The 53,448-nt window shown below is 68.6% G+C and carries 58 protein-coding genes, 2 tRNA genes and 3 pseudogenes (1 of these 63 only partly in view); 37 read left to right on the plus strand and 26 right to left on the minus strand.

Translation table 11 applies throughout. The annotated features are described in order from the left end of the window. The 3 genes from ASD79_RS19985 to ASD79_RS19995 all read left to right on the plus strand — a co-directional run. A protein-coding gene (locus tag ASD79_RS19985) for an ATP-dependent DNA helicase (RefSeq protein WP_056724898.1) crosses the window boundary here: on the plus strand, positions 1-1,166 show its 3' end. The gene continues 1,651 nt to the left of window position 1, outside the view; the window shows 1,166 of its 2,817 coding nt (coding positions 1,652-2,817); the start codon falls outside the window, past its left edge; its stop codon occupies positions 1,164-1,166. Between the two features lie 55 nt (positions 1,167-1,221). Continuing rightward, positions 1,222-1,689 carry a hypothetical protein gene (locus ASD79_RS19990; RefSeq protein ID WP_056724900.1) on the plus strand — a complete coding sequence of 156 codons (468 nt, stop codon included), beginning with the start codon at positions 1,222-1,224 and terminating at the stop codon, positions 1,687-1,689. Between the two features lie 275 nt (positions 1,690-1,964). Further along, positions 1,965-2,237: a DNA-binding transcriptional regulator gene (locus tag ASD79_RS19995; RefSeq protein WP_056724902.1), complete on the plus strand. Its 273-nt coding sequence runs from the start codon at positions 1,965-1,967 to the stop codon at positions 2,235-2,237. Between the two features lie 51 nt (positions 2,238-2,288). On the opposite strand, the gene ASD79_RS20000 is transcribed toward ASD79_RS19995, so the two are convergent. The 3 genes and pseudogenes from ASD79_RS20000 to ASD79_RS20005 all read right to left on the minus strand — a co-directional run bounded on the left by ASD79_RS20000 (position 2,289) and on the right by ASD79_RS20005 (position 4,184). Beyond that, the gene (locus tag ASD79_RS20000; protein ID WP_056724904.1) at positions 2,289-3,467 is read right to left on the minus strand and encodes a VWA domain-containing protein; all 1,179 of its coding nucleotides are present in this window, start codon (positions 3,465-3,467) and stop codon (positions 2,289-2,291) included. A gap of 37 nt (positions 3,468-3,504) precedes the next feature. Further along, a pseudogene (locus ASD79_RS24450) lies at positions 3,505-3,647 on the minus strand (hypothetical protein); the annotation flags it as partial. Beyond that, positions 3,648-4,184 carry a GNAT family N-acetyltransferase gene (locus tag ASD79_RS20005; protein WP_056724905.1) on the minus strand — a complete coding sequence of 179 codons (537 nt, stop codon included), beginning with the start codon at positions 4,182-4,184 and terminating at the stop codon, positions 3,648-3,650. 16 nt (positions 4,185-4,200) lie between these two features. Here ASD79_RS20005 and ASD79_RS20010 point away from each other — a divergent pair, with 16 nt between their 5' ends. The 7 genes and pseudogenes from ASD79_RS20010 to ASD79_RS25225 form a co-directional block, all read left to right on the plus strand. After that, positions 4,201-5,121: a histone deacetylase family protein gene (locus ASD79_RS20010; RefSeq protein WP_056724907.1), complete on the plus strand. Its 921-nt coding sequence runs from the start codon at positions 4,201-4,203 to the stop codon at positions 5,119-5,121. Between the two features lie 47 nt (positions 5,122-5,168). Then, positions 5,169-5,795 (plus strand): histidine phosphatase family protein, encoded by a 627-nt coding sequence (locus tag ASD79_RS20015; protein ID WP_056724908.1) that lies wholly within the window; start codon positions 5,169-5,171, stop codon positions 5,793-5,795. A 119-nt stretch (positions 5,796-5,914) separates the two neighbouring features. Continuing rightward, complete coding sequence (locus tag ASD79_RS20020) at positions 5,915-6,157, plus strand: exodeoxyribonuclease VII small subunit (RefSeq protein WP_056724910.1); 243 nt, start codon at positions 5,915-5,917, stop codon at positions 6,155-6,157. Beyond that, positions 6,157-6,507, plus strand: a complete 351-nt coding sequence (locus ASD79_RS20025) for a tRNA-binding protein (protein ID WP_007669677.1) — start codon at positions 6,157-6,159, stop codon at positions 6,505-6,507. The genes ASD79_RS20020 and ASD79_RS20025 overlap by 1 nt, the downstream gene beginning before the upstream one ends. Next, on the plus strand, positions 6,504-7,388 hold the full coding sequence (locus tag ASD79_RS20030; RefSeq protein ID WP_007669679.1) for a polyprenyl synthetase family protein: 885 nt from the start codon (positions 6,504-6,506) through the stop codon (positions 7,386-7,388). Before ASD79_RS20025 ends, ASD79_RS20030 begins: the two co-directional genes overlap by 4 nt. A 17-nt stretch (positions 7,389-7,405) precedes the next feature. Beyond that, positions 7,406-9,322: a 1-deoxy-D-xylulose-5-phosphate synthase gene (dxs, locus tag ASD79_RS20035; RefSeq protein WP_056724913.1), complete on the plus strand. Its 1,917-nt coding sequence runs from the start codon at positions 7,406-7,408 to the stop codon at positions 9,320-9,322. Further along, positions 9,294-9,411: pseudogene (locus ASD79_RS25225) on the plus strand (hypothetical protein); the annotation flags it as partial. The gene dxs and the pseudogene ASD79_RS25225, both read left to right, overlap by 29 nt. A gap of 34 nt (positions 9,412-9,445) precedes the next feature. On the opposite strand, the gene ASD79_RS20040 reads toward ASD79_RS25225, so the two are convergent. From ASD79_RS20040 to ASD79_RS20055, 4 genes are all read right to left on the minus strand, one after another. Further along, positions 9,446-9,904 carry a hypothetical protein gene (locus tag ASD79_RS20040; protein WP_056724915.1) on the minus strand — a complete coding sequence of 153 codons (459 nt, stop codon included), beginning with the start codon at positions 9,902-9,904 and terminating at the stop codon, positions 9,446-9,448. Positions 9,905-9,954: 50 nt separating this feature from the next. Next, positions 9,955-11,457, minus strand: a complete 1,503-nt coding sequence (locus ASD79_RS20045) for an acetyl-CoA acetyltransferase (protein ID WP_056724917.1) — start codon at positions 11,455-11,457, stop codon at positions 9,955-9,957. Continuing rightward, positions 11,454-12,086 (minus strand): glutathione S-transferase family protein, encoded by a 633-nt coding sequence (locus ASD79_RS20050; RefSeq protein WP_056724919.1) that lies wholly within the window; start codon positions 12,084-12,086, stop codon positions 11,454-11,456. The genes ASD79_RS20045 and ASD79_RS20050 overlap by 4 nt, the downstream gene beginning before the upstream one ends. Before the next feature lie 193 nt (positions 12,087-12,279). Further along, a tRNA-Lys gene (locus tag ASD79_RS20055) sits at positions 12,280-12,355 on the minus strand. Positions 12,356-12,436: 81 nt separating this feature from the next. On the opposite strand from ASD79_RS20055, the gene ASD79_RS20060 reads away from it, so the two are divergent. From ASD79_RS20060 to ASD79_RS24110, 3 genes are all read left to right on the plus strand, one after another. Continuing rightward, the gene (locus ASD79_RS20060) at positions 12,437-12,775 is read left to right on the plus strand and encodes a histidine phosphotransferase (RefSeq protein ID WP_056724921.1); all 339 of its coding nucleotides are present in this window, start codon (positions 12,437-12,439) and stop codon (positions 12,773-12,775) included. Next, positions 12,757-12,829 (plus strand) — tRNA-Arg (locus ASD79_RS24105). Before ASD79_RS20060 ends, ASD79_RS24105 begins: the two co-directional genes overlap by 19 nt. A gap of 284 nt (positions 12,830-13,113) precedes the next feature. Beyond that, positions 13,114-13,362 carry a hypothetical protein gene (locus ASD79_RS24110; RefSeq protein ID WP_156400595.1) on the plus strand — a complete coding sequence of 83 codons (249 nt, stop codon included), beginning with the start codon at positions 13,114-13,116 and terminating at the stop codon, positions 13,360-13,362. Positions 13,363-13,527: 165 nt separating this feature from the next. Here the strand turns inward: ASD79_RS24110 and ASD79_RS20065 are convergent, their stop codons facing one another. From ASD79_RS20065 to gcvA, 6 genes are all read right to left on the minus strand, one after another. Further along, positions 13,528-14,472: a transglutaminase family protein gene (locus ASD79_RS20065; protein WP_056724923.1), complete on the minus strand. Its 945-nt coding sequence runs from the start codon at positions 14,470-14,472 to the stop codon at positions 13,528-13,530. 64 nt (positions 14,473-14,536) lie between these two features. Then, positions 14,537-14,851 carry a hypothetical protein gene (locus tag ASD79_RS20070; RefSeq protein WP_056724925.1) on the minus strand — a complete coding sequence of 105 codons (315 nt, stop codon included), beginning with the start codon at positions 14,849-14,851 and terminating at the stop codon, positions 14,537-14,539. Positions 14,852-14,943: 92 nt separating this feature from the next. Then, positions 14,944-15,720: a hypothetical protein gene (locus tag ASD79_RS24115; protein WP_156400596.1), complete on the minus strand. Its 777-nt coding sequence runs from the start codon at positions 15,718-15,720 to the stop codon at positions 14,944-14,946. Between the two features lie 528 nt (positions 15,721-16,248). Then, positions 16,249-16,962 (minus strand): MamI family restriction endonuclease, encoded by a 714-nt coding sequence (locus ASD79_RS20075; RefSeq protein ID WP_056724927.1) that lies wholly within the window; start codon positions 16,960-16,962, stop codon positions 16,249-16,251. A gap of 127 nt (positions 16,963-17,089) precedes the next feature. Then, positions 17,090-17,419, minus strand: a complete 330-nt coding sequence (locus ASD79_RS20080; RefSeq protein ID WP_056724929.1) for a chorismate mutase — start codon at positions 17,417-17,419, stop codon at positions 17,090-17,092. Between the two features lie 6 nt (positions 17,420-17,425). Continuing rightward, positions 17,426-18,382, minus strand: a complete 957-nt coding sequence (gene gcvA / locus ASD79_RS20085; RefSeq protein WP_056724931.1) for a transcriptional regulator GcvA — start codon at positions 18,380-18,382, stop codon at positions 17,426-17,428. Positions 18,383-18,600: 218 nt separating this feature from the next. Between gcvA and cobA the strand changes: the two genes are divergently transcribed. From cobA to ASD79_RS20110, 5 genes are read left to right on the plus strand one after another with little or no spacing between them, the layout of a single operon-like run. Then, entirely contained in the window at positions 18,601-19,449 is an 849-nt protein-coding gene (gene cobA / locus ASD79_RS20090) for a uroporphyrinogen-III C-methyltransferase (protein ID WP_056724933.1), read from the plus strand. After that, positions 19,446-19,811, plus strand: a complete 366-nt coding sequence (locus tag ASD79_RS20095; protein ID WP_056724935.1) for a DUF2849 domain-containing protein — start codon at positions 19,446-19,448, stop codon at positions 19,809-19,811. The genes cobA and ASD79_RS20095 overlap by 4 nt, the downstream gene beginning before the upstream one ends. A gap of 5 nt (positions 19,812-19,816) precedes the next feature. Beyond that, positions 19,817-21,475, plus strand: coding sequence for a nitrite/sulfite reductase (locus ASD79_RS20100; RefSeq protein WP_056724937.1), 1,659 nt, complete (start codon positions 19,817-19,819; stop codon positions 21,473-21,475). Further along, entirely contained in the window at positions 21,459-21,977 is a 519-nt protein-coding gene (locus ASD79_RS20105; protein WP_056724940.1) for a DUF934 domain-containing protein, read from the plus strand. The genes ASD79_RS20100 and ASD79_RS20105 overlap by 17 nt, the downstream gene beginning before the upstream one ends. Next, on the plus strand, positions 21,977-22,753 hold the full coding sequence (locus tag ASD79_RS20110) for a phosphoadenylyl-sulfate reductase (RefSeq protein ID WP_056724942.1): 777 nt from the start codon (positions 21,977-21,979) through the stop codon (positions 22,751-22,753). Before ASD79_RS20105 ends, ASD79_RS20110 begins: the two co-directional genes overlap by 1 nt. Before the next feature lie 174 nt (positions 22,754-22,927). On the opposite strand, the gene ASD79_RS20115 is transcribed toward ASD79_RS20110, so the two are convergent. After that, on the minus strand, positions 22,928-23,383 hold the full coding sequence (locus ASD79_RS20115) for a 3D domain-containing protein (protein WP_235524541.1): 456 nt from the start codon (positions 23,381-23,383) through the stop codon (positions 22,928-22,930). Between the two features lie 393 nt (positions 23,384-23,776). Here ASD79_RS20115 and ASD79_RS20120 point away from each other — a divergent pair, with 393 nt between their 5' ends. Together ASD79_RS20120 and ASD79_RS20125 are read left to right on the plus strand one after the other, a co-directional pair. Further along, positions 23,777-24,808 carry a S1/P1 Nuclease gene (locus ASD79_RS20120; RefSeq protein WP_056724946.1) on the plus strand — a complete coding sequence of 344 codons (1,032 nt, stop codon included), beginning with the start codon at positions 23,777-23,779 and terminating at the stop codon, positions 24,806-24,808. A gap of 4 nt (positions 24,809-24,812) precedes the next feature. After that, a complete protein-coding gene (locus ASD79_RS20125; protein WP_056724949.1) occupies positions 24,813-25,259 on the plus strand; it encodes an NUDIX domain-containing protein in 447 nt (148 codons plus the stop codon). Between the two features lie 31 nt (positions 25,260-25,290). Here the strand turns inward: ASD79_RS20125 and ASD79_RS20130 are convergent, their stop codons facing one another. Then, positions 25,291-25,614, minus strand: a complete 324-nt coding sequence (locus tag ASD79_RS20130; protein WP_056724951.1) for a hypothetical protein — start codon at positions 25,612-25,614, stop codon at positions 25,291-25,293. Between the two features lie 256 nt (positions 25,615-25,870). On the opposite strand from ASD79_RS20130, the gene ASD79_RS20135 reads away from it, so the two are divergent. Both ASD79_RS20135 and ASD79_RS20140 read left to right on the plus strand, forming a co-directional pair. After that, positions 25,871-26,209, plus strand: a complete 339-nt coding sequence (locus ASD79_RS20135) for a GIY-YIG nuclease family protein (RefSeq protein ID WP_056725171.1) — start codon at positions 25,871-25,873, stop codon at positions 26,207-26,209. Then, on the plus strand, positions 26,206-26,757 hold the full coding sequence (locus tag ASD79_RS20140; protein ID WP_056724953.1) for a DUF2239 family protein: 552 nt from the start codon (positions 26,206-26,208) through the stop codon (positions 26,755-26,757). The genes ASD79_RS20135 and ASD79_RS20140 overlap by 4 nt, the downstream gene beginning before the upstream one ends. A 103-nt stretch (positions 26,758-26,860) precedes the next feature. Here the strand turns inward: ASD79_RS20140 and ASD79_RS20145 are convergent, their stop codons facing one another. Beyond that, a complete protein-coding gene (locus ASD79_RS20145; RefSeq protein ID WP_056724955.1) occupies positions 26,861-27,526 on the minus strand; it encodes a ParA family protein in 666 nt (221 codons plus the stop codon). Positions 27,527-27,755: 229 nt separating this feature from the next. On the opposite strand from ASD79_RS20145, the gene ASD79_RS20150 reads away from it, so the two are divergent. Then, the gene (locus ASD79_RS20150) at positions 27,756-28,499 is read left to right on the plus strand and encodes a TVP38/TMEM64 family protein (protein WP_056724957.1); all 744 of its coding nucleotides are present in this window, start codon (positions 27,756-27,758) and stop codon (positions 28,497-28,499) included. Positions 28,500-28,505: 6 nt separating this feature from the next. Here the strand turns inward: ASD79_RS20150 and ASD79_RS20155 are convergent, their stop codons facing one another. Both ASD79_RS20155 and ASD79_RS20160 read right to left on the minus strand, forming a co-directional pair. Beyond that, positions 28,506-30,326 carry a hypothetical protein gene (locus tag ASD79_RS20155; RefSeq protein ID WP_056724959.1) on the minus strand — a complete coding sequence of 607 codons (1,821 nt, stop codon included), beginning with the start codon at positions 30,324-30,326 and terminating at the stop codon, positions 28,506-28,508. A gap of 121 nt (positions 30,327-30,447) precedes the next feature. After that, positions 30,448-31,095 carry a TetR/AcrR family transcriptional regulator gene (locus tag ASD79_RS20160; protein ID WP_156400598.1) on the minus strand — a complete coding sequence of 216 codons (648 nt, stop codon included), beginning with the start codon at positions 31,093-31,095 and terminating at the stop codon, positions 30,448-30,450. 59 nt (positions 31,096-31,154) lie between these two features. Here ASD79_RS20160 and ASD79_RS20165 point away from each other — a divergent pair, with 59 nt between their 5' ends. Continuing rightward, positions 31,155-33,140, plus strand: a complete 1,986-nt coding sequence (locus ASD79_RS20165) for an alkyl/aryl-sulfatase (RefSeq protein ID WP_235524542.1) — start codon at positions 31,155-31,157, stop codon at positions 33,138-33,140. A gap of 238 nt (positions 33,141-33,378) precedes the next feature. Next, positions 33,379-34,965, plus strand: a complete 1,587-nt coding sequence (locus ASD79_RS20170) for a 2-isopropylmalate synthase (protein WP_056724961.1) — start codon at positions 33,379-33,381, stop codon at positions 34,963-34,965. A gap of 7 nt (positions 34,966-34,972) precedes the next feature. On the opposite strand, the pseudogene ASD79_RS25230 reads toward ASD79_RS20170, so the two are convergent. Both ASD79_RS25230 and ASD79_RS20175 read right to left on the minus strand, forming a co-directional pair. Further along, positions 34,973-35,097: pseudogene (locus tag ASD79_RS25230) on the minus strand (hypothetical protein); the annotation flags it as partial. An 18-nt stretch (positions 35,098-35,115) separates the two neighbouring features. Next, the gene (locus ASD79_RS20175) at positions 35,116-35,589 is read right to left on the minus strand and encodes a hypothetical protein (protein ID WP_056724964.1); all 474 of its coding nucleotides are present in this window, start codon (positions 35,587-35,589) and stop codon (positions 35,116-35,118) included. Between the two features lie 126 nt (positions 35,590-35,715). Here ASD79_RS20175 and ASD79_RS20180 point away from each other — a divergent pair, with 126 nt between their 5' ends. The 7 genes from ASD79_RS20180 to rodA all read left to right on the plus strand — a co-directional run bounded on the left by ASD79_RS20180 (position 35,716) and on the right by rodA (position 43,488). Continuing rightward, entirely contained in the window at positions 35,716-36,297 is a 582-nt protein-coding gene (locus ASD79_RS20180) for an O-methyltransferase (RefSeq protein ID WP_056724966.1), read from the plus strand. Next, on the plus strand, positions 36,294-37,172 hold the full coding sequence (locus ASD79_RS20185) for a DMT family transporter (RefSeq protein WP_056724969.1): 879 nt from the start codon (positions 36,294-36,296) through the stop codon (positions 37,170-37,172). Before ASD79_RS20180 ends, ASD79_RS20185 begins: the two co-directional genes overlap by 4 nt. Positions 37,173-37,546: 374 nt before the next feature. Continuing rightward, a complete protein-coding gene (locus tag ASD79_RS20190) occupies positions 37,547-38,590 on the plus strand; it encodes a rod shape-determining protein (RefSeq protein ID WP_004623009.1) in 1,044 nt (347 codons plus the stop codon). Positions 38,591-38,635: 45 nt separating this feature from the next. Then, positions 38,636-39,793 (plus strand): rod shape-determining protein MreC, encoded by a 1,158-nt coding sequence (gene mreC, locus ASD79_RS20195; RefSeq protein ID WP_056724971.1) that lies wholly within the window; start codon positions 38,636-38,638, stop codon positions 39,791-39,793. Beyond that, positions 39,790-40,305 carry a hypothetical protein gene (locus ASD79_RS20200; RefSeq protein ID WP_056724973.1) on the plus strand — a complete coding sequence of 172 codons (516 nt, stop codon included), beginning with the start codon at positions 39,790-39,792 and terminating at the stop codon, positions 40,303-40,305. Before mreC ends, ASD79_RS20200 begins: the two co-directional genes overlap by 4 nt. 4 nt (positions 40,306-40,309) lie before the next feature. Continuing rightward, entirely contained in the window at positions 40,310-42,334 is a 2,025-nt protein-coding gene (mrdA, locus tag ASD79_RS20205; RefSeq protein ID WP_056724975.1) for a penicillin-binding protein 2, read from the plus strand. Then, a complete protein-coding gene (rodA, locus tag ASD79_RS20210; protein WP_056724977.1) occupies positions 42,331-43,488 on the plus strand; it encodes a rod shape-determining protein RodA in 1,158 nt (385 codons plus the stop codon). Before mrdA ends, rodA begins: the two co-directional genes overlap by 4 nt. 146 nt (positions 43,489-43,634) lie before the next feature. Here the strand turns inward: rodA and ASD79_RS20215 are convergent, their stop codons facing one another. Then, positions 43,635-44,072 carry a DUF3224 domain-containing protein gene (locus ASD79_RS20215; RefSeq protein WP_056725176.1) on the minus strand — a complete coding sequence of 146 codons (438 nt, stop codon included), beginning with the start codon at positions 44,070-44,072 and terminating at the stop codon, positions 43,635-43,637. Positions 44,073-44,278: 206 nt separating this feature from the next. Here ASD79_RS20215 and ASD79_RS20220 point away from each other — a divergent pair, with 206 nt between their 5' ends. Next, positions 44,279-44,632 (plus strand): hypothetical protein, encoded by a 354-nt coding sequence (locus ASD79_RS20220; RefSeq protein WP_156400599.1) that lies wholly within the window; start codon positions 44,279-44,281, stop codon positions 44,630-44,632. 16 nt (positions 44,633-44,648) lie between these two features. Here the strand turns inward: ASD79_RS20220 and ASD79_RS20225 are convergent, their stop codons facing one another. Both ASD79_RS20225 and ASD79_RS20230 read right to left on the minus strand, forming a co-directional pair. Further along, complete coding sequence (locus ASD79_RS20225; RefSeq protein ID WP_056724981.1) at positions 44,649-45,905, minus strand: DNA polymerase IV; 1,257 nt, start codon at positions 45,903-45,905, stop codon at positions 44,649-44,651. 211 nt (positions 45,906-46,116) lie between these two features. Beyond that, positions 46,117-46,764, minus strand: coding sequence for a hypothetical protein (locus ASD79_RS20230; protein ID WP_056724983.1), 648 nt, complete (start codon positions 46,762-46,764; stop codon positions 46,117-46,119). A 122-nt stretch (positions 46,765-46,886) separates the two neighbouring features. Between ASD79_RS20230 and ASD79_RS20235 the strand changes: the two genes are divergently transcribed. Both ASD79_RS20235 and ASD79_RS20240 read left to right on the plus strand, forming a co-directional pair. After that, positions 46,887-47,255, plus strand: coding sequence for a response regulator (locus ASD79_RS20235; protein ID WP_028040271.1), 369 nt, complete (start codon positions 46,887-46,889; stop codon positions 47,253-47,255). A gap of 4 nt (positions 47,256-47,259) precedes the next feature. Continuing rightward, a complete protein-coding gene (locus ASD79_RS20240; protein ID WP_056724985.1) occupies positions 47,260-48,627 on the plus strand; it encodes a PleD family two-component system response regulator in 1,368 nt (455 codons plus the stop codon). Between the two features lie 178 nt (positions 48,628-48,805). Here ASD79_RS20240 and ASD79_RS20245 read toward each other — a convergent pair whose 3' ends face one another. The 3 genes from ASD79_RS20245 to ASD79_RS20255 form a co-directional block, all read right to left on the minus strand. Beyond that, positions 48,806-49,573: a glutaminyl-peptide cyclotransferase gene (locus tag ASD79_RS20245; protein WP_056724987.1), complete on the minus strand. Its 768-nt coding sequence runs from the start codon at positions 49,571-49,573 to the stop codon at positions 48,806-48,808. 89 nt (positions 49,574-49,662) lie between these two features. Further along, positions 49,663-49,830: a 50S ribosomal protein L33 gene (gene rpmG, locus ASD79_RS20250; protein ID WP_007673017.1), complete on the minus strand. Its 168-nt coding sequence runs from the start codon at positions 49,828-49,830 to the stop codon at positions 49,663-49,665. Positions 49,831-50,071: 241 nt separating this feature from the next. Then, the gene (locus ASD79_RS20255; RefSeq protein ID WP_056724989.1) at positions 50,072-50,800 is read right to left on the minus strand and encodes an NUDIX hydrolase; all 729 of its coding nucleotides are present in this window, start codon (positions 50,798-50,800) and stop codon (positions 50,072-50,074) included. Positions 50,801-50,968: 168 nt separating this feature from the next. On the opposite strand from ASD79_RS20255, the gene ASD79_RS20260 reads away from it, so the two are divergent. Continuing rightward, positions 50,969-52,264, plus strand: a complete 1,296-nt coding sequence (locus ASD79_RS20260; protein ID WP_056724991.1) for an amidohydrolase — start codon at positions 50,969-50,971, stop codon at positions 52,262-52,264. Positions 52,265-52,286: 22 nt separating this feature from the next. After that, complete coding sequence (locus ASD79_RS20265; RefSeq protein WP_056724993.1) at positions 52,287-53,333, plus strand: SGNH/GDSL hydrolase family protein; 1,047 nt, start codon at positions 52,287-52,289, stop codon at positions 53,331-53,333. The last annotated feature ends 115 nt before the right edge of the window (positions 53,334-53,448 follow it).

The raw sequence follows: 53,448 nt of genomic DNA on the forward strand, positions 1-53,448 counted from the left end.
GGGCCCGGGTCACCGACCGCCCCGGCGCGGCCGAGCAGGGGCTGCAATGCGCCGCCCGCCCGGCCATCGAGCTGGTTCGCGAGCGGGCCGGCGAGGCCTCGCGGGCCCTGGCCGGCATCGAGGCCCCGCTGCTGGCCCTGGCGCGCCACCTGGAAGACGTGCTGGACGAGGAGGCCGACACCCTGCCGACCTCGGAGCGGGCGCGGATCGAGGGCGCGCTGCGCGGTCTGGATCGCCGTTGCCGCATGACCCTGCCGGCCTGGCGCTCGATCCTGAAAGCCATCGACGAGGACGCGGAGGACGACCCGGACTTCGTCGACTGGTTCGAGGCGACCTTCCTCTATGGCCGCGTCGTCGACGCCGCCTGCCGCCGGCACTGGGTGGACCCGACCGAGCCGCTGCGCGCCGCCGTGCTGAGCCCCGCCCACGGCGTGCTGGTGACCAGCGCCACCCTGACCGACCCGGCCCTGGAGGACCCCTTCGCCCTGGCCGAGATGCGCACCGGCGCCGCGCGCCTGCCGCAAAGCCCCAAGGTGCTGAAGCTGGTCTCGCCGTTCGACTACGCCAATCACGCCAAGGCCTTCGTGGTCACCGACGTCGGCAAGGACGATCCGCGCCAGGTGTCGGCGGCGATGCGCGAGCTGTTCCTGGCGGCCGGCGGCGGGGGGCTGGGCCTGTTCACCGCCATCCGCCGGCTGAAGGCCGTGCACGAGCGCATCGCCGCGCCCCTGGCCGACAAGGGCCTGGCCCTCTACGCCCAGCACGTCGACCCGCTGGAGGCCGGGGCCCTGGTCGATATCTTCCGGGCCGAGCAGGACGCCTGCCTGCTGGGCACCGACGCCATCCGCGACGGCATCGATGTTCCGGGCCGCAGCTTGCGCCTGCTGGTCTTCGACCGCGTGCCGTGGCCGCGCCCCGACGTGCTGCACAAGGCCCGCCGCGCCAGGTTCGGCGGCAAAGGGTACGATGACTCGACCGCGCGGGCCCGCATCAGCCAGGCCTTCGGCCGCCTGATCCGCCGAGCCGACGACAAGGGCGTGTTCGTGATGCTGGACGCCGCCGCGCCCACCCGGCTGTTCTCCAGCTTGCCAGAGGGCGTGACCATCGAGCGCGTGGGCCTGGTCGAGGCCATCGAGGCCACCGCCGCATTTCTGTCAGAAGGCTGAGCTTAAACAGTCGCTTGTGAAGTGTCCGGGGGAACCCGTGTCGAGGAAGCGTACAGTGGCGTTGCGTGAGGTTGGAGCCGTGGTCGCGGCGGTTGTGGTGCTAGCGGGCGCCTCGGCGTCCCGGGCCGGGGAATTCGTGCGGCCCGACTGCCGGACGGTGGTCAGGCCGACCGACGCCCTGAACTTCGACACCGACGAGCACCAGCGCTGGTACAAGCGGTTCTGGACCGGAACCTGCGACCACCTGTCGTTCTGCTTCGCCGGCTCGCCCAACTGGAACGACATCGTCGGCAAGCTGCTGGCCAAGGGCGGCGCGGCCGAACAGCCCTTGCTCCTGCCCAAGGCCTGCCGCCTGGGCCAGCTGATCGGTCTGGAATGGGCCAAGGACAAGGACGTCCAGAAGATCAGCACCAAGGACCTCAAGCGCTTCAACGCCATGCTGGAGGCGGCCGGCGATCCGCTGAAGGGCGTCGAGGCGGTCGAGGCCAAGGCCCTGGCGATGACGGGGACGACGGGGCGCTAGAACACACAACCGTTATCATCCCGGACAACCCCGGCGAAAGCCGGGGGCAGATCCGGGACCGCCGGAAGCGCCTGCGTTCACGCCCCGGTCCCGGATCCTCGCGCTGTGCGCCAGCCCGCCGCCAGGCGGGCCGCTTGCGCGCCCCGAGGTCGGGATGACAACGTTGGTGGCGGCGGCCGCCCCAACAGAGTCCTGTACTCGACGCAATGCGGTCGAATTCCTGCAACGCAACGGGTCTACACCCGCGCCCGGGGGCAAGTGCCAGGAGCGTTGCCATGACCAGAGCCGAAACTACCGCCGACTTGGCCATCGACGAGGCCGCCGACCCCGGTCACGCTCGCTCGGCCCGCGCTCTTGTCCAGGCCGTGCGCTGGCGCAGCGGCCTGTCGCAGGATGAATTCGCTCGCGCGTTCTGCATTCCCCTCGACCAACTGGCCACGCTTGAACTGGGCCAGGCCCGGCCCGATACGGCCCTGACCGCCTATCTGCGCGTGGTCGACCACGCGCCCGACGTGGTGCGCGAGGCGCTGGAGCGGGCGGGGTTGTAGGGGGAGACGGTCTTGCACCCTCTCCCCATGGGAGAGGGTTTCCGGATCATTCTACCCCCGCACCAGTTCCCGCATCGCCTTGTCCAGCCCCTCGATGGTCAGCGGGAACATCCGGTCGTTCATCAGCTGCTTCATCACCCCGATCGACTGGGTGTAGTCCCAGTGGCGCTCAGGCGTGGGGTTGAGCCAGACGGCGCTCTGGTAGATGTCGGTGACCCGGGTCATCCACATCGCCCCGGCCTCCTCGTTCCAGTGCTCGACGCTGCCGCCCGGATAGGTGATCTCGTAGGGGCTCATCGTCGCGTCGCCCACGAAGATGACCTTGTAGTCGTGGGGGAACTTGTGGAGCACCTCCCAGGTCGGGGTCTTCTCGGCCTGGCGGCGGCGGTTGTCCTTCCATACGGCCTCGTACAGGCAGTTGTGGAAGTAGAAGAATTCCAGGTGCTTGAACTCGGTCTTGGCGGCGCTGAACAGCTCCTCGCAGAGCTTGATATGGCCGTCCATCGAGCCGCCGATGTCGAAGAACAGCAGCACCTTGATGGTGTTGCGGCGCTCGGGACGCATCTGGATGTCGAGATAGCCCTTCTCGGCCGTGCCGCGGATGGTGCCGTTGAGGTCCAGCTCCTCCTGCGCCCCCTGACGGGCGAACTTGCGCAGGCGGCGCAGGGCGACCTTGATGTTGCGGGTGCCCAGTTCGACGCTGTCGTCGAGGTTCTTGTACTCGCGCTTGTCCCAGACCTTGACCGCCTTGCCGTGGCGGCTCTTGTCCTGGCCGATGCGCACGCCCTCGGGATTGTAGCCGTTGGCCCCGAACGGGCTGGTGCCGCCGGTGCCGATCCACTTGGAGCCGCCTTCGTGGCGCTCCTTCTGCTCGCGAAGGCGCTCCTGCAGGGTCTCCATCAACTTCTCGAAGCCGCCCAGGGCCTCGATCTGCGCCTTCTCCTCATCGGTGAGGAACTTCTCGGTCAGCAGTTTCAGCCACTCGGCCGGGATCTCGGCGGTGATGCCGTCCTCCACCGTCTCCAGGCCCTTGAAGACGTGGCTGAACACCCGGTCGAACTTGTCGAGATTCTTCTCGTCCTTCACCAGGCTGGCCCGCGACAGGAAGTAGAAGTCCTCGATCCGCCGGTCGATGACGTCCTTGTCGAGGGCCTCCATCAGCAGGAGGTATTCGCGCAGGCTCACGGGCACCTTGGCCTGGCGGAGCTCGGAGAAGAAGCGGAAGAACATGGGGCTGCTTTCGAACGGTTGTTCGAAGGATGGCGGTTTATGGCGTGCGGCGCAACGGCCGTGCGTCCTTCGAGGCCCGCTGCGCGGGCGCCTCAGGATGAGGAAGCTCGTGGGGGCGGCTTCTCTGAATTCCTCATCCTGAGGTGCGAGGCGAAGCCGAGCCTCGAAGGACGCAGGGCGTCACCCCCGTCGCAGGATGAACTCCAGGTCCCGCGTCTCGCCGACCGCGAAGCGGTATTCGCCGACCTTCTCGAACCCCAGGCGCTCATAGAGCTTCTGGGCCCCGAAGTTCTCGGACCACACGCCGATCCACAGCGGGCGCGGGCCGTCCTTCTCCAGCCAGTCCAGCGCCGCGTTCAGCAACAGCGAGCCGCGGCCGCCGCCCTGGTGCGACTTCAGCACATAGACCCGGTGCAACTCGCCGTGCGCGGGGCTGGCGTCGGGATGGGGCAGGCCGCAGGGGCCGGCCAGGGCGTAGCCGATGGCTTCGCCGTCCTCGTCCTCCAGCAGCCAGGTGGCCTTGTCCGGATCCGCCAGGTCGCGCCGGGTCCGCTCCAGGCCGTAAGCGTAGGCCAGGAAGGTCTCCAGGTCCTGCGTCGGGTAGAGATGGGCGAAGGTCTCGCTGAAGGTGCGGGCGCCGAGGCTCGACACCGTGTCGGCGTCCTCGATCGTGGCGCGGCGGAGCGTGGCGGGGCGGATGGTCGTGGCGGTGCTCAACGGTTAGGATCCTCGCATGGATGTCGCGCTCTATACCCACCTGGATATGCTCGACCATCGGCCCGGCGACAACCACGCCGAGCGGCCCGAGCGTCTGCGGGCGGTGATCGACGCGCTGGAGGATGAGGCCGGCCTGGACCTGGAGGCGTTCGAGGCCCCGCTGGTCGACTTCGCCGACCTGGCCCTGGTCCATCCTCAGGGCTTCATCGAAGCCATCCTGGCCGCCGCGCCGCGGGCCGGGACCCACGCCCTGGACCCCGACACGGTGCTGTCGGCCGGCAGCCTGACCGCCGCGCGCCGCGCCGCCGGCGCCGTGGCCGCCGCGACCCGAGCGGTGGCGGCGGGTCAGAAAACGCGGGCCTTTTGTGCCGTGCGGCCGCCGGGCCACCATGCCGAGCCGGGCGTGGCCATGGGGTTCTGCGTGTTCTCCAACATCGCCGTGGCGGCGCGGGTCGCCCAGGCCTCGGGGCTCAAGCGGGTGGCGATCGTCGATTTCGACGTCCACCACGGCAACGGCACCCAGGCGGTGTTCGAGCGCGATCCGAGCGTGTTCTTCGCCTCGATCCACCAGTCGCCGCTCTATCCCGGCACCGGCGATCCGTCCGAATCGGGCGTCGGCAACGTCGCCAACGCCACCGTCGCGCCCCACGCGCCCCGCGAGGTCTGGCGCCGGGGTTTCGAGGGGCTGATGCAGCAGGTGGACGGCTTCGCTCCCGAACTGATCCTGGTCTCGGCCGGCTTCGACGCCCATGTCCGTGATCCCCTGGCCCAGCAGAGCCTGGAGGCCGAGGATTTCGCCTGGGCGACCCGGGCGATCGCCTCGGTGGCGAACCGGCGTTGCGGCGGGCGTATTGTTTCCTCGCTCGAGGGCGGCTACGACCTAGAAGCGCTCGGCCGCTCGGCGGCGGCGCATGTCAGAGCGTTGCAGGAGGGGTGAGAGGTTCGGGAATTCGCGCGAGGCGCGAAATCGGACTTCCAGAATCAATGGCCGACGAATTGCCCGCCGACCACCTTTCTCCGCAAGTCGCCGTCACGCCTCGGCCCGGCGCCATCACCCTGGCCCGGCACGGCGAACCGGCCCTGTCGCGCGACATCCGTTTCAACGCCCCGGCCTATGGCGACTGGTGGGCGCTGTACGAGGAGGGCGGCCTGCTGCCCGGCCAGACCCCGCCGGAAACGCTGAAGGCCGCCGCCCAGCGGGCCGGGACGATCATCGCCTCCACCCGCCGCCGCTCGATCGAGACCGCCCATGCCGTCACCGCCGGCAAGGCCTTCGCCAGCGACCCGCTGTTCATCGAGGCCCCGCTGCCGCCGCCGCCCTGGCCGCGCTGGATCAAGATGTCGCCCAAGAACTGGGGCTTCTTCGCCCGCTTCTGGTGGTGGTTCTTCAACCACCACGCCGGCCAGGAAAGCCGCGCCCAGGCCGAGGTCCGAGCCGACCAGGCGGCCGAGCTGCTGATCGGCCTGTCTTCGAGCGGCCAGGAGGTGCTGGTCGTGGCCCACGGCTTCTTCAACACCATGATCGGCCTGGCCCTGCAGAAGCGCGGCTTGAAGAAGACGCTGGACCAGGGTTTCAAGTACTGGTGCGTGAAGCGCTTCGAACGGGTCTAGGCGCTGAATTCGCCGTCACCGCTTGGGCTGTCCAAGCCTCGTTCATCAAAAGCCGAACCAACGAAGTTGCCCGCGCGGCGGCCCGCCACTAGGGTGCGGCGGTTCGCCCCGGAGTAGAAATGATCAGTCCACAGGATCTTGAAGGCATGAGCTTCGAGCAGGCCCTGGCCCGGCTCGAGCAGATCGTCGGCGAACTGGAGTCCGGCAAGGCCGAGCTCGAGCGCTCGATCGAGATCTACGAGGACGGCGCGGCTCTCAAGGCGCACTGCGAAAAGAAGCTCGAAGCCGCCCGCCTGAAGGTCGAGAAGATCGTGCTGGGCCAAGGCGGCGTGGTCAGCGCCGAGGCGGCCGAGTTCAACTGATGGGCCAGGCGTCCTCCCAGATCGGCTACGAGGACTTCGAGCGGGTCGATATCCGTATCGGCACCGTCATCGAGGCCGCGCCGTTCCCGGAGGCGCGCAAGCCCGCCTACAGGCTGACCATCGATTTCGGCCCCGAGATCGGCGTCAAGAAATCCTCTGCCCAGGTCACCAAGCACTACGCCCTGGACGAACTGATCGGTCGCCGCGTGGCGGCCGTGGTCAATTTTCCGCCACGCCAGATCGGTCCGGTGATGTCCGAAGTCCTCTGCCTGGGCTTTCCGGACGCCGAGGGCGGCGTGGTGCTGGTCGACGTGGACCGTGACGTTCCCAACGGGGGGAAGCTGTTTTGATCGACCTCGAGAAGCGCATCGTCCAGGCGGCCGACATCGTCACCGTGGCGCTGGACGAACTGCTGCCGCGGGCCGAGGGGCCCGAGAGCCGGCTGACCGAGGCCATGCGCTACGCGGCGCTGGGGCCCGGCAAGCGGCTGCGGCCGTTCTTCGCGCTGGAAACCGGCAAGATGTTCGACCTGCCCGAGCGGCCGGTGCTGCGCGCCGCCTGCGCGCTGGAGTGCATCCACGCCTACAGCCTGGTGCATGACGATCTGCCGGCCATGGACGACGACGACATGCGTCGCGGCCGTCCCACCGTGCACGTACAATATGACGAGGCCACCGCGATCCTGGCCGGCGACGCCCTGCAGACCGCCGCCTTCGAGATCATGGCCCACCCCGACACCCATGACGACGGTCACGTCCGTTCGGAACTGGTGCGCAAGCTGGCCATCGCCTCGGGCGCCAAGGGCATGTGCGGCGGCCAGATGATCGACCTGCTGGGCGTCCGCGACGACCTGGGGGCCGTGGCCCGCATGCAGCGCCTGAAGACCGGGGCGCTGATCGCCTTCGCCTTCGAGATCCCGCTGATCATCGCCCGGGCCAAGCCGGAGGAGCGCGCCGCCCTGATGGGTTTCGCCCAGGACCTGGGCCTGGCCTACCAGATCGTCGACGACATCCTCGACGCCGAGGGCGACGCGGCGGTGCTGGGCAAGGCGGCCGGCGGCAAGGACGCCGCCAAGGGCAAGGCCAACTACGTCACCCTGCTGGGCCTGGGCGCCGCCAAGGAGCGGGTCAACCTGTTGGCCGTGCAAACCAAGTCACACCTCGATATATTCGGCGAACGGGCCGATCATCTGCGCCGCAGCGTTGATTTCGTGCTGGACCGCCGCAACTGACCGCGCTTTCTTCGGACATGTCTCTCGTGACCCCACTCCTCGACACCATCTCCTCGCCGGCCGACACGCGCGGCTTTTCCATCGCCGAGCTCAAGCAGCTGGCGAGCGAGGTGCGGGCCGAGACCATCGACGCCGTCTCGGTGACCGGCGGTCATCTGGGCGCGGGCCTGGGAGTGGTCGAGCTGACCGTCGCCCTGCACCACGTGTTCGAGACGCCCAAGGACATCGTCATCTGGGACGTCGGCCACCAGGCCTATCCGCACAAGATCCTCACCGGCCGCCGCGATCGCATCCGCACCCTGCGCCAGGGCGGCGGGCTGTCGGGCTTCACCAAGCGGGCCGAGAGCGTCTACGACCCGTTCGGCGCGGCCCACGCGGCCACCTCGATCTCGGCGGCGCTCGGCTTCTGCGCCGCCCGCGACGCCAAGGGCGAGAACAACAGCGTCATCGCGGTGATCGGCGACGGCTCGATGAGCGCCGGCATGGCCTATGAGGCGATGAACGCGGCGGTCGACACCACCAAGCGGCTGATCGTCATCCTCAACGACAACGACATGTCGATCGCGCCCCCGGTGGGCGGCATGAGCGCCTATCTGGCCAACTTGGTTTCCGGCGGCGCCTACCGCAAGGTGCGCAAGCTGGGCAAGACGGTGGTCGAGAAGCTGCCGTCGCCGATCCGCGACGCGGCCCGCAAGGCCGAGGAATACGCCCGTGGCATGGTCACCGGCGGCACTTTCTTCGAGGAGCTTGGCTTCCACTATGTCGGCCCGATCGACGGCCACGACATGGACGCCCTGGTCTCGGTGCTGAACAACGTCAAGCACTTCGACGAAAAGCCGGTGCTGGTCCACGTCGTCACCCAGAAGGGCAAGGGCTACGCCCCGGCCGAGGGCGCCGACGACAAGCTGCACGCCGTGGTCAAGTTCGACGTGGTCACCGGCCAGCAGCACAAGGCGGCCGCCGGCCCGCCCAGCTACACCAAGGTCTTCGCCCAGGAACTGATCAAGCACGCGGCGGTCGACGACAAGATCGTGGCCATCACCGCCGCCATGCCCTCGGGCACCGGGCTGGACCTGTTCGGCAAGGCCTATCCGCACCGCACCTTCGACGTCGGCATCGCCGAGCAGCACGCAGTGACCTTCGCCGCCGGCCTGGCCGCCGACGGCATGAAGCCGTTCGCCGCGATCTATTCGACCTTCCTGCAGCGCGGCTACGACCAGGTGGTCCACGACGTGGCCATCCAGCGCCTGCCCGTGCGCTTCGCCATGGACCGGGCCGGCCTGGTCGGCGCCGACGGCCCGACCCATGCCGGCACCTTCGACCTCGGCTTCATGGGGGCGCTGCCCGGCATGGTGCTGATGGCGGCGGCCGACGAACTGGAGCTGGCCCACATGGTCGCCACGGCCGTCGAGATCGACGACCGTCCCAGCGCCTTCCGCTATCCGCGCGGCGAGGGGCTGGGCCTGACCCTGCCCGACCTGGCCGCGCCGCTGGAGATCGGCAAGGGCCGCATCGTCCGCGAGGGGACCAGCGTCGCCATCGTCTCGCTGGGCACCCGCCTGGCCGAATGCCTGAAGGCCGCCGACCTGCTGGCGGCGCGCGGCCTGTCGGCCACGGTCGCCGACGCCCGCTTCGCCAAGCCGCTGGACATCGACATGCTGCTGCGGCTGGCCCGCGAGCACGAGGCGATCATCACGGTCGAAGAAGGCGCCATGGGCGGCTTCGGGGCCTTCGTGCTGCAGGCCCTGGCCCAGCACGGCGCTCTGGACCGCGGCCTGAAGATCCGCACCCTGGTGTTGCCCGACATCTTCCAGGACCAGGACAAGCCCGACGTCATGTACGCCCAGGCCGGCCTCGACGCCGAGGGCATCCTGCGCGGGGCGCTGTCGGCCCTGGGCGTGGACAATGTCAGCGCGGCGGGGCGGCGGGCTTAAGCGCCTTGCGTCCTTCGAGGCTTCGCCTGCGGCTCGCACCTCAGGATGAGGAAGTCAGTAGAAACGGTCCTCATCCTGAGGCGCCCGCGTAGCGGGCCTCGAAGGACGCAGGGCCGGCCGCTTCTAAGCCTCGCACGCCCTAAAGAAGGCCTTCACCTGGCCCCGATCGGCCGGAGCCGCCGCGATCCCGTGACGGGTGTCGCCATGCAGGATCGCCAGATCACCCGTACGACGGAAGTTGCTCAGCACCGGCGTGTCGCGGTCGGTGACAGCCTGTAGCAGGCTGTCGTCGCCAAGCCCCGGCGTCGTCGTGGCCGCGAGGCGCGCCGTCTGGCCGCCGGAACTGACGGCCAGTCGCGAACCCGTCAGGCCCGTCGCGGTCAGGGTCACGCGGCCGGGCGTGGCGGCGCAGGTCATCATCAGCAGCACCTCGTCGCTGGACGGGCGGCCATAGGCCAGCTTCGGGCCCTCGCCCGGATCCTGCATGAACGCCCAGGCGTAGCCGGGCATGGCGGCCTGCTGGCTGGCGCAGCCGGCTAGGCCGAGGGCCAGCAGGACGGCGAGGGCGAGACGGCGAGGCATGGGAGCGCTCCTTCGCCGGAAACAACGTCCCCCCGCGCGCCGGGTTCACCTCAGCCCAGCCGCCACTCCAGGACGTCGTCGCCGGCCGTGGCCAGGCCGCCCTCCAGCCCGATCGGAAAGGCGTCGGGATCGGTCAGCCGCGCCAGGGTGGTCGCGTCGGCCGCCGGGACCCGCGCCAGGGCCCTGGAACCGTCGCTGACGCGGACGATCGCCACGCCGTGGGTCGCGGCCCCCTCGCGGTCGTAGAGCACTGTGTGGGTCTCCAGCGTCGCCTGGCCGGTCGCGGTCTCGACGAAGGCGGGGACCGGTCCGCGCCGCGCGTCGGCCTGGGCCTGGACGCTGGCGTCCTCCAGCGACCGTGTGCCGTCCGGGGCCGGACGGTCTGCGAGAACCAGGCCGTGATGCTTGGTGACGAACTCGCCCTGTCCGTAGAGCAGGCCGGTCCCGCCGCCCGCCCTCAGCCGCCGGGTCATCGCGGCGGCGGCGTGGGTCATGTAGTCGTTCATCGGCGCCCCGAAGAAGGTCAGGCCGCCGGTCACGGTCGGCGTGACGCCTTCGGCCAGGCCCAGGGTTCGGCGGGCCATCTTCGGCACGCAGGGGAAGCAGCTGTAGAGCTCCAGGGCGTCGAAGTCGCCAAGGTCCCCGACCATGCCGCCCATGGCCTCCAGCACGGCGTCCTGAGCCGGGGAGGCGTGGTAGTGGTCGCGTTGCAGATAGTCGCTAGGCTCCCGGGCCGCGGCTCCGCCCCAGACGAACACCAGGCGGTCCTCGGCGATCCCCGCCGCCCGGGCGTCGGCCAAGCTGGTCAGGATCACCGCCGCGCCCTGGTTCACCGCCATGTTGGCGACCATCAGCTTGGTGTAGGGCCAAGCGATCGGCCGGTTGTCGGGGCGCGGCGTGGTGATCTCGTCCGGCGTGAGGCGGCGCTTGAGCCAGGCGTTCGGGTTCTCCGCCGCCACCGCCGAATAGGCCGACCACAGGGCCCCCGACTCGGCCAGGGCCTGGCGCGGCGTCTGGCCCCAGTGGTGGGCGGCGGCGTTCTCGTAGAACGGATAGACGCTGACCGGCAGGAACACGCCCAGCTTCAGGGCCAGCGGATGGACCTCGATGCGCGGTCCGCCGCCGGTGGCCGGCGGCTTGGTCGTCCACGGCAGTTCGACCCCGGCGGCCCGGGCCTTGTTGACGCTCCACTGCGCCTCGGCCCCGACCACGGCGGCGACCCGCGCCTCGCCCCGGGCGATGCGCTGGGCGGCCTCATGGAGAAAGCGGATCGGGCTCTCGCCGCCGACCGGGCCGTAGACGGTGCGGGCCGGGGCGATGTCGAGGCGGGCGCACAGCTCGCTCGCCGTGTCGGCGTAGCGCCAGCTCAATTGGTTGACGACGTCCAGCGAGCCGATCCTGCCCAGAAAGCCGCCGCCCGCGTCGGCGTCGGCCTCGCGCAGGGCCCGGGCCATCAGGGCCAGGGGCTCCAGCGCCAGGCCAAGGTCGCTGGGCCGGTCGACGACCTCGCCGACGCCGACGATGACGGGGATGCGGTCGGCGGGCGTGCTCACAGGACAGACTCTCCGTGGCTTTCGGCGGCCAGGGCCCGCTGGTAGCCGTCCCGGGCCTTCAGGCGCGCCAGGTGGGCGGTGAAGGGGACGGGGAACTTGTCGGCGAAGCCCAGGCTTTCGGCCAGCTTCAGGGCGTAGCCGACCGAGATGTCGGCCATGGTGAAGCGGCCGGCGGCGACATAGCCGGAACCGTCGAGCAGCTTGGCCGCGCCCTTCAGCCGCGACAGGAACCACTGCACGTAGTCGGCGGCGGCCTGCGGCAGCCGGCGCTCCTCGGGCTCGAACACCGCGTAGCGCAGGTGGATGGTCTGCGGGAAGGTGAGGGTGGCCTCGCCCATGTGCAGGAAATTCAGATAGGCCCCGAACCCCGGCTCGTCGGGACCCACGGTCAGGTCGCTGGGTCCATGGCGGCGGGCCAGGTATTCGCAGATCGCCGACGACTCGCTCATCAAGGTCTCGCCGTCGAGCAGGGTCGGCGTCGTGCCCAGCGGGTTGATGTCCAGATAGCCCGGCTCGCGAAACCGTGGCGGGAAGGCCGTCAGCTTGAGGTCATAGGGCAGCCCCAGCTCCTCCAGGGCCCACAGGGCCCGGAACGAGCGCGCGCCGACGCAGTGATAGAGCGTGATCATCGATCGCCTCCCGTGGGGCTTTCCGCCTTCGTTGTGGGCAGCATCCGACGGAACGACGCGCGAGGCCATCGTGCCCTTACGTCCGCCGCGCCGGGCGGGTAGATTGCGAACGCACGGACTCGTCACCGTCGAACGCGACACGTCGAATGACGGGGTCCCCAGAGGGGAAAGTCTTTGAAATCTTGGAAGGGAATGGTGGGCGCAGTAGGATTCGAACCTACGACCCGCTGATTAAGAGTCAGCTGCTCTACCAACTGAGCTATGCGCCCGCGCGGCCCGAAGCGGTGGTTTGCCTCGGCGGCGAGGCGCGGAACATACGCAAAGAATCTTGGAACGCAAGGGACTATTTTTTGGCCAGACGAGACATCAGCGGCGCGGTCGATTTCGCCTATCTGGAAGGGTTCGCGGCCGACGATTCGACGGTCATCGACGAAGTGCTGGCCCTGTTCCGCGAACAAGCCGCCCTGTGGTCGCCGATGCTGAGCAAGAGCCACCCCGGCTGGAGCGACGCCGTCCACACCGTCAAGGGCGCGGCGCGGGGCGTCGGGGCCTTCGCCCTGGGCGATGTGTGCGAGGGCGCCGAGGCGGGAACGCACAGCCTGGACGCGGTGCGCAACGCGCTGGACCTGGCCCTGATGGACATCGCCGCCTACGCCCACGAGCGGGCATTGCGGTCGTTGAAGGGGTAGAGCAGCAGACTACGAATCTGAGGGTCGGACGTTCGAATCGTTCCGGGCGCGCCATTTTCTCCAAGAAAATCAAAGACTTACCCTTCGGGGCGCAAGCGCCCCCGACTAGGGATTCGTTTTAGTCGGGGTTTTAGTCGGGGGATTTTCTCCTCCCGGGAGCTGTCTGTCTCCGCCTCGTACGATCCATGTCCCTTGTAGCCCTTCGCCGCACCCCTGTTTCGCTGCCGCCCTCCGCTAGGTTGTCGCGTTACGGATACTGAGCCGGCGTGATTCGACGAGGGCAGGCGCGGCCGTTCGCAGGCTGACAGACCGGGCCGACTCACGCTGGACTCGCCGTCATGGTCCACGCATCCGAAAGGTCGCGTTCGAGCGGCAAGACCACCAGCCGGCTTAGACGCGAACAGTATCGCAAGAAGCTCGACGGCCTTCTGAAGGCGGCCGATGAGGGTCCCTTTCTGGGCCTGATATGGGCGACGCAAACGCTGCAATCGGGCGGAGAAGACGCGGTTCGTGGCGCGCTGTGCTCGACGATGTGGCCCGACGCGCTGTCGGCTGGAAAGAGCCAGAACTCGGCCTGTTCCGGATAGAGCATTCGGCCCCAACGCATGGCCCGGATCACGCAGCGCCCTGGTTCGCCTCGGCCCACACCAGCATGCCTTGGGGATGCCAGAACCATTCCCAGAGCCAAAGGCAGAACCACCATAGCCGGATCATCGCGCCCTCCCCGGAGCAAATCTGGCGAACGTCGCCCGCTATTCAACAGGCTCCCAGCCCAGCGCCTCGGCTGACCAGAAAGCCGCCTTGTTCTTCTCGATGAGACGCAGATAGCGAGGCCGCTGCGCCACCGGCACGAGGTCCGGGTTTGCGTACTTCCCGATGAAATCCCGTTGCAGCAGTCCCGCATAGGCGGTGCCCGATTTGACCATGGCGTGGCCGTTGCGCGGGGCGTTTTTCACGATCACCTCGGCAACCTCACCGGCCTGCTCGAAATGCCCCTTGGTGATAAGATCATCGACAACGCCCAGCGCCAAATCTCCAATCGCCTCGCGCCGCGTAAGCGGGCGCATGTAGAGGCCGGACGCGATGGCGCGGTCCGACATTGGCAATTTCTCACGATACCAGGCATCGCGAGTCGGGTTGGCCCCGTTGGTTGTTTCCAGATTGAGCGGTTTGCCGGTCTCGTCGGTGTAGCGGATGAACAGATGCAGCGGCGCGTCGACCAGGGCGATGCCCTTTATTCTCATCTTCTCGGCGAGGATCAGGAACAGCGTCGGCATCGACACGCAGTTGCCGCGACGGGTCGTGAGGTAGGTTGCTAGCTGTTGGTTGCCCGGCTTCTGACCAAGTGGATCGGTGAGGTCGTAGCTGAAGGCCCTGCCGCCATTCCACGGCCCGGCGTCGTAGATGACATGGCGAAGGAAGGCGAGTTTCTTAAGGTCGGGCGCGCCGGGTCCTGCAATCTCGGTTGCCGCCTTCGCCAGCGCATCGAGCTGCGCCATGATGGCGATCGCGTTGGTCGCCGGCGCGACTATCCTGTCGAAGGCCAGCTTGGTCCGCGCATAGTCCAACCGTTCGTCCGGCTGCGCGAAGATGGCCTTTACAGTCGCCACGACACCCGGCGACGCCGCCAGCGCCGTAGCGGGCTCCAGGAGGATCGTAAGGGGAAACGCGGCGAGGCAACGACGCGACGGGACCATCACCGCGACCGGCTACCAGCCGCAATGCGATAGAAAGCCGTGTCTGCGTTCAAGTTTGCCCATCTCAGGAATCGACGCGGCGCGCGAATAGGACGGTGGTTGAGACCAGGTCTCTGGACATGAAGACGTACACATAGCCCTCGCGCCTATCGACAACGATGATATTGGCGACCGACGGATTGCAGATTTGCGCGACCTCGGAATTGCCCGAGCAATAGACCTCGACAACCTTCCCCATCTTGCCACTGACGATGTCGGCTCGGGTTTTCCCAAAAAACAGCTTCTCCACATTGGGCTTGGCGATAGCGCATCCCGGCAGCAGCGCGACGGCAACGAGCGGTGCCAGCAGTTGGGTTATTCTCTTCGCGAACGAAGTCATGATTTCACCGATCTCTTAGAACGCGCGAAAGGGGTAGAAGACGGAGTAGCGCGCGCCGCGCACCCGGCGACGGATCAGCGCGCGCGGCCTGTCTACCGGGGACTGCACCCGCCTTGCTCTGGCGGACGAATGCAGGGCGGCGGTGGCGGTGGCGGCGGAGAACTGAACTGAACGTGATTGGCCTGGTCGACGCCCGGATTCCAGCCGCTCGGATTGGGAATCGACTTGGGATCGACGCCGGAAGCCGTCGCTGAACGATTGACGATGGCCCTCACGTAGGAGTTGCTGTTGGCGCCATCGCCCGGCAGGACGTCGTAATCCGGGTTTGGCTGTATGTTGGTATCAGCACCGTCCCGCCCTGAAATTCCCGCTACGCCATCAGCGCCCCAATAGCCTTGTTGGCCATTCCCGCCTTTGCCGCCCAGCTGGAGGATGTCGAGGTCAAGAGAAACGGCCGACTGCGCCGTAAAGACCGACAAGGCGTTGATCTCAATCGATCCGCCGTCGAAACCAGCTTCGCCATCTTCGGCAGATTCGGTTTCGGGAGCCCACGTTTTCCAACCGACGACTGACCCCGGGGTAGAATCACTGTCCATGCCGGAAACGTCGAACAGGACAATGCCGTTGGGCCGCGCTGGATCTATCCCGATGTGGAGTTCATTGCAGTCGATGCGAAGATCAAGAGCATGATCCGTTATACTCGTGCGGCGACTTATCGATCGGCTGAGTGTCACTGTTCCGGCAAAAATCCGGAAAACGTGCTGGTGCGGGTGGGCATCGAGGTAGTCGGCCAAGTCGATTTCGGGGAGATAGTCCCAGTCGGGAATGTCGGCCGGTGACAGGACGGGCGTGGGGTCCGCGCGATACATCAGCACTCCAGATCATACAGGTCGGGACCTGAAGCGATTTTTTGGCTCAGCCCCCTAAGGCCGACGTGGATCAAGCTTGTCCGTTTTCCGGAACAGCACAAGGCGAAAGTGTGACGCGCACCATTTTCGGTTGAGCCAGCATCCGCTTTGACTATCGACGAAGTTGCTGACTGGGGTGTCGAGCACCTGGGGAGGGGCACATGAAATCGATCGCTCTCGGAGCCATCACGCTGCCGATGTTGCTGCCTGTCGCCGTCGAGGCTCATGGCGGCCGAACGAACGCCCCCACGGCGGGTTTGGCGATACCTTTCCGAACGTCAGCTTTTGCGGCCGGTCGTTTGGTCCGCCAGATGGCCAGCGGCCACTCATAGTTCTCCGCAGCATCCGTATCCGCGCGCCATTTTTCCCGATAAAGCTGCCGCTTGGTGCTCTTTGGACCGCCTCTCTGGGTAGAGATTGCGCTCCGATAAGCCCAACGTAAGCAAGGGCTTGCGCCACTGGGCGCTAATCCCCTTCTTCCGCCGATCCTTATGTTCGCTCCTCAGTGGCGGTGAACAGATCCTCGACACCCTCGTGCACCAGGATCTCGGCGGCAGCAGCATCGTCACCGAGGGTGCATAGGCCATTTGGCAGCACCTCTGGGTCGTAGGTCTTGACATCGTAACGATCACCACTCCGGATCGCGCAGAAGAGCAGCGGGTAGTGAAGGTTGCCGAACGTATTCCGGATGGCGTTCGCATCCAGACCCCTGGGTGGGTGTAGCTGAAAGTTCGTGCTCGATATGGCTCCGCTTGCGCGAGCTGCATACCAAGCTTCGCACATTGCCCTGAATCGGGGGTCAGCTTGCGGCCTGACACACCAGATGCGGCAACGAGCAGCTTTTTCTTTGGTCTGATCCCACATCACTAAGAAGAGGAACGGCATCCCGTCCAGCGAGGCGAGGGTATCGGATGTGGCTGATTTTGTACCGGCCTTGATGACCCCATTGAACCTCGGAGTGTCGATAGCCTCCCACGTATTCGCTGCCTTGACGTCGGAACCGTCTTTGAGATCAGCCCCCTTCTTGCGGGCAAGCCCACTGAGCCCCGTTAGGACGCTGATCAGGATTTGCGACCACCCGCGAGTGTCCATCGGAACGGGATGTCCAGTCTCCCGAGCGACCGGCACCATCGCATGGAATTGCTCGTAGTGAAGATTGAGGAGGTCGAGCGCCTCAGCAACTCTGTCCTTACTGTCGTTCATATTGCTCTACCACCTAGTCAGATAGACATTGAGCCCCTCAGCCAGGGCCACGAGCGTGGAGAACGAGACATTGGCCTCTGCGCTTCGCTTCGCCCGGGATGACAAGGTTGGAAACAACAGAAGGGCCTCAGCCCTTCGTGCGGTCCCAGCTGTCGTACTCATAGGCGATGCAGCGGTCGATCAGCGTGCGCCACACCGGCTCGGCGATGGCCTCGGACAGCCCCGATGCGCGGGCGGCGGCCTTGACCTTGTCGACCACGTCCTCGATCCGCGCGCGGTCGAACACCTTGGAGCGGTCGGCCTTGATGCGGGCGGCGGCGTCCATGTAACCCTGGCGCTCGGTCAGCAGGACCACCAGGGCCCGGTCCAGGGCGTCCACGCCTTGGCGCACGTCGGCCATGGACTGGCAGTCGCCGGGAACCCGTCGTTCACCGACCTCGATATTCGTCTTGACCATTTAGCCCTAGATGCCCGCGCCGTTGTCCATGGTGAGGAGCGCCGCTTCATGCGCGGCGGCCTCGGCCTGCAGCCAGGAAACGAACGCCTTCACCTGCGGCAGCCGCCCCTTGGCCTTGGGGTGGACGACGTAATAGGCGAAGTCCACGGCCGTGGGAATCTCGAATGGGATGACCAGACGGCCGGCGTCCAGATCGGCCTGGGCCAGGGTCTGTTTGGCCAGCGCGATGCCCCGGCCGTTGGCGGCGGCCTCGATCACCAGGCTGGACTGGTTGAAGCGCGGACCCCGGGCCCCGTCCACCGACTTGATGCCGCGCGCCGCCAGCCACATGGCCCAGTCGGGACAGCTGTCGTCGGCGTCCGGCGAGCCGTCGTGCAGCAGGATGTGGCGGTTGAGATCTTCCGGCGATTCCAAGGGGTTGGAGGCCAGGAGTTCGGGCGAGGCGACCGGGATCACCGTCTCGCTGAGCAGGCGGATGACCTCCAGGCCCGGATAGCGGCCCGAGCCGTAGCGGATGGCCAGGTCGACCTCGCCGGCCGCGAAATCCACCACCTCCATGCCGGCCGACAGCCAGACGTCGACCTGGGGCTGGGCCTGCTCGAATTTGCCCAGGCGCGGCACCAGCCACTTGGCGGCGAACGAGGGGGCGGCGGTCAGGGTCAGGCGGCGACCGTCGACGGCGGCGGTCAGCAGGGAGGCGGCCTCGGCCAGCCGGTCGAAGGCCTCGCGCAGGGCGGGCAGGGCGGTCTGGGCGGCGTCTGTCAGCAGCAGGCCCTTGGGCGTGCGCTTGAACAGGGCCGCGCCGACATAGTCCTCGAGGTTCTGAATCTGCTGGCTGACGGCGCCGGGCGTCACCGACAGCTCGTCGGCGGCGCGGCTGAAGTTCAGGTGACGCGCCGCGGCCTCGAACGCACGCAGGGCGTTGAGGGGGGGCAGGCGCCGCCGTTCCGACTGTCTTTCCATGAGTTTTACTGAACGCCCCGGCAGAAGACCTTGTTTGCGAAGTGGCCCGGTCGCGACCAATTTGCAAGCGTTCGCTGATGGATCGGCCCTTTTCATCGGTGAACGCGAGCGGGGCGGACCCTAGGGTTCGCCCCGTAATGCATTGGGTTCAACCGGTTTGGCCGAAAGGTCGGACCGGCGTTTTGTCGATGGCGTCTGGCTTATAGAGGACCTGAATCATGGCTCGGCCCCCGGTCCGATCCGCCTCCGCCCGTTCCGCTCCCGGTCTCGTCGCGCTCGGCGGCGGGGACAGCATCCGTGCGCCGGGCCGCGTGATCCTGGTCGGGGCCGGCCCTGGCGATCCAGAGCTGCTGACGATCAAGGCGCTCAAGGCGCTGCGGGCCGCCGACGTCATCGTCCATGACGGCCTGGTCTCCGACGAGATCCTCGACCTGGCGCCCGAGGCGGCGCGGCGGATCAACGTCGCTAAGCGCAAGTCGCGCCACACCCTGCCGCAGGACGACATCAACCAGCTGCTGGTGGCCCTGGCCCTGGACGGCCTGACCGTGGTGCGGCTGAAGGGCGGCGACCCGTTCCTGTTCGGCCGCGGCGGCGAGGAACTGACCGCCTGCCGCGAGGCCGGCGTCGAGTGCTCGGTGATCCCCGGCGTCACCGCCGCCCTGGCCGCCGCGGCCGGCGCCGGCGCCCCCCTGACCCATCGCGGCAGCGCCCAGGCCGTGACCTTCGTCACCGGCCACGCGGCTCATGGTGAGCCCGACCTGGACTGGGCGGCCCTGGCCCGTCCGAACCAGACCGTCGTGGTCTATATGGGCGTCAGCACCGCCGCCCTGATCTCCGAGCGCCTGACGGCCGCCGGCCGCGCGGGCTCGACCCCGGCCCTGATCGTCGAGAACGCCAGCCGTTCCGACGAGCGCCGGATTCTTACCACCCTGGCCGAGTTGGCCGTCGCCGCCGAGGGCCTGAAGGGGCCGGGGCTGCTGATGGTCGGCGAGTCGATGGCGATGGCCGTCGAAGCCGCGCCCGACATCATTTCCGAAAACATTCAGCGCGCGAGTCCCCATTCATGAAGGTCCTCACCGCCAATCGCCTGACCGACGGCGAGGTCGTGTTCTGGAAGGCCGGCCACTGGGTCGAGGGCTTCGGCGAGGCCGAACTGTTCGACGCGGCGCGTGAAGCCGAGGCCGAAGAGGCCGCCGCCAAAGGCAAGGCCCAGGCGACCGTGGTCGTCGACGCCTATCTGATCGACGTGTCGGAAGTCGAAGGCGGCCTCGCGCCCGTCAGCTACCGCGAACGCATCCGGGCCCTCGGGCCCACCAACGAACCCACCCACGGCAAGCAGGCCGTCGGCGGCGAGGTGATCGAGGCGCTGCGCCACGCCCACGGCGCGGCCCGCTCGACCGGCCGCGTCGACCTGATCCGCAGGAAGTAGACGAGATGTATCAGTACGACGTCATCGACCGCGAGTTCCTGACCGACCGCTCCAACGAGTTCCGGCACCAGGTGGCCCGCCGCCTGTCCGGCGAGCTGACCGAGGACCAGTTCAAGCCGCTGCGGCTGATGAACGGCCTCTATCTGCAGCTCCACGCCTACATGCTGCGGGTGGCCATTCCGTATGGTTCGCTGAACAGCCGCCAGGCCCGCCGCCTGGCCTGGATCGCCCGCACCTACGACAAGAACTACGGGCACATGACCACCCGCCAGAACGTCCAGTTCAACTGGGTGAAGCTGAAGGACACGCCCGACATCCTCGACGCCCTGGCCGAGGTCGACCTGCACGCCATCCAGACCAGCGGCAACTGCATCCGCAACGTCACCGCCGACCCCTATGCCGGCGCCACGGCCGAGGAGATCGACGATCCGCGCGTCTGGTCCGAAGTACTGCGCCAGTGGTCGACCCTGCACCCGGAATTCAGCTTCCTGCCGCGCAAGTTCAAGATCGCCATCACCGGCGCCCTGACCGACCGCGCGGCGGTCAAGGTCCACGACATCGGCCTGATCCTGCGTCACGGCCGAGATGGCGCCATGGGCTTCGAGGTGATCGTCGGCGGCGGCCAGGGGCGCACGCCCTATGTCGGCCCGATGATCAAACAGTTCCTGCCGGCCGAGCGCCTGCTGAGCTACGTCGAGGCGATCCTGCGCGTCTACAACCGCCACGGCCGCCGCGACAACATCTACAAGGCCCGCATCAAGATCCTGGTCGCCGCCCTGGGCGCCGAGGAGTTCGGTCGCCAGGTGGAAGAAGAGTGGGGCAAGATCGACGCCGCCCGCGCCGACCTGCCGGCCGCCGAACTGGCCCGCATCCGCGCGTCCTTCGCCCAGACCCGGTTCGAGACCCTGCCGGACGTGTCGGAGACCTTCGAGGCGGCCCGCGCCGCCAGCCCGGCCCTGCAACGCTTCGTCCGCAACAACGTCAAGCCGCACAAGCAGCCCGGCTACGCCATCGTCGAGGTGTCGCTGAAGGCCATCGGCCAGACGCCGGGCGACGCCACCGCCGAGCAGTTGGACGTGGTCGCCGACCTGGCCGAGCGCTACAGCCTGGACGACCTGCGCGTCACCCACGCCCAGAACCTGGTCCTGCCGCACGTCAAGCTGGACGACCTGCCGGCCGTGCATGCGGTGCTGGAAAAGCATGGCCTGGCGACCGCCAACATCGACCTGGCCAGCGACATCATCGCCTGCCCGGGCCTGGACTACTGCGCCCTGGCCAACGCCCGCGCCATCCCGATCGCCCAGGACATCGCCGCCAAGTTCGCCGACCCGGACCGGGCCGAGAAGATCGGCGAGCTGAAGATCAAGATCAGCGGCTGCATCAACGCCTGCGGCCACCACCACGTGGCCCACATCGGCATCCTGGGCGTCGATAAGAAGGGCGAGGAGTTCTATCAGCTGTCGCTCGGCGGCTCGGGGGCGGAGGACGCCAGCATCGGCCGGATCCTCGGCCCCGGCCTGTCGGCCGACAAGGTCGCCCCCGCCATCGACTCCCTGGTCGAGGCCTATCTTTCGATCCGCACCGGCGAGGAGCGCTTCCTCGACACCTATCGCCGCGTCGGTCTCGAACCCTTCAAGGAGGCGGTCTATGCCCAGGCTGATTAAGCTTGCCGGAGCCCCAGGCGACAAGAACTTCGGGGCCGAATGGGCCGACGACGGCTTCACCCACGTGGCCGACGAGGACGCCCTGCCCGAGGGCGACGTGATCCTGTCCCTGGCCCGCTTCCAGGCCGAGGGCGAGATCCTGCTGTCGAACTCGCGCCGGGTCGGTGTGCGCATCGAGTCCGACCAGGAGGTCGAGGCCCTGGCCTATGACCTGCCGCGCCTGGCGGTGGTGGCCCTGGCCTTCCCGAAATACCGCGACGGCCGCGCCTACACCTCGGCCCGCCTGCTGCGCGAGCGCCTGGGCTTCACCGGCGAGGTGAGGGCGGTCGGCGACGTGCTGCAGGAGCAGGCCGGCTTCATGGTCCGCTGCGGCTTCGACGCCTTCGAGCCCAATGACGGCGCCACCCCGGAGGCCTGGACCAAGGCCGCCCATCGCTTCCGTCATGTCTATCAACGCGCGGCGGACGATCGTCTTGTCGCTTTCGAGGAGAGGGCCGTCTGATGGCCTACGACCAGACCGCGATCGAGGTGAAGCCGACTGCCGCTCAGCAGCCGACGGCCAGAAACCTGGCCGCGCGACTGGACGCCGAGCTGCGCGACGCCCATCCGCTGACCATCCTGCGCAAGGCCTTCGAGACCTTCGGCGACAAGCTGGCCCTGGTCTCGTCCTTCGGGGCGGAATCGGCGGTGCTCCTGCACCTGGCCAGCCAGGTCTCGCGGGACATCCCCGTGCTGTTCCTCGACACCGGCATGCTGTTTGGCCAGACCCTAGACTACCGCAAGAGCCTGGCCGCCCAGTTGGGCCTGAGCGACGTGCGCGACCTGCGTCCGGCCTTCGCCGACCTGGCGGTCACCGACCCCAAGTCCGACCTCTGGCGCACCGACACCGACGCCTGCTGCCACATCCGCAAGGTGCTGCCTCTGGACCGCGCCCTGGGCGAGTTCGACGGCTGGATCACCGGCCGCAAGCGCTTCCACGGCGGCGACCGCCTGCGCCTGGCGGTGGTCGAGGAGTCGGAAGGCAAGATCAAGTTCAACCCCCTGGCCAACTGGGGCAAGGCCGAGCTGGACGCCTATGTCGCCGAGCACGACCTGCCGGCCCATCCGCTGGTCAGCCAAGGCTTCCCCTCGGTGGGCTGCTGGCCCTGCACCAAGCCGGTCGACGACCCGAACGCCGACGTGCGGGCCGGACGCTGGGCGGGACAGGACAAGACGGAATGCGGCATCCACGTCGCCCGGGCTCCGGGCGCGGCGCCGAACGTGGGCGAGGGGATCTAGCCCCCTTTTCACCGTCATTCCCGCCCTTGTGGCGGGAACCCCTGGTTCAGCACGACGGTGCGCCGCCTTGACGCGCTGGCGCGTCACCCCTCTGTCCGTACGGCGGACAAAGGGGTTCCCGCCACAAGGGCGGGAATGACGGTTGTTTGTTGAGAGAGGCAGGGAACCCGGAGGCTACTCCGGCGGGCAGCCCTTGAACTCGCCGACCTTGGTCACCGAGAGCGTCGCCAGGTTCAGGTTCATCAGCGGTTGCATCGAGGTTCGGCCCTGGCCGCTGAACAGGTCCAGCCTGTTGCCCTTGATCGCGCCCCCGACGTCCGAGGCGTACCAGTAGCCGTCGTGCTTCTCGCCGTTGGGCATCGGCAGGCCGACGGTCTCCTTGATGAACACCACGGTGCGGCGCGGGATCACGGTCTTGTCGACCGCCAGGGTGCGCATCGCCACCACCTTGCAGCCCAGGCTGTCCAGCGCCCGGATGCCCTTGGCGCCGGCGTGGTAGAGCGTGGCCTTCATCTTGTATTCGACCGAGCCCGGCATGGTGCCCGTCAGGGCGCCGGTGATCAGGTCGCCCAGCGGATCGCCACGGGCGGAATCGGTGTCGGCGGCCAGGGCGGGGAGGGCGATGGACATGGCCGCGACGGCCAGAAATCCCGCAAACGTGCGTCGCATCGAGGGGTACCTCTTATCGGCGTAGAGTGTCGGTCGGCGGCCTGATTACTAAGATCACGGCCCCGTGACAACCTATTCAGGGGCGACTTGGTGTCGCGATGCACGTCTCGCGACAGCGTTCCCGGCCATCGCGCGACGGGCATTTTGGTTCCCCGGCGCCCGCAAAGCCGCCTCTGGCAAGGTCTTGTGTGCTGACGCTTGACGCCTGTTCGCGCCCGACGCTGGCGAAGTGCATCGAGGTGTCCTAAACCCGGATTGCCCGCGAATGCGGCGCCTTTTTCCAGCCTTCGGTCGGATGGAGACGTCGGGAATCGCCGATCGCGAGTCGCGGGCGATCATTGCCGTGGAGCGCTCATGAAGCCGTCCGTTCGTCTGTCCGTCTCCCTGGCGGTGGTCGCCGCCATCGCCGCGCCGTCGAGCTCGGCCCTGGCCTGGGGCGCCTGGGGCCACCGCCTGGTGGGAGTGGTCGCCGCCGAGAGCCTGCCCAGCGATGTGCCGGCCTTCCTGCGCACCCCCCAGGCTGTCGCCGCCATCGGCGAATACGCCCGCGAGCCGGACCGCTGGAAGGGCTCGGGCAAGGTCCACGACACCGACCGCGACGCCGCCCACTTTCTGGACCTCGACGACCAGGGCCTGATGTACGGCGGGCCGAAGTTCACGGTCGAGACCCTGCCGCCCACCCGCGCCGACTACGAGACGGCCCTGCGCGCCGTCGGCCAGGACAGCTGGAAGGCCGGCTACCTGCCCTATTCGATCATCGACGGCTATCAGCAGTTGGTGAAGGACTTCACCTACTGGCGCATCCTCGATGCCGTCTCCAGGACCGAGAAGGACAAGACCCGGAAGGCCTATTACGTCGCCGACCTGAAGCGCCGCGAGGCGCTGCTGGTGCGCGACCTGGGCGTCTGGGCCCACTATGTCGGCGACGCCAGCCAGCCGCTGCACGTCAGCGTGCACTACAACGGCTGGGGCGATTACCCCAATCCGAACGGCTACACCCAGAGCCGGGCCACCCATGGCAATTTCGAGGGGCCACTGGTCAAGGCCGTGGCCGTCAACGCCGACGTCAAGACGCTGGTCCCGGCCTATGTCGACTGCAAGTGCTCGATCGAGACGCGGACGGTGAGCTACCTGACCACCACCGAGACCTTCGTCGAGCCGCTGTACAAGCTGGAGAAGGAGGGCGGCCTGGTCGCCGCCGACCCGCGCGCCAAGGCCTTCGTCGACGAACGCCTGGCGGCCGGCGCGACCCAGTTGCGCGACATGGTGGTCGATGCCTGGCGGGCCAGCGCCGACGGCAAGATCGGCTATCGCCCCGAGACCTCCGTCGCCGACGTGGTGTCGGGCAAGGCCGATCCGTGGATCGACCTCTACGGCAAGGACTGACCGCTTGCTGGCCTTCGACGCGCCGACGCCCGGCCTGGAATACAAGAACCGCTGGGCCGCCTTCGGCATCGCCGAGGGGCGGGACGGCAGGATCGCCCTGGTCGAGGTGCGCAAGCCCGGCCGGGCGCCGTATTTCGACCTGCCCGGCGGGGCGGTCGACGGCGGCGAGGACGAACGCATGGCCATCGCCCGCGAGTTCGGCGAGGAGACCGGCCTGGTGGTCGAGGTCGGCGCCCAGATCGTCGAGGTCAGCCAGCCGTTCCTGAAGTCCGACGGGCAGCCGGTGCGCAATTTCGGTGGGATCTACGTCGTGACGGTAACCGGCGAGCAGCCCGAACTGAAGGTCGAGGACGACCATGCGCTGGTCTGGCTGGACCCGCGGGACGCGGTGGTGGCGCTGAGGCACGACGCCCACGCCTGGGCGGTGGCGGCGTGGTTGCGGCGGGGGTGATGCCTATGGACCCTCTCCCAGCGGGAGAGGGTTACTTCAAGCGCATCGCCTTGGCCTTTTCCGGCGCGACCTGATCGAACAGCAGGGCCAGGTGCGTGTCCTTGGCGTGGTCGTTGTGCAGGTCCCAGGCCAGCGATACCGGCAGGCGCAGGCGGGCGCCGTCGGCCAGCCTGGCCACCAGCACCCGCCAGCTGAACCCTTCGCCGGGTTCGCCCAGCGGGTCCTTGAACTCCAGCGGGGCCGGATCGCGCAGGCGGAACTCGCGGCCCTCGTGGGCGTCGAACCAGGCCAGGTCGGCCTGGGCGATCGGGTCTGGACCCGGCGCGGCCAGCTTGCCCTTCAGATTGCGGACCATGACGAGCCTCCTGCTTGCAGCGGGGCTCTCTAGCAGCTTGGCGAGGTCGGCTCCAGCCAGGTCCTCCCCCCGTGGGGGAGGCGGCCGAAGGCCGGTGGGGGGAGTTTTGGGGTGTCGGTCCAGGTCACGACCGTCGGCCGATCACTCCCCCCTCCGTCGGCTTCGCCGACACCTCCCCACAGGGGGAGGAATAAAAACACCCGGGTAATATTGACTCCGTAATTCATCCGGGTAAAAGTGGCGCATGGAGATGACCATGACCGACCGACGAAACCTGGTGCGCGACTACAAGGACCGTGAGGTCGAGGCGGGCGTCTACGCCATTCGCTGTGTCCCGACCGGCGAGGTGTGGATCGGCGGCACGCCCGACCTGTCGACGCGCCAGAACGGCGTCTGGTTCTCGCTGCGGATGGGCGGCCATTCCAGTCCCAGCCTGCAGGCGGCCTGGAAGACCCACGGCGAGGCGGCGTTCGGCTTCGAGGTGCTGGAGGTGATCGACGACAAGGGCCTGGAGCGGCTGGGCCGCGCCTCGCTGCTGGTCGAGCGCCGCGAGCACTGGCGGGCCAGCCTGAGCGCCGAGGGGCTGCGGCGATGAGCGGTTACGTGGTGTTCGACGGCGAGCGGCGGATCGCGGCCGGTTCGCGGCTCGAAGCGGCGGTCGCCGCCCAGGCCCGGCTGGGCGCCGCGCCGGAGGCCTCGGTGTTGATCTTCGACCCCGACGGCCGGCAGGTGGATTTCGACCTGCGCGGCGGTCCCTGGGACATCGCCCGGCGCTTGGGGGAAGATGCGGTGGAGCTTCCGCCGCGCGGCCGGGGGCGGCCCAAGCTGGGCGTCACGGCCCGCGAGGTCACCCTGCTGCCGCGCCACTGGGAATGGCTGGCCGCCCAGCCCGGCGGGGCCTCGGTGGCGCTGCGCAAGCTGGTCGAGGCCGCCCGCCGCGAGACCGAGGGACCCGATCGGCGCCGCGCGGCCCGCGACGCGACCTACCGCTTCGCCCAGGTGATGGCCGGCGATCGTCCGGGCTTCGAGGACGCCACGCGCGCCCTGTTCGCCGGCGACGCCGCCGGCTTCGCCGCCCGGATCGCGGATTGGCCCGCCGACATCGCCGAGCACCTGCGAACCCTGGCGGCGGAGGCGTTCTAGAGCGTTTTCAAGCGAAGTGGGTACCGGTTCGCGTGAAGAAAACGCGTCAAAACAAAAGACTAGAGCGCCCGGCCTGATGCAATCAGGTCGGGAAACGCTCTAGCTAGACCGCGCGGACGTCGCGGCCTAGGCCGTCGAGGGCCAGCAGCGCGGCGACGTGGGTCCACAGGCGCTCGATCTCCTGACCGGCGGGGTTGGCCGGGTCCCACTCGCCGACCGACCGGCCGTGGGCGACCGATTGCTGGTAGATGGCCCGGGCGCGCAGGCCGACGGGGGCGACGGGCAGGCCGCAGAACCGCAGGGCCTCGATGGCCTTCTGCACCCCCACCGGCTCCAGTCCGCCGCGCTTGGGCGGGGCCTGGCTGAGGACGATCAGCCCGGCCTTGCCCAGGCGGCGGATCATCTCGGCCGAACGCGCCACCGAGGCGATGTCGAGGAAGGTGGGCCGGCACACCAGCACGCAGAGGTCGGCGTGGTTCGCCGCCACGGCCACGTCGGAGTCCGGCGCCGCGGGCGTGTCGATCAGCATCACGTCATAGGCGTCGTGCTCGGCCTGGGAGCGGGTCTGGAACAGTTTACCGGCGTTGATCTCGGCCAGGGTCGGGCCTAGCGCGGTGCGGGCCCGCAGGGAGTCGGAGGCCGAACGCTGCGGGTCGATGTCGGCGAGCATGGTGCGCCACCCGGCCAGATGCGCGGCCAGGGCCAGGTTGATCGACAAGGTGGTCTTGCCGGCCCCACCCTTGCGGGAAATCACAGCCAGGGTCTTCACGTCCGACACACTCCCCAACACCCCCGATCGCGGCCGGAAGCCTGTGGATAACTTAGCCGCCCGTTACGACAGCTTCGCAACGGAAATGTCGTGTTACGGGAATCTTAACCATGCGGCGACGCATCGGGGCCGAAAGCTTGGCTGGAAATGAGCGATCGGCGGGCGATTTGGGTTCGCGCCGCGCTCGCGTCGGGCTTGACCCGACCGGGGGCATGGGCGAGGCAGGGGTGTGATAGCCCGCCTGATCGAATTTTTCACCAACATGGACCGCCGCGCCTGGCGCACGGTGGCGGTGTCCTTCGTGCTGTTCGGCGGGGTGGGCGTGGTCTTCCTGTTCGGCGCGCAGCTGCTCGGTCTGAACGGCGAGGTGGCGGTCGAGCATTGGCTGGGCGCGGCGCATGGCCCCTGGGCCCTGCCGGTGGCGGTGGGGGCCTTCGCGGTCCTGGCTTTCGTCGGCGTGCCGCAGTTCGTGCTGATCGCCGCGGCGGTGGTCGCCTTCGGGCCCTGGACCGGCTTCGCCTACAGCTGGATCGGCACCCTGGTGTCGTCCCTGGTCGGCTTCTGGCTGGGGCGGACGTTCGGCGGCCGGCTGCTGCGGGACCTGGCCGGCGACGGCGTGGCCAAGTTCATGAAGCTGATCGGCAAGAACGGCTTCCTGGCCAGCCTGATCGTCCGGCTGGTGCCCTCGGCTCCGTTCATCGTCGTCAACATGGCGGCCGGGGTCACGCCGATGAAGCTGCGCGATTTTTCGGCCGGCACGGCGGTCGGCATCATACCGAAGATCGCCCTGACCGCCTTCGCCGGCAATTCGATCGTCCAGGCGATGAAGGGCGGCGGCAAGCAACACATCGTCATGCTGGTCATCGTCGCCGCCATCTGGCTGGGCGCGGGCTGGGTCGCCCGCAACTGGCTGAAGGCCAAGGAAGACCAGGTCGGGTCCGATCAGGCCGGGTCTGGTGGCGACCCGGCCTGATCCGCTTCACCGCTTGGTGGTCGGCTTGGCGGTTGGCTTGGTCGTTGGCTTGGCGGCGGGGCGTCGATGCAGGGCGTCCTTGAAGCCGGCCGCCAGGCGCAGGCCTTCCTCGAGACGCGCTTCGTACTGTTCCGTCAGCCGGTCCAGGCTTTGGGTCCAGGCCGTGTCCAGGGCGTCGACGGTCTTGGCGGCCAAGCCCGGGGCGCGGCCGTCGCCGGCCGCCCCGGCCATCAGCAGGGCGGCGCCCAGGCCCGCCTGCAACAGCACTTCGGGCCGCGGCGTCAGGCCAAGCGCGCCCAGGACCGCGAACCGTTCGAATTCGGGCCGTCGGTCGATCGGCGCGCGCTCCCAGGGATCGTAGGTCTCCTGAATCCACTCCCACCAGGGGATCTTCGGCTTGTAGAGGAAGTCGCGGATGATCAGCCGGCCGCACGCGCCGCGGGCCAGCGCCAGGTACTGGTCGGCCAGGCCGCCCCAGTAGTAGCAGCGCTCGAAGTCGAACCCGGCGCCGCCCTTTTCCAGCGTGTCGCCGATCTTGCCGGGATCGACGCCCCCGCCGAAGTGCGGCAGTTCTTCCTTCAGGCGGGGGAAGGCGGCGATGTCGAGCAGGGCGTTCCACCACACCACATGGTGGCGCTTGGCCGGGATCAGCCAGTAGATGATGTTGCGGTAATAGGCCTTGATGGCCTCGTAGTGCGGCGAGGCCTTGCGGCCGCCGTTGCCGTCCGGGATGTAGAAGCCGAACAGCCGCTGGTCGGTCTGGGGAAAGCCGCCCAGGCCCTTCAGCGTCATGTCGCCGGTCAGGTTGATGTTGAAGAAGTGGTGCCAGGTGGAGTCGACCACCACCCGGCCGCGCTTGACCCGGTGGCCGTCCCAGGCGGCGATCACCCCGAAGCTGCGGGCGGCCACGATGTCGGGGTCGTCGAAAGTTCCGGGGGCGATGGCCAGGGTGACGTGGCCGCCGAGCACGTCGGCGGTGGCGATGACTTCCGGGACCAGGTCGGGGTCGCCGTCGGTCGGAAACTCGGCCACCGTCGCGCCGGCCAGCTTGTAGGTCAGGGTCGCGAAGTTGTCGGGAACCTCGCAATGGCCCTCGTGCATGTGGTCCGGCAGATATTTGATCACCCCGGCCGGCGAGCAGAGCAGGGGGTGGGGGTATCTCGACTTGGCCAGATAGCCGCCGGAGATCTTGATCCCGCCGCTGTACCAGGCCGGATGGATTTCCTGGGCGATCTCGTCGGACTGGTCCTCGAATTGCACCACGTGGTCGGGACCCGGGCGGGTTGTGTCGAAGCGGTTGACGCCCTGGCCGTCGGGGGCCGGCGGGTGACCCTTCGGGTCGAAGGAGGGCCACCAGCGCCGCAGGCTGCGCACGCGCGGAATGATCCGCCCGACCTCGGCGCCGAGGTTTTCGTGGTCGCCGGTGGCGAAGAAGCCGCCGCCCTTTTCCATGTACTGGGCGATGGCTTCGGCCTGTGGCGCGAGCGCCGGGTCGATGTCCTCCGCGCCGCGGGTGATGGCGAACAGCAGCACCATGTCGTAGTCGGCCAGCACCCGGGCGACGCCGTTGACCGTGAAGCCCTGGTCGAAGCGGAAGCCCACCACGTCGGCGCCGGTGGTGGCCTTCATGGCGGCCTCTCCACCGGGTTCCGGGGCGTCGCGATGGGCCTTGGTGACCTCGATCTTGAAGCCCAGCCACGAGGTGTTCAGCAGCACGTCGACGAATTCGCCGAGATGGAATTCCCGGTTCGGCTCGTGGCTGGTCCAATGGAGGAAGCCGCCGTCGAAGCGGTCAGTGACGATCAGGACGCGTACAAGGGGCTTCATCGGGACCTCCGGTTTTGGGAGAGACGCCACTGGCCAGACGCATGCACGCTAAGTGCAAGTATGGGTCATTACACAACTATAGATAACATTTCCATGGGAAATCGCGGCGGTCGATCCGGGCCTAGGCGGCGGGCGACAACCCCAGCGCCTCGCGGGTCGCGGTCCGCCAGGCGCGGACGATCTCGCCGAACCAGTGGATCCGCGCCGCGTCGGTCATGCCGTCCTGGCGTTCGATCCCGGCGATCCAGGCCTGGACGAAGAACGGCAGGAAGCTCCGCACCGCATGGCGGCAGGCGGCCTGAAGCGCTTCCGGCGCGCCGGGCGGCGCGGCGATGAACGGCTCGCCCAGCCGGGTCAGCAGGGCGTCGCAGGCCGCCGCCCAGGGCGCGGCCTCGGGCGCGGCGCGGGCGTCGCGCAGCAGCAGCAGGAACAGCGCCGGACGGGCCCGGGCCATGTCGATCATCCCGGCCAGGCTGGAGCCATAGCCGCCCCATGGCGGAGCGCCGGCCGCCTCGATGCGAGCCAGTGCGCCGCCGAACAGGGCGTCGATCAGGGCCTGGCGCGACGGGTAGAGCCGGTAGACCAGGATCTTGGCCATGCCCAGGCGGTCAGCGACGTCCTGCATGGTGGCGGCCTGCAGGCCCTTTTCCGCGAACACCTCGACGGCGGCGTCCAGCACCGCTTGGCCGCGCGCGTCGCGATCGACCCTCGGCTTGGGCTGGCCGGGGCGGCCGCGGGGTTTGGGGCGAGTTGGATTTGCAGCGCTCATCTTCGGTGATATGTAGAATGAAACTATAAAGTTTCAAAATGATCATCCGGGAGAATGCGATGTCGGCCAACATGCTCAAGAGCCGCGCGGCGCCGTGGGTTCTGGCCGTCGCGCTGGCGGCGGCGCCGGCCTGGGCCCTGGCCGGCGAACCGGCCTCGACCATGACGGCGGCCAGCCAGAAGGTCGTGGCCGACAGTCTGCCGTTCTCCGACAAGCAGGACTTCGACTTCGCCGATCGCGGCTGGCTGGGCACCCGCGCCGACCCGCTGATCAAGCGCGCCGACGGCAAGGTGGCCTGGGACCTGTCGGCCTACGACTTCCTGAAGGGCGCGCCGCCGGCCACGGTCAATCCCAGCCTGTGGCGCCAGGCCCAGCTCCTTTCGCGCCACGGCCTCTACAAGGTGTCCGACCGCGTCTGGCAGGTGCGGGGCTTCGACATCTCCAACGTCACCTTCATCCAGGGCGACACCGGCTGGATCGTCGTCGATCCGCTGACCACGGCCGAGACGGCGAAGGCGGCCTTCGAACTGGTCACCGAGACGCTGGGCGCGCGGCCGGTCAAGGCGGTGATCTACACCCACAGCCACAGCGACCACTTCGGCGGGGTGCGCGGCATCGTCGACCAGAAGGACGTCGAGACCGGCAAGATCGCCATCGTCGCGCCCGAAGGCTTCATGAAGGAAGTGGTCAGCGAGAACGTGCTGGCCGGGAACGCCATGAGCCGCCGGGCCCAGTACCAGTTCGGCTTGTTGCTGCCGCCCGGCCTGGAGGGCCAGGTCAGCGCCGGCATCGGCCAGGGCGTCGCCAAGGGTTCGATCACCCTGATCCCGCCGACCCAGTCGATCGACCACACCGGCCAGGAGCTGACCCTGGACGGGCTGAAGATCCGCTTCCAGTACACGCCCAACACCGAAGCACCGGCCGAGATGAACCTGTTCATGCCGGACCTGAAGACCCTGCTGGTGGCCGAGAACGCCACGGTGACCATGCACAACGTGCTGACCCCGCGCGGCGCCCTGGTGCGCGACAGCAAGGCCTGGGCCGACAGCCTGACGCAGACCCTCAACCTGTTCGGCGACCAGTCCGACGTGATGGTCGCCAGCCACGGCTGGCCGCGTTTCGGTCGCGATACGCTGAAGACCTTCCTGGCCGACAACCGCGACGCCTACAAATACCTGCACGACCAGTCGGTGCGGATGATGAACCTGGGCATGACCGGCGACGAGATCGCCGCGACCATCCAGCTGCCGCCCAGCCTGGCCAAGGACTGGTACAACCGCGGCTATTACGGGAGCATGAGCTTCAACAGCCGGGCGGTCTATCAGCGCTACATGGGCTGGTACGACGCCAATCCCGTCCACCTGGCGCCGCGGCCGCCGGCCCAGACCGGCGCCCGCTATGTCGAGGCGATGGGCGGGGCGGCGCATGTGCGCGAGATGGCCAAGGCGGCGGCGGGGAAGGGCGACTACGCCTGGGCCGCCGCCCTGCTCGACCACCTGGTGATGTCCGATCCGGCCGACACGGCGGCCAAGACGCAGCTGGCGGCGGCCTACGATCAGTTGGGCTACCAGACCGAGAACGCCATCTGGCGCAACATGTACCTGACGGCGGCCGACGAACTGCGCGGCGGAATCCGCAAGTTCCCGCCGTCGCCCGCGCCGCTCGACATGTTGCAGGGCCTGCCCAGCGAGATGATCTTCGACGTCCTGGCCATCCGCCTGAACGCCGACAAGGTCGGCGACGCGCACCTGAAGCTGGCCTTCGTCTTCCCCGAGCGCGACGAGCGGTTCGTGGTCGAGGTGCGCAACCGGGTGCTGGTGGCGCAGCGTTCCCCAAAGGGGCAAGGGAGGAGCGAGCCGGTGGACGCGACGCTCACGGTGGCCCGGCCGGTGTTCCTCGACTCGCTGTTCAGGGGCACGCCCCTGGCGGCCAAGGTCGTTTCGGGGGAGGCCAAGCTGGAGGGCGATCGCGCCGCCATGGGCCGCCTGGCGGGGTGGTTTGACGCTTTCACCAGCGATTTCCCGATCGTGACCCGCCCCAAATAGGGTGGGTTCTGGAAGGAACTTGCTCTGTGTGCGGCCAATCGCGCGAAAAGAGCAAAATGCTTGCTGGATTCCGGGTCGCTGTGTAGAAAGCAACCATGAACGTCGCGCGCCAACTGCTTTCGCTTCGGCTTACCACCCCCTGGGCGCTCTAGGGGCCGCGCTTCGTCGTGGCCGGGCGCGCAGGGGATAACCGACCCGCAGCCGCCCCGCACGCAGACACCTTCCGACGAGTAGCTCCATGACCCCCCCGACTTCTGGCGTATCGCCCGGCGCTTTCGACAAGCGCGACAACGTCGTCATTTTCGACACCACCATGCGCGACGGCGAACAATCGCCCGGCGCCTCGATGTCGCATGACGAGAAGCTGGAACTGGCCAAGATCCTCGAGGAGATGGGGGTCGACGTCATCGAGGCCGGCTTCCCGATCGCCTCGAACGGCGACTTCGAGGCGGTCCGCGAGATCGCCAAGATCGTCAAGAACTCCACCATCGCCGGCCTGTGCCGCGCCCATCAGGTCGACATCGACCGTTGCGCCGAGGCCCTGAAGGGCACGCAGCGCGGCCGCATCCACGTGGTCATCGCCACCAGCGACCTGCACATGAAGCACAAGCTGCAGATGGAGCCCGACGCGGTGATCGACGTGATCGCCCGCTCGGTGACCCACGCCCGCAACCTGCGCGACGACGTCGAATGGTCGGCCGAGGACGCCACCCGCAGCGATCGTCAGTTCCTGCGCCGCGCCATCGAGACGGCGATCAAGGCCGGGGCCACGACGATCAACCTGCCCGACACCGTCGGCTATACCTATCCGTCGGAATATGCCGACCTGTTCAGCTGGATGACCCAGAACGTCGAGGGCGCCGACAAGGTGATCTTCTCGACCCACTGCCACAACGACCTGGGCCTGGCCGTGGCCAACAGCCTGGCCGGCGTGCAGGGCGGGGCGCGCCAGATCGAGTGCGCGATCAACGGCCTGGGCGAGCGGGCCGGCAACGCGGCGCTGGAAGAGATCGTCATGGCCCTGAAGGTGCGGGCCGACAAGCTGCCCTTCCAGACCGGCATCGACACCACCCACATCACCCGCGCCAGCCGCTACGTCTCGGCCATCACCGGTTTCCCGGTGCAGTACAACAAGGCCATCGTCGGCAAGAACGCCTTCGCGCACGAGAGCGGCATCCACCAGGACGGGATGCTGAAGAACCGCGAGACCTACGAGATCATGACCCCGGAATCGGTCGGCCAGGCGCCGTCCAGCCTGGTCATGGGCAAGCACTCGGGCAGCCACGCCTTCCGCGCCAAGCTGAAGGACCTGGGCTACGAGCTGGGCCAGAACGCCCTGAAGGAGGCCTTCGGCCGTTTCAAGGACCTGGCCGACCGCAAGAAGCACGTCTATGACGACGACATCATCGCCCTGGTCGACGACGCCCTGGCGCGCGGGTCGGAGCGCATCCGCGTCCAGCGCCTGCGGGTGGTGGCCGGCACCGACGGCCAGTCGGCCGAGCTGACCCTGGAAGTCGACGGCGAGATCAAGACCTCGGAAGCCTCCGGCGACGGTCCGGTCGACGCGGTGTTCAACGCCATCCAGCAGATCGTGCCGCACGACGCCGCCCTGCGCCTGTTCCAGGTGCACGCGGTCACCGAAGGCACCGACGCCCAGGCCCAGGTCTCGGTCCGCCTCGAGGAGGATGGCCGCATCGCCACCGGCCAGGCCGCCGACACCGACACCCTGACCGCCTCGGCCAAGGCCTATGTCAACGCCCTGAACAACCTCATGGCGCGCAAGGAAAAGAGCCGACCGGAAGCAGCGATCGCCAGCGGGTTTTAAGCTCGGGTCAGCATCCCAAACGGTTGTCATCCCGGAAGCCTCGCAGAGGCTGTCCGGGACCCAGGGGCCGGCGCAATGCGGTGGTCCTGGGTCCCGGCTCTTCGCTTCGCTACGGCCGGGATGACAACTGTTTGGGCTGGCTGTGAGACCCTAAGCCGCCGCCCGCTTCGAAAACGGCCGCGTCGCCAGCAGTTCCGCCGACAACTCCGCCTGCGCCTCGACTTCCAGCCCCAGCGCCCGCAGGTCCTCGCACAACGTCCGGCGCGGCTCCTGGTCGAGGAACGCCCCGGCGTCGATGACCAGCGCGCCGCCTGGGCGCAGCATGGTCAGGGTCGAGGCCGCGGCGGCGCGGGCGTCGGGGACGGTGGAGCAGCCGACGATCAGCAGCACGTCGCTCTGTTCGTCGGCGGCCCGGCAGGTGGCCCGGCGGGCGGCTTCTACCCGGTCATAACCCTTGCGCCACAGCACGCTCATCGCCTCGCCCGCGTCGGGTCCGGTCACCGCCACGAAACACAGCGGCGTGGCCTCGGCGAGGGTAAGCATGCGCTCGAGGGTGCGGGAGATCCCGTCGGTCGGAACGCCGAGCAGGAACTGCGCGGCCTGACGGAACGGATGGGACGACATGGTCGAAACCTCTGACTGGTCGAGCCCGTCACCGGACGAGCCGACCGCCAGGGTGTGCGCCTTCGGGGCCTAAGGCCTCTATTCGGATTGGGGCCGTCCGCATAAGGGCGGCATAAGGATCAGCCGATGCTGGACGACGACAAGACAGCGACACCGCCGGTCTGGCGCGAGATCGACGCCCGCTCGCGCGCCCTCGGCTTCGACATGCCGTCGGAGGCGGGGACGGGGGCCATGCTGCGGCTGCTGGCGGCTTCCAAGCCCTCCGGCCGCCTGCTGGAGCTCGGGACGGGCACGGGCCTGGCCACCGCCTGGCTGCTGGACGGCATGGGGCCGGGGGCGACCTTGGTCAGCCTGGACAACGATGCGCGCGTCCAGGCCGTGGCCCGCGCGGCGCTCGACGATGACTCGCGCGTGACCTTCGTGGCCGGCGACGGCCTCGACTACGTTCGGAGCCAGGCGCCGGCCAGTTTCGACCTGATCTTCGCCGACGCGTGGCCGGGCAAGTACGACGGGCTGGACGAGACCCTGGCGCTGCTGCGTCCCGGCGGACTCTATGTGGTCGACGACATGTCGCGACAGCCCAACTGGCCGGAAGGCCACCAGCCCCGCGTCGACGTCCTGACGGCGCGGCTGAAATCCCATCCCGACCTCGCGACCGTGGCCCTGGACTGGGCGTCGGGACTGGTCATCGTGGCGAGACGGCCATGATCTGGATTCCCATCACTGTCGCCGCCGCCGCCTTCCAGGTGGCCCGCAACGCCGCCCAGCGCTCGGTGATGGGCGGGGCGGGGCCGTGGGGCGCGACCCTGGTGCGGTTCCTGTTCGGCCTGCCGTTCGCCACCCTGTTCGCCGGCGTCGCCTGGGCGGTGACGCCCGGCGCCGCGGCGCACGCGACGCCCGGGTTCTGGCTGGCCTGCCTGGCGGGCGCGGCCTTGCAGATCGGCGCCACCGCGGCCCTGCTGACCGCCATGCACCGCTCGTCCTTCGCCCTGGGCACCGCCCTGCAACAGAGCGGCCTGCCGTTCGCCCTGGTCTGGGGCGCGCTGCTGTTCGGCGACAAGGTCTCGGCCGTGACCTGGATCGGCGGCCTGATCGCCACGCTCGGGCTGGCGGCCCTGACTTGGCCGCGCGGCGGGCCGCCGATGCGACGGGGCGCGGTCCTGGCCGGGCTGGGCTCGGGCGCGGCCTTCGCCCTGTGCGCCAACTGCTTCCGCCAGGCGTCCCTGGCCTTCGACCCGGCCCATCCGGCGGTCTCGGCGCTGGTCACGGTGATGGTGGTCCAGGCCATCCAGACCGTGGTCCTGACGGCGTTCCTGGCGGCGCGCAATCCCGACGCCCTGGCCGAGGTGGTCAAGGCCTGGCGGCGGTCGCTGGGCGCGGGCTTCTGCGGCGCGGCGGCTTCGGGCCTGTGGTTCACCGCCATGGCGCTGAGCCCGGTTGGGCCGGTGCGGGCGGTGGGGGTGGTCGAGATGCCGATGGCCGCCCTGGCCGGACGGCGGCTGTTCGCCGAGCGTATGACCGCTTCGCAGATGATCTTCGGCCTGGTCACGGCGGTCGGCGTGGTCATGGCCGCGCTCGGCTAGAAATCGCCATGTTTCTGGGATGAAACCTCCCGCGCCGCCGTTCTGCGAAAACAGGTGAGCAAGGCCTGCTAATAGACCTTGAAATCAACGCTTTCGCAGGGCAAACGGGCGACGTCGGCGCGCTTTGTGGCAGTCAGACGACGGCGCGGCGGGAGCTCGCGCTCCCGTCGTGCGGCAGGCGCTCGTCAATGGGACAAAGCCCGTAATCGCGGGAATCATGTTGTCCTCGTTCGGAATTGAAGTAGGAGCCATCTTTTCCCTTCGCCTTCGGCGCAAACGCGCCGCAAATGGCTCTGCTTTCGCCTATCCGCCGCCTTCCTTCTTTTGACGACCCAGCCGCCTTCGCCCCCCTATCCCGTCAGTCAGGGCTTTCAATGTTTTCTTCCCTCTTCGGCGTCATCTCCAACGACATCGCCATCGACCTGGGCACCGCCAACACCCTCATCTACATGAAGGGCAAGGGCATCGTGCTGAACGAACCGTCGGTGGTGGCGCTGCGCAATGTCGGCGGCCGCAAGATCGTTCACGCCGTCGGGATCGAGGCCAAGCAGATGCTGGGCCGCACGCCGGGCCACATGGAAGCCATCCGCCCGATGCGCGACGGAGTCATCGCCGACTTCGAAGTCGCCGAGGAGATGATCAAGTACTTCATCCGCAAGGTTCACAACCGCAAGGGCTTCGTGAACCCCAAGGTCATCGTCTGCGTGCCGTCGGGCGCCACCGCCGTGGAACGCCGCGCCATCAACGACAGCTGCCTCAACGCCTCGGCCCGCCGCGTGGGCCTGATCGACGAGCCGATGGCCGCGGCGATCGGCGCCGGCCTGCCCATCCACGAGCCGACCGGCTCGATGGTCGTCGACATCGGCGGCGGCACCACCGAGGTGGCCGTGCTGTCGCTGTCGGGCATCGTCTATTCGCGCTCGGTGCGGGTCGGCGGCGACAAGATGGACGAGGCGATCATCAGCTACATGCGTCGCCACCATAACCTGCTGATCGGCGAAACCACCGCCGAGCGCATCAAGAAGGAAATCGGCACCGCCCGCGCCCCGGCCGACGGCGAAGGCCTGTCGATCGACGTCAAGGGCCGCGACCTGATGCAGGGCGTGCCGCGCGAAGTCCGCATCTCGGAAAAGCAAGCCGCCGACGCCCTGGCCGAACCGGTCGGGCAGATCGTCGAGGCCGTGAAGGTGGCTCTGGAAGCCACCCCGCCGGAACTGGCCAGCGACATCGCCGACAAGGGCATCATGCTGACCGGCGGCGGCGCTCTGCTGCGCGGCCTGGACGCCGAGATCCGCGACCACACCGGCCTGCCGGTGACGGTGGCCGACGACCCGCTGTCGTGCGTGGCCCTGGGCTGCGGCAAGGTGCTCGAACATCCCAAGTGGATGAAGGGCGTGCTTGAGTCCACTCTCGCCTAATCACTCACCTCTGAGTCGGCGCCCGGTGCGCCGGGAGAACAGCACGTGCCCTTTCGCGAAGGTCCGCTGGGCGACCTGAAAGTGCCGCTCACCTGGACCGCGGCCGTGGCGTTGATCGTCGCGGTCGTGATCGCGGTGGCGTTCCTGCTGGCCGACCGGCGCGAGACCCTCCAGCAACAGGCCTACGGCGTCACCCGTCAGACGGTCGACACGGTGTCCAAGCCGGTCAGCGGCGTGATCGCCGCGCCGGGCCGCTGGACGGGCCTGGGCGTCGATTTCGCCAGCAGCTACTTCTTCACCGCCTCCGAGAACCGCCGGCTGAAGGCCGAGCTCAAGGAGATGCGCGGCTATCGCGACCAGTACCTGGCCGAAGTCGACAAGAACGACCGCTACCGCTCGCTGCTGGGCCTGCGCACCGATCCGCCGATCCCGATGGTCGCCGCCCGGGTGGTCAGCGACAGCCGGGGCCCGTTCGCCAACACCCGCCTGGCCGACGCCGGCGCCGAAAAGGGCGTGCTGGTCGGCAATCCGGTGATGAACGAGCGCGGCCTGGTCGGCCGCGTGGTCGGCGTCGCCAACGGGGCCAGCCGGGTGCTGCTGCTGACCGACATCGCCTCGCGTACGCCGGTGATGATCGACCGCACCAACGCCCGCGCCATCCTGACCGGCGACGGCGGTCCCAATCCCAAGCTGGAATATCTGCGCGGCGCCGATCCGATCAAGGAGGGCGACCGGGTCGTCACCTCGGGCGACGGCGGCGTGGTGCCGCGCGGCCTGCCGGTCGGCGCGGCGGTCAAGGGCCTGGACGGCCGCTGGCGCGTGGTGCTGTTCGCCGACGACACCGCCATCGACTATGTCCGCATCCTGCTGTTCAAGGACTTCGCCCAGCTGGCCGACCAGAAGGCGCTGCTGACCCGCAACCTGCCGCCGGTGACCACCGAGGACCCCAACGTCTCGATCCTGGGCCCCGCCGCTGGAGCCAAGCCGCCGCCGCCCGCCGCCGCCACGCCGACGACCGCGCCCGCGACGACCGCGCCCAAGCCCGTCGCCCCGGCCGTGACCACGGCCGCGCCGAAACCCGCTACGCCCAAGCCCGCCACGCCCAAGCCCGCCACGCCAAGGCCCGCGACCGCGCAGCCCAGGGCCGCCACGCCGCGCGCGACGGTCCCGACCGCGCCGCAACCGCCTGGAGGCGGCGTATGACCATGGGCGGCGCACGGCCTCTGCATCCCGGCCGTTGGCTGGGCGTGCCGCTGCTGATCAGCGTTCTGGCGACCGTCGTCTTCGCCGCGCCCATCCGCATCTACGGCCTGCAACTTCCGGAGCCGGTGTTCGCCATGGTCCCGGCCTTCGCCTGGGCCCTGATCCGGCCGTCGATCCTGGCCCCGTTCGCCCTGCTGTTCCTGGGTCTGTTCCTGGACGTGTTCTGGGGCGGGGCGACCGGCCTGTGGGGCCTGTCGCTGCTGGTCGCCTACGCCACGGCCCTGGCTGGCCGCAACATGATGACCGGCCAGAGCCGGCCGATCATGTGGGCGTGGTTCAGCGGCGTGACCGGGGTGGCGATGATCGCCGGCTTCCTGTTCACGATGCTCGACAGCCTGGCCATGCCCAGCCTCCTGGCGGTGTTCTGGCAGTTCCTGGTCACCGCCCTGTTGTTCCCGTTCGCCCACCGGCTGATCGACCGGTTCGAGGACGCGGACGTCCGGTTCCGGTGACGCCATGAGCGAACCGTCCATCTTCTTCTTCGAGGTCAACGAACGGCAGGGGGTCTTCCACCGCCGCGCGTTCCTGATGGGCGGCCTGGCCGGCGGCGGACTGTTGGCCCTGGGCGGTCGCCTGGCCCAGCTGCAGCTGGTCGAGGCCCAGCGCTACCAGAAGCTTTCGGCAGGCAACCAGTTCAACTACCGCCTGACGCCGCCGCCGCGCGGCCTGATCCTCGACCGCAACGGCGTGGCCCTGGCCTCGAACCGGCCCAATTTCCGGCTGCTGGTCACCAAGGAGTCCAAGGACTTCGACGTCGAGGCGACGCTGGACGACCTGGCCCTGCTGGTGCCGATCGACGGCTCGCGCCGCGCCCGGCTGCTCAAGGACATCGCCCGGGCGCCGAAGAAGGCCCCGGTGGCGGTGATGGAGGACATGACCTGGGAGGAGTTCTCCCGCGTCAACATCCGCGCCCCGGAACTGCCCGGCGTCACCGCCGACATGGGCGAGGTGCGGGTCTATCCGTTCGGCGGGGCCTTCGCCCACGTCATCGGTTACGTGGCCAAGGTCTCGGACCGCGACCTGGAGAAGGCCAAGGACGAGCCCGACCAGGACCTGCTGCACCACCCGGGCTTCCGGATCGGCAAGCAGGGGGTGGAGAAGGCCCTGGACCGCGAGCTGCGCGGCCGTCCGGGCGCCACCAAGGCCGAGGTCGACGCCCAGGGCCGGGTGGTGCGCCTCGACCCCGAGGGCGACATCCCGCCGACCGCCGGCAAGGAAGTGCGGCTGACCCTGGACGCCGACATCCAGAACCGCGCCCTGGAGGTGATGGGCGACGAGAGCGGCGCCATCGTCGTCATGGACATCCGCAACGGCGACCTGCTGGCCATGGTCTCGGCCCCCAGCTTCGACGCCAACCGCTTCGTCAAGGGGCTGTCGGGGCCCGAGTACAAGGCCCTGGCCGAGTACGAGCGCAAGCCGCTGCTGGACAAGGCGCTGAGCGGCACCTATCCGCCGGGCTCGACCTTCAAGCCGACCGTCGGCCTGGCCGCCTTGGCGGCGGGCGTCGATCCCGAAGCGCGGGTGAATTGCGGCGGCAGCTGGTACTATGGCAACCGCACATGGCGGTGCTGGCAGAAGAACGGCCACGGCTCGCAGAACATGCACGAGGCCATCAAGAACTCCTGCGACGTCTACTTCTACCAGACCGCCCTGAAGGTCGGGCCGGACGCCATCGCCACGGCCGCCCGGGCCATGGGTTTCGGCCAGATCTTCGACATCGGCATTCCCGGCCAGAAGAAGGGCCTGGTCCCCGACCGGGCCTGGAAGAAGGCCGCCTTCAAGAAGAACCCCGCCAACCAGATCTGGTTTCCTGGCGAGACCCCCAGCTACGGGATCGGGCAGGGGGCCCTGAACGTCAACGCCCTGCAGCTGGCGGTGATGACCTCGCGCCTGGCCAACGGCAAGAAGGCGCTCAATCCGCGACTTATCAAGTCGGTCGGCGGGGTGGAGCAGCCCAGCGGCGCGGCCGTGCCCGACCTGCCGTTCTCGATGGAGCACCTGGCCTATGTGCGCGGCGGCATGGAGGCGGTGGCCAACGACGTGCGCGGCACCGCCTATCGCCAGAGCCAGCTGGGCCTGGGCGACGTCAAGATGGCCGGCAAGACCGGCACGGCCCAGGTGCGCAGCTACGACAAGGTCGCCAACCGCAAGAGCGACAGCGTCGCCTGGCGACTCAAGGACCACAACCTGTTCGTGGCCTTCGCCCCCTATGACGACCCCCGCTACGCCGTCGCCGTGATCATCGAGCACGGCGGCCTGGGCGGCGCGACGGCCGGCGCCCCGCGGGCCCGCGAGGTCATGCGCGTGGCGCTGCTGAAGGATCCGGAGATCCGCGCCCGCATCGAGCGTCCCATGCCGATGCCCGAGGCGCCGGTCGAGACTGGTCCCGACGGCGCCGTCGAGGGCGCGGCCCCCGAAGACCCGATCGAAGGCGCGCCGCCGCCGCCCACGCCGACGCCCGCGCCCGGAGCTCCCCAATGACCCTCAGCGGCGGCCTCAGCCGGCCCGGCGAACGCGACCGGCCGATCATCAAGTTCATGGAGATCGACTGGACCCTGTGCCTGGTCCTGTGCCTGATCGCCGGCACCGGCAGCATGATGCTGTTCTCGATCGCCGGCGCCTCGTGGGAGCCGTGGGCCGCCAAGCACCTGATCCGCTTCGGCATCTATTTCGTGCTGATGATCGGCCTGGCGATGATCGACCTGCGGGTGTGGTTCAGCCTGGCCTATCCGGTCTACGGGGTCGGGCTGATCCTGCTGGTGCTGGTCGAGGCGATCGGCGACGTCTCGCTGGGCGCCCAGCGCTGGCTGTCGATCGGCGGCTTCCGCTTCCAGCCGTCCGAGATCATGAAGATCGGCGTCGTCCTGGCCCTGGCCCGCTATTATCACGGCCTGTCGGCCGACAGCGCCCGGCTGTCGTGGAAGCTGCTGATCCCCGCCACCCTGATCGGCGCCCCGACCTTGCTCGTCGCCCACCAGCCCGACCTGGGGACGGCGGTGCTGATCGCCGCGCCGGGCATCGCGGTGATGGTGCTGGCCGGGCTGTCGCTGCGGCTGATCATCGCCGGTATCGTCGCGGTGCTGGCGGCCCTGCCGCCGTTCATCTTCTTCGTGCTGCACGACTACCAGCGCAACCGGATCCTGACCTTCATGGACCCGGAAAAGGACCCGTCGGGCAACGGCTACCACATCATGCAGTCGAAGATCGCCCTGGGCTCGGGCGGGCTGATGGGCAAGGGCTTCGGCCTGGGGTCGCAGAGCCAGCTGAACTTCCTGCCCGAGAAGCAGACCGACTTCATCTTCGCCACCCTGGCCGAGGAGTTCGGCTTCATCGGCTGCTTCAGCGTGCTGTTCCTGTACGGCGTGGCGATCTTCATGGCCCTGCGCATCGCCTCGATCAGCCACAGCCACTTCGGCCGGCTGTCGGCGGCGGGCGTCACGGCGACCTTCGCCCTCTACGTGCTGATCAACGGCGCGATGGTCATGGGCATGGCCCCGGTGGTCGGCGTGCCGATGCCGATGCTCAGCTACGGCGGCACCGTCATGCTGACGGTGATGGTCGGGTTCGGACTGGTGCAGGCGGTGCGGGTGCACCGCTATACCGAGGTGACCAGCGGCAAGGGCTCGCTGATGTAGTCAGGAGCGTCGAACCTCCGTCCCTCCCCCTCGTGGGGTGGCCTCCGAAGGAGGTCGGGTGGGGGATCGGTGCAGGGCGCCTGAAGTCAGCAGGCCCCACCCGTCGGCTTCGCCGCCACCCTCCCCATAAAGGGGAGGGAAGACGTCTAGGGTTCCAGCGTGTAGTCCATCACGTAGAGGTGCTGGCCGTCCTTGATCTCGATCTTGAACGTCCCGGCCAGGCCCTTCAGGTCGCCGCCGCCGGAATCGGGCACGATCAGCACCTCCATCACCCGCTTGTCGCCCTGCATCCAGCCATTGTGGACCAGGGCGAAGCTGCCCTTGTGGCCGTCCAGGGTTCCGGTGACCCGCTCGACCGCGACATAGGCCGCCGAGCCGGGCTTGGAGCCGCTGGCCGCCAGCATCTCGGCCTTGCCGGTCCCGACCAGGGCGCCGGCGAAGGTTTTGTCGATCGTCAGCCGGCTGAGCGTCGAACCGTCGCTCTTGTCTTCGGTCACCGGGGTGATCTTGACCTCGAAGGTCCCGACGGCGTGATGGGGCGTCGCGGCTAGGGCGGTGGCGGTGGCGAGGAGAGCGGCGAGCATGGCGCCCGCCAAGGCGAGGGAAGATCGAACGATCATGCTGAGACAGGCCTTTTGAAGAACGTTGTTCTTGCAATAGGGCAAGGTCGCCCTTTCGTCACGGCCTCTTGGAAACGCCGTTTGATGGGCTCCGCAAGTTGACGGATGCAACGTTGACGTGTCTAGATTGAAAGCGCACGGTTCGTCGTCGTTTCAATTGGGGACCATCCATGAAAGCGCCGTTGATTACAGTGTGCCTCGCCATCGCGGTAAGCCTGTCAGCCACGGCGGGCGTTCAAGCCGGATCGAGCAAGCCCAAGGCGACGGACGCCTTGCGCCTGGACGTCTATGTCGTGCGCCAGCAGGCCGCGGAACGCGATCCGGGCTCCGAGCGGACCATCAGGCAAGAACGTGAAGACTGGGTGATGGCGCTGAACGCTCAGGCCATGCCGGCGAGGCAGTCGAAATCGCGCCTGTCGGCCGAAGACTGTGATCGCCGCATGAAGATCGCCGTCCGCCAGAAGGATTTCGGCTTGGCGACACGCGTCGCGGCGGCCTGCCCCTCGGATGGCGCCAAGTCGTAGGGGCGACTCGCGCGGCCTACTTCCCCTTCAGCGCCCGCCCGGTCACCACCGCCCCGGCCCCGAACCTCCCCCGCAGGCCGTCGATCACCGTCTCGCTCTTCAGCGCCTTGCGCTCGTCGCCGGCGAAGAAGTCGTCGGCCGCGCCCTCGGCCGAGACGAAGTCGGTCAGGCCCGCGCCGATCAGGCGATAGCTCAAGCCCTTGGGCTCGGCCGCCAGCAGCTCGCGGGCCACCTGGAACAGGGTGCGGGCGGTCTGGATCGGGACGGGCAGGGTGCGGCGGCGGGTGTGGATCTTGAAGTCGGGGGTGCGCAACTTCAGGGTCGCCACCCGGCCGGCCACGCCGCCGGCCCGGGCCTGGCGGGCGACCTTCTCGCACAGCGGCCACAGCTCGTCCTCCAGCGCCTCGCGCTGGTGGAGGTCGTCGTTGAAGGTGGTCTCGGCGCTGATGGTCTTGCGCTCCTGCTCGGGATCCACCGCCCGCGCGTCGCGGCCGTGGGCCAGGTGATGCAGGCGCAGGCCGCTCGAGCCCAGCACCTTGACCAACCATTTGAGGTCGGCCGAGGCGATGTCGCCGACCGTGCGCAGGCCTTCCGAGGCCAGGGTGGCGACCGTGGCCGGGCCGACGCCGGGCAGGATCGACACCGGACGCGGGGCGAGGAACGCCTCGACGCCCGTCGCGCCGATCACCGAGAAGCCGCGCGGCTTGTCCAGCTCCGAGGCGATCTTGGCCAGGAACTTGTTGGGCGCCAGGCCGATCGAGACGGTGAGGCCGATCTCGGTCTCGATCTCCTTCTGGGCCCGGGCCAGCATCACCGCCGGCGGCGCGCCGTGCAGGCGCTCGGTGCCCGACAGGTCGATCCAGGCCTCGTCCAGCGACAGCGGCTGCACCAGCGGCGTCAGGGCGTCCAGCTTGGCCATGATCCGCCGGCTCTCGTGCCGGTACTTGGCGAAGTTGGGCTTGATGACCACGGCGTCGGGGCACAGCTTCAGCGCCTTGTACATCGGCATGGCCGAGCGCGGGCCGCTCATCCGGGCGATGTAGCAGGCCGTCGTCACTACCCCGCGCTTGCCCCCGCCGACGATCACCGGCTTGTCGCGCAAGGTGGGATCGTCGCGCTTCTCGACCGAGGCGTAGAAGGCGTCGCAGTCCAGATGGGCCATGCTCAGCTGGCCCAGCTCCTCGTGGAAGATCACGCGCGGCGAACGGCAGGACGGACAGCGCGAGACCTTGGCCTCGCCCGTCGCCAGGCAGTCGCGGCAGAGGGATTTCATGAGAGAGGAGCCTTCGCGGCCGGACGACCGCCTCTAAAACGGTTGTCATCCCGGACAAGCGAAGCGCAGATCCGGGACCGCCGGAAGCGTCTGCGTTCACGCGTCGGTCCCGGATCTTCGCGCTGCGCGCCGCCCGCTGTCAGGCGGGCCGCTTGCGCGACCCGAGGCCGGGATGACAACCGTTCTAGGCTATAGGCGATAGCCCCGACCTTCATGAGAACAGCTTGAGCTCGATGGCCGTCTTCAAGTCGGGCCACAGGTCGATGCGGGTGTGCCGCTCCGGCGCGCAGGGGGCGAGGGGGCGCAGGCGCGCGTCGGCCACCATCTGGAAGCGCGACACGCCAGGCGCGGTCTGGGCCACCGAGTCCAGCTGCGGCAGCAGGTCGTCGATGAACACCGAGGGCCCGGTGGTCCGCGCGGCCAGGTCGGCGGCGGGCGGGCCCTTGGGGCCGCTGTTGATCACCAGCGGATAGTCGAAGCCGTGGGTCTTCAGCCACCGGGCTCGCGATTGGCGGCCGTGCTCGGGGGCGTTGGTCAGGATCACCACGTCGGCTCGGGTCGACAGGTCGGCCAGGGCGTCGGCGGCCCCGTCGGCCGGCAGCAGGTCGCCCGACCCATCGCGGAAGAAGTCGTCGAACAGCGCCTTGCCGGCGATCAGGTCGACATGCTGGGTCTCGCCCGGCCGGTAGATGTTCTGGAACAGGGCGTAGCGGTCGAATCGCAGCTCGAAACCGTGGCGCGCGATGAACGCGCCGAAGCCGGCCATGAACTGGGCCAGCACCTCATCGACATCGACGATGACCAGGGGCGCATCGGGGCGCACGGCGCAGGCCTGAAGGTCGGAATAACTAGGGTCCATGATCCAAGGTCGGTGTCGTAAAACGCGATTAGCGCGGGCTTAAGGATATTCGTGGCATCTGGAACCCAGAAGCGACGCGAATCCCTCACGCGCCGCCACGGACCGGAATGGTCGGGGTCAGGATGACGAAGAAGGTCCTCATCGTGGAGGATAATGAGCTGAACATGAAGCTGTTTCATGATCTGCTCGAAGCCCAGGGCTACGAGATCCTGCAGACCCGCGAGGGCTTGCAGGCTCTGTCGATCGCCCGTGAGCATCGCCCCGACCTGATCCTGATGGATATCCAGCTGCCCGAGATCTCCGGCCTCGAAGTCACCAAGTGGCTGAAGGAGGACGACGATCTGTCACATATCCCCGTCGTCGCCGTTACGGCATTCGCCATGAAGGGCGACGAGGAGCGGATTCGCGAGGGCGGGTGCGAGGCCTATATCTCCAAGCCCATCTCGGTGTCGCACTTCCTCGACACCATCACCCGGTTGCTGGAGAGGTAGGCCCGTGAGCGCGCGCATCCTGGTCGTCGACGATATCGAGGCCAATGTCCGCCTGCTCGAGGCCAAGCTTTCGGCCGAATATTACCAGGTCTCTACAGCCCACGATGGCCCGACGGCCTTGTCGATGGCGGCCGACGAACTGCCCGACGTCATCCTGCTGGACGTGATGATGCCCGGCATGGACGGCTTCACCGTCTGCAAGAAGCTCAAGGAAGACCCGGTCACCCGCCACATCCCCGTCGTGCTGGTCACGGCGCTGGACGGCCGCGCCGACCGCATCCAGGGGCTGGAGGCGGGCGCCTCCGACTTCCTGACCAAACCCATCGACGACGTCATGCTGTTCGCCCGCGTGCGCAGCCTGACCCGCTTCAAGCTGGTGATCGACGAACTGCGCCAGCGCGAGGCCTCGGGCCGCCGCATGGGCGTGATCGCCGGAGCCGCCTCACGCCTCGACGGCCTGGGCGGCCGGGTGCTGATCGTCGACGACAACGAACGCCAGGCCCAGCGCGTGGCCGCCGAACTGGCGGTCGAGCACCGTCCGGTAGTCGAATCCGATCCCGTGAAGGCCCAGATCAGCGCCGGCGGGCCGGTCGATCTGATCATCATCAACGCCGCCGCCAAGGGCTTCGACGGCCTGCGCTTCGCCGCCAGCCTGCGCTCGGACGAGCGCACCCGCCACCTGCCGATCCTGGCCATGGTCGATCCCGACGAGCGCCCGCGCCTGGTCAAGGCGCTGGAGATCGGCATCAACGACATCCTGCCGCGGCCGATCGACCCGCAGGAGCTGTCGGCCCGGGTCAAGACCCAGATCCAGCGCAAGCGCTACACCGACTACCTGCGTCAGAACCTCGACCACAGCCTGGAGCTGGCGGTCACCGACCAGCTGACCGGCTTGCACAACCGCCGTTACATGTCCGGCCAGCTCGATTCGCTGGTCAAGCGCGCGGCCCTGGGCGGCGACCCGGTCGCGGCCCTGCTGATCGACATCGACCACTTCAAGAAGATCAACGACGGCTTCGGCCACGACGTCGGCGACGAGGTGCTGCGCGAGTTCGCCCTGCGCCTGGCCTCCAACGTCCGCGCCATCGACCTGCCTTGCCGCTACGGCGGCGAGGAGTTCACGGTGATCATGCCCGACACCCAGCTGGCCGACGCCCTGCGCATCGCCGAGCGGATCCGCATGCACGTGTCGGGCTCGCCGTTCCGGGTGGCTCACGGTTCGGAACTGCTGACGGTGACCATCTCGATCGGCGTCTCGGCGACTTTCGGCCCGAACGACACGCCCGAAACCCTGCTCAAGCGGGCCGACGAGGCGGTGTACGAGGCCAAGGCCTCGGGGCGGAACGCCGTCGTGGGCAAGGCGGCGGCTTAGGGGCTAGGCCCTAGGTTCATTCTCCAAATCCCCCAAAACTCCGCTCTTCCCGGCGAAGGCCGGGATCCAGATGGAATAGCGGTGGGCCTGACGCCAAGAGCGCTGAGCCCTTCCAATCAACCACACCGCCAGGGGATCTGGATCCCGGCCTTCGCCGGGAAGAGCGGATCATGAAAGATCAGTCCTTCGGAACCAGCCTGATCTCATACAGCCGCGGCCACAGCTTCCCCGTCACGATCAGCCGATCCGCCTTGGCGTCGTAAGCGATGCCGTTCAGCACGTCGGCCCCGGGTCGGTCCTCGACCGGCAACAGGCCCGTCAGGTCGATCCAGCCCTTCACCCGGCCCGTCACCGGGTCGATGCGGGCGATGCGGTCGGTCTGCCAGATGTTGGCGTAGATCTCGCCCTTGACCCATTCCAGCTCGTTGAGCTGGTCGACCGGCTGACCCTGGTCGGTGACCGTGACGCCGCCGGTCTCCTTCAGCGTCTCGGGGTCGAGGAACCGCAGGCGCGAGGTTCCGTCGCTCATGTAGATTCGATGGTCGTTGCGGGTCAGGGCCCAGCCCTCGCCGGGGTAGGAAAATTCGCCGCGGGTTTCGAAATCGTCGAGGTCGTAGATGAAGCCCAGCTGGTTCTGCCAGGTCAGCTCGATCAACCGGTCCTTCCAGTCGATGATGCCCTCGCCGAAGAACTGGCTGGGGATCGAGCGCTCCAGCTCCACCCGGCCGGTCCCCAGGTCGATCTTGCGGATCGACGAGGCGCCTTCGCGGCCGGTGCTCTCATAGAGGAAGCCGCCCAGCAGAAAGAGGCCCTCGGTGAAGGCGTTGGGATCGTGCGGATAGGTGCGCACCACCTGGTAGCCCTGGACCGGCGTGGCGGCGTGAGCCAGCGGCGAACAGGCGGTCAACAGCAAGGCGAAGAGGGCGGTCAGGAAGGGTTGGCGCATCTCAAACCCTTACCGGGCAACCGCCCAAAGAAAAACGCCCGACTTCGCAGCCGGGCGTTTTCGTGTGCGTCGCTGGGACGGACAAGATCCTACTTGATCTTGCCTTCCTTGAATTCGACGTGCTTGCGGATGACCGGATCGTACTTCTTCAGCACCATCTTTTCGGTCTTGGTGCGGGCGTTCTTCTTGGTCACGTAGAAGAAGCCGGTGTCCGCCGTCGAGTTCAGGCGGATCTTGATGGAAGCCGGTTTGGCCATGGTCGAATCCCTGCGATGGTCGCGCAGGTCCCTACGCGGTCGAAATAAGAGGCGCGGAACATACTCACCAGCTGGGCAAAGTCAACCGATGTGAGGCGGGCAATTCCTCCCCCCGTGGGGGAGGTGTCGGCGAAGCCGACGGAGGGGGGAGTTATAGGCCGGCAACCATGGCTCGGATCGACGACCCTGAAACTCCCCCCACCGGCCTTCGGCCGCCTCCCCCACAGGGGGAGGACCTTGTTCAAAGATAGCTCAGCTGCCGCGCCCCGCGCAGGAAGCGCATGAACGGGGCTGGACGTCCAGGCTCGGCCAGGCGCTGGCCGACCTCGTGGACGACGAAGCGGGTGATGTTGGGCAGGTCCAGCGCCCGGGCCTGGTCGAAGTCGAACCAGCCGATCTCGTCCAACTCACCGCAGTCGGGCTGGCGCTCCAGGCTGAGCAGGGCGCTGGCCGGGGCCATGAAGAACCGGGCGTCGAAGCGGCGGGTGCGGTAGGGCGGGGTGATGGCCCGGGCCACGAACGACAGCGACGCCAGGTCGGGCAGGGCGCCCTGGGCCAGGAACGGCCGCCAGGCCCCCGCGCCAGGCCGCGCGGGGGCGGCCTTGGCCAGCAGCAGGCCGGTCTCCTCGAAGGTCTCGCGCACCGCCGCCAGGGCCAGGGCGCGGGCCAGGCGCGCGGGCGTGGGGTGGCGCGGCTCGACGGCCAGCCGCGCGGCGGTGTCGGGCGACAGCTCGTTGGCCGAGGGCGCGACATAGTCGCCGCGATCGACCCGGCCGCCGGGGAACACCCACTTGTCGGCCATGAAGGCCAGGCCGCGATTGCGCCGGCCCATCAGCAGCCGGGGCCTCGGGCCGTCGTCGCGGACGATGATCAGGGTGGCGGCATGGCGCGGCTTCAGCACGCCGGCGTTGGGGTCGCGGACGTCGCCGTCGTTGCGGGTGTCGAATTGGGCTTCGGCTGGTTCGTCCATGCGGGGGAGCTTAGTCCGGAAGCGGACGGGCGCCAGCCGTCCGTAGGGGCAGGGCCCCCGTTTGGGGGACATGCCCATGGGCAGGTCGCCAGCAGCATCTCCCGCGCTTGACCGCCCCATGCTCCGCCGCCCAAGCTCGCGCGGGGATTTCAGGAATCGAGGGACGGCATGTTCGCAAGGGTTTCCGGGCTGGCTCTGGCCGCCGCATTGCTGGGCGCGCCCGCGTTCGCCGCGCCCTCCACCGCCCAGGTCGCCGCGGCCGCCAAGGCCGTCCAGCCCAAGGTCGTGGCCTGGCGGCGCGACATCCACGAGCATCCGGAGCTGGGCAACCAGGAGGTCCGCACCGCCGCCCTGGTGGCCAAGGAGCTGAGGGCGCTGGGCTTCGAGGTCCGCGAGGGCGTCGGCCGCACCGGCGTGGTCGGGGTGCTGAAGGGCGGCAAGCCAGGCAAGGTGGTGGCCCTGCGCGCCGACATGGACGCCCTGCCGGTCGAGGAGAAGACCGGCCTGCCGTTCGCCTCCAAGGTCACCGCCCCATGGGAGGGCCGGACCCTGCCGGTGATGCACGCCTGCGGTCACGACACCCACGTGGCCATGCTGCTGGGCGCGGCGACCGTGCTGGCCGGCATGAAGGCGGAGATCCCCGGGACGGTGGTGGTGATCTTCCAGCCGGCCGAGGAGGGCTCGCAGGCCGGCGAGGAGGGCGGGGCGCTGCTGATGATCCGCGACGGCGTTCTGGACCACCCCAAGGTCGACGCCATCTTCGGCCTGCACATCGGCCCCGGCGACGCCAATGCCCTGAACTACCGGGCCGGCGGCTTCTATGCGGGCTCCGAGCGCATGACGATCACCGTCAAGGGCAAGCAGACCCACGGGGCGCGGCCGTGGGCCGGGGTCGACATGGCCAGCGTCTCGGCCGACATCGTCCAGGCCTTCAACCAGATCGCCGCCCGCCAGATCGACGTCGGCGCCTCGCCGACGGTGCTGACCGTGGCGACCATCAACATGGGGGTGCGCAACAACATCATCCCCGAGGACCTGGTGATGACCGGCACCCTGCGGACCTTCAATCCGGCCCGGCGCGCGGACGTGATCGACAGGGTGCAGAAGACGGTGGCGGCGATCGGCGACCGCTACGGGGCCAAGGCCCAGGCGGTGTTCACCCAGCCCTATCCGGTCACCTATAACGACCCGGCGCTGTCGGGATGGGTCAAGGCCAGCCTGGAGAAGGCCTCGCCGGGCAAGGTCGACGACCAGGCGGCGCTGGTCACCGGTGCCGAGGACTTCTCGCGCTACGGCGAGAAGATCCCGGCGGTGTTCGTGCAGTTGGGCGGCCGGCCGGCCAACGTGCCGGCGGCGACCGCCCCGGCCAACCACTCGCCGTATTTCGACGTCGACGAGGCGGTGTTCGAGACGGGGGTTAAGGCCGAGGTGATGATGGCGCTGGACTATCTTGCGAAGAAGTAGGCGTGCGTCGAAGGAGATTTTCTTGCGGTTCTTGAGTTTCGCCGCGGTCGCGGTCCTGGCCCTTTCCCATCCGGCGTCGGCGGCGGAGACCGCCCTGACGCCCAATATCGGCGGTCGGGCGGTGGCCCAGCCCGGCGGCGCGGCGGCGTTCGGCTGGCCGGGCGTCTATTTCGAAGGTCGCTTCACCGGGCCTTCGGTCGAGGTGGCGGTCGATGCGGGCGCCGAGCACCTGGCGGTCAGCGTCGATGGGCGGGTTCGCGCCGAGCTGAGCACCGGTTCGGCCCGCCTGACGCTGGGCGGCCTGGGGCCGGGCGAACACGTCGTGCGCCTGGACAAGCTGACCGAGAGCCAGACCGGCTCGGCGCGGTTCCTCGGGTTCTTCGTGGGATCCGGGGGCCGGGCCCTGCCGCCGCCCGCCCGCGCCCGGAGGATCGAGTTCATCGGCGATTCCCATACCGTGGGTTATGGCGTTCGCTCGACGAAGCGCGACTGCACGCAGGCCGAGATCCACGACCTGACCGACACCAGCCTGGCCTTCGGCCCGACCCTGGCGCGCCGCCTCGACGCGGACTATCGGATCGTCGCCTTTTCCGGGCGGGGCGTGGTGCGCAACTATGGCGGCTCGTCGCCGGGCCAGTCCTTGCCGGCGCTCTATTCGCGCATGATCCCCGGCGAGGCCTCGCCGAGCGTCGATCCGGCCGAGCCCTGGCGGCCGGACCTGATCGTCATCGGCCTGGGCACGAACGATTTCTCGACGCCCCTCCAGCCGGGCGAGGCCTGGACCGATGACGCCGCTCTGCACGCCGCCTATCGCCAGACCTATGCCGCCTTCATTCGCGACCTGGCCCGCCGCCAGCCACAGGCGCGCTTCCTGCTGATCGCCGGCGACAGCTTCGCGGCCGACGTCGAGGACGTGGCGCGGACGGTCGACGCCGAAGCGCCTAGCCTGGCGACCCCGGTGCGGATCACCGGCATGGACCTGGGCGCCTGCGACTGGCACCCGTCGATCGCCGATCAGCGGATGATGGCCGACCGCCTGGAAGCGGCGGCCCGGGCGGTCCTTCCCTGAGGACCCTCTCCCATGGGGAGAGGGAGGGGCCCAAGCCAAGCTTGGGAGGGTGAGGGGGTTCTGAGTCCGACGGCGTGCCGGCAGGGCGCTCGCGTGAAATCGGTGAGGCTGTAAC

Origin of the sequence: Caulobacter sp. Root655, assembly GCF_001427665.1 — a bacterium.
In the GTDB taxonomy this organism is placed as follows: Bacteria; Pseudomonadota; Alphaproteobacteria; order Caulobacterales; family Caulobacteraceae; genus Caulobacter.

What these genes read in the sequence shown, in the direction of transcription:
- ASD79_RS20260 (WP_056724991.1), top strand. Translation starts at nt 50,969, where the DNA reads ATGTTCGCAAGGGTTTCCGGGCTGGCTCTGGCCGCCGCATTGCTGGGC.
- ASD79_RS20220 (WP_156400599.1), top strand. Translation starts at nt 44,279, where the DNA reads ATGAAAGCGCCGTTGATTACAGTGTGCCTCGCCATCGCGGTAAGCCTG.
- ASD79_RS20025 (WP_007669677.1), top strand. Translation starts at nt 6,157, where the DNA reads ATGGGCCAGGCGTCCTCCCAGATCGGCTACGAGGACTTCGAGCGGGTC.
- ASD79_RS20185 (WP_056724969.1), top strand. Translation starts at nt 36,294, where the DNA reads ATGATCTGGATTCCCATCACTGTCGCCGCCGCCGCCTTCCAGGTGGCC.
- ASD79_RS20235 (WP_028040271.1), top strand. Translation starts at nt 46,887, where the DNA reads ATGACGAAGAAGGTCCTCATCGTGGAGGATAATGAGCTGAACATGAAG.
- ASD79_RS20075 (WP_056724927.1), bottom strand. Translation starts at nt 16,962, where the DNA reads ATGAACGACAGTAAGGACAGAGTTGCTGAGGCGCTCGACCTCCTCAAT.
- ASD79_RS20135 (WP_056725171.1), top strand. Translation starts at nt 25,871, where the DNA reads ATGACCGACCGACGAAACCTGGTGCGCGACTACAAGGACCGTGAGGTC.
- ASD79_RS20080 (WP_056724929.1), bottom strand. Translation starts at nt 17,419, where the DNA reads ATGGTCAAGACGAATATCGAGGTCGGTGAACGACGGGTTCCCGGCGAC.
- rpmG (WP_007673017.1), bottom strand. Translation starts at nt 49,830, where the DNA reads ATGGCCAAACCGGCTTCCATCAAGATCCGCCTGAACTCGACGGCGGAC.
- ASD79_RS20255 (WP_056724989.1), bottom strand. Translation starts at nt 50,800, where the DNA reads ATGGACGAACCAGCCGAAGCCCAATTCGACACCCGCAACGACGGCGAC.
- ASD79_RS20180 (WP_056724966.1), top strand. Translation starts at nt 35,716, where the DNA reads ATGCTGGACGACGACAAGACAGCGACACCGCCGGTCTGGCGCGAGATC.
- ASD79_RS20130 (WP_056724951.1), bottom strand. Translation starts at nt 25,614, where the DNA reads ATGGTCCGCAATCTGAAGGGCAAGCTGGCCGCGCCGGGTCCAGACCCG.
- ASD79_RS19995 (WP_056724902.1), top strand. Translation starts at nt 1,965, where the DNA reads ATGACCAGAGCCGAAACTACCGCCGACTTGGCCATCGACGAGGCCGCC.
- ASD79_RS20175 (WP_056724964.1), bottom strand. Translation starts at nt 35,589, where the DNA reads ATGTCGTCCCATCCGTTCCGTCAGGCCGCGCAGTTCCTGCTCGGCGTT.
- ASD79_RS20160 (WP_156400598.1), bottom strand. Translation starts at nt 31,095, where the DNA reads ATGAGCGCTGCAAATCCAACTCGCCCCAAACCCCGCGGCCGCCCCGGC.
- ASD79_RS20100 (WP_056724937.1), top strand. Translation starts at nt 19,817, where the DNA reads ATGTATCAGTACGACGTCATCGACCGCGAGTTCCTGACCGACCGCTCC.
- ASD79_RS24115 (WP_156400596.1), bottom strand. Translation starts at nt 15,720, where the DNA reads ATGTATCGCGCGGACCCCACGCCCGTCCTGTCACCGGCCGACATTCCC.
- ASD79_RS20120 (WP_056724946.1), top strand. Translation starts at nt 23,777, where the DNA reads ATGAAGCCGTCCGTTCGTCTGTCCGTCTCCCTGGCGGTGGTCGCCGCC.
- mrdA (WP_056724975.1), top strand. Translation starts at nt 40,310, where the DNA reads ATGAGCGAACCGTCCATCTTCTTCTTCGAGGTCAACGAACGGCAGGGG.
- ASD79_RS20155 (WP_056724959.1), bottom strand. Translation starts at nt 30,326, where the DNA reads ATGAAGCCCCTTGTACGCGTCCTGATCGTCACTGACCGCTTCGACGGC.
- ASD79_RS20040 (WP_056724915.1), bottom strand. Translation starts at nt 9,904, where the DNA reads ATGCCTCGCCGTCTCGCCCTCGCCGTCCTGCTGGCCCTCGGCCTAGCC.
- ASD79_RS20110 (WP_056724942.1), top strand. Translation starts at nt 21,977, where the DNA reads ATGGCCTACGACCAGACCGCGATCGAGGTGAAGCCGACTGCCGCTCAG.
- cobA (WP_056724933.1), top strand. Translation starts at nt 18,601, where the DNA reads ATGGCTCGGCCCCCGGTCCGATCCGCCTCCGCCCGTTCCGCTCCCGGT.
- ASD79_RS20170 (WP_056724961.1), top strand. Translation starts at nt 33,379, where the DNA reads ATGACCCCCCCGACTTCTGGCGTATCGCCCGGCGCTTTCGACAAGCGC.
- ASD79_RS20230 (WP_056724983.1), bottom strand. Translation starts at nt 46,764, where the DNA reads ATGGACCCTAGTTATTCCGACCTTCAGGCCTGCGCCGTGCGCCCCGAT.
- ASD79_RS20190 (WP_004623009.1), top strand. Translation starts at nt 37,547, where the DNA reads ATGTTTTCTTCCCTCTTCGGCGTCATCTCCAACGACATCGCCATCGAC.
- ASD79_RS20065 (WP_056724923.1), bottom strand. Translation starts at nt 14,472, where the DNA reads ATGGTCCCGTCGCGTCGTTGCCTCGCCGCGTTTCCCCTTACGATCCTC.
- ASD79_RS24110 (WP_156400595.1), top strand. Translation starts at nt 13,114, where the DNA reads ATGGTCCACGCATCCGAAAGGTCGCGTTCGAGCGGCAAGACCACCAGC.
- ASD79_RS20165 (WP_235524542.1), top strand. Translation starts at nt 31,155, where the DNA reads ATGTCGGCCAACATGCTCAAGAGCCGCGCGGCGCCGTGGGTTCTGGCC.
- ASD79_RS20095 (WP_056724935.1), top strand. Translation starts at nt 19,446, where the DNA reads ATGAAGGTCCTCACCGCCAATCGCCTGACCGACGGCGAGGTCGTGTTC.
- rodA (WP_056724977.1), top strand. Translation starts at nt 42,331, where the DNA reads ATGACCCTCAGCGGCGGCCTCAGCCGGCCCGGCGAACGCGACCGGCCG.
- ASD79_RS20115 (WP_235524541.1), bottom strand. Translation starts at nt 23,383, where the DNA reads ATGTCCATCGCCCTCCCCGCCCTGGCCGCCGACACCGATTCCGCCCGT.
- ASD79_RS20020 (WP_056724910.1), top strand. Translation starts at nt 5,915, where the DNA reads ATGATCAGTCCACAGGATCTTGAAGGCATGAGCTTCGAGCAGGCCCTG.
- ASD79_RS20000 (WP_056724904.1), bottom strand. Translation starts at nt 3,467, where the DNA reads ATGTTCTTCCGCTTCTTCTCCGAGCTCCGCCAGGCCAAGGTGCCCGTG.
- ASD79_RS20050 (WP_056724919.1), bottom strand. Translation starts at nt 12,086, where the DNA reads ATGATCACGCTCTATCACTGCGTCGGCGCGCGCTCGTTCCGGGCCCTG.
- ASD79_RS20215 (WP_056725176.1), bottom strand. Translation starts at nt 44,072, where the DNA reads ATGCTCGCCGCTCTCCTCGCCACCGCCACCGCCCTAGCCGCGACGCCC.
- ASD79_RS20200 (WP_056724973.1), top strand. Translation starts at nt 39,790, where the DNA reads ATGACCATGGGCGGCGCACGGCCTCTGCATCCCGGCCGTTGGCTGGGC.
- ASD79_RS20010 (WP_056724907.1), top strand. Translation starts at nt 4,201, where the DNA reads ATGGATGTCGCGCTCTATACCCACCTGGATATGCTCGACCATCGGCCC.
- dxs (WP_056724913.1), top strand. Translation starts at nt 7,406, where the DNA reads ATGTCTCTCGTGACCCCACTCCTCGACACCATCTCCTCGCCGGCCGAC.
- ASD79_RS20015 (WP_056724908.1), top strand. Translation starts at nt 5,169, where the DNA reads ATGGCCGACGAATTGCCCGCCGACCACCTTTCTCCGCAAGTCGCCGTC.
- ASD79_RS20245 (WP_056724987.1), bottom strand. Translation starts at nt 49,573, where the DNA reads ATGCGCCAACCCTTCCTGACCGCCCTCTTCGCCTTGCTGTTGACCGCC.
- ASD79_RS20225 (WP_056724981.1), bottom strand. Translation starts at nt 45,905, where the DNA reads ATGAAATCCCTCTGCCGCGACTGCCTGGCGACGGGCGAGGCCAAGGTC.
- ASD79_RS20070 (WP_056724925.1), bottom strand. Translation starts at nt 14,851, where the DNA reads ATGACTTCGTTCGCGAAGAGAATAACCCAACTGCTGGCACCGCTCGTT.
- ASD79_RS20140 (WP_056724953.1), top strand. Translation starts at nt 26,206, where the DNA reads ATGAGCGGTTACGTGGTGTTCGACGGCGAGCGGCGGATCGCGGCCGGT.
- gcvA (WP_056724931.1), bottom strand. Translation starts at nt 18,382, where the DNA reads ATGGAAAGACAGTCGGAACGGCGGCGCCTGCCCCCCCTCAACGCCCTG.
- ASD79_RS20105 (WP_056724940.1), top strand. Translation starts at nt 21,459, where the DNA reads ATGCCCAGGCTGATTAAGCTTGCCGGAGCCCCAGGCGACAAGAACTTC.